We start from the raw sequence: 54589 nt of genomic DNA, 5'->3' as shown, positions 1-54589 counted from the left end.
ACACCAAGTCCGAGGACCCCGTCGACAGCGGCGAGGCGAGCGAGGGCGAGGCCGGCTCGCAGCAGCCGGCGTCCGAGGAGTCGGACAAGGCCTGAGCGGCGCAACCACCCGGCACGTCCCGGAGCCCGGCACCGTCACGGTGCCGGGCTCCGGTGCGTCCGGACCGGGAGCGCCGTGTCAGCGCCGCCGGTCGGCGATACGGTCGAGGGGTGCGCATCCGCATCGACCTCGGCTACGACGGCACCGACTTCAGCGGCTGGGCGGCCCAGCCCGGCCGCCGCACCGTGGAGGGGGAGCTGGCCGCGGGGCTGGGCACGGTCCTGCGCACCGACCCGCCGCGGCTGACGGTGGGCGGCCGCACCGACGCCGGGGTGCACGCGCGCGGGTCGGTGTGCCACGTGGACGTGCCCGACGCGCAGTGGGCCGCGCTGCCGGGGCGCTCGTCGCGCACCCCCGAGGAGGCCGCGCTCACCCGGCTGGTCGGGGTGCTGCCACCCGACATCGTGGTCCGGCACGTCTCCCGGGCCCCCGAGGGCTTCGACGCGCGGTTCTCCGCGCTGCACCGCCGCTACTCCTACCGGTTGTGCGACCACCCCGCCGCCGCCGACCCGCTGCGCCGCCGCGAGACGGTGCGCCACCGTCGGCCGCTGGACGAGCGCGCCATGACCGCCGCCGCGGCCGCGCTGACCGGGCTGCACGACTTCGCGGCGTTCTGCAAGCCCCGCGAGGGCGCCACCACGGTGCGCACCCTGCTGGAGTACCGCTGGGAGCGGCAGCCGGACGGGATCCTGGTCGGGACCGTGGTCGCCGACGCGTTCTGCCACTCGATGGTGCGGGCGCTGGTGGGCGCGGTCGTGCCGGTGGGGGAGGGCCGCCGCGACCCGGAATGGCCCGCCCGGGTGCGGGACGCCGGGCGGCGCGACCCCGCCGTCACCGTGATGGCGCCGCACGGGCTGTGCCTGGAGGAGATCACCTACCCGGCCGCCGAGGACGTCGCCGAGCGGGCCCGGCAGGCCCGCGCGGTGCGCACCCTCGAGGAGGAGTAGCCGCACCCGCCCGGGCCGGTGCGTCCCCGCCGGCAGCCACCGGGGAGGATAGCGCCCATGAGCCTGCTGTTCGATCCCCTCACCCTCCGGGGGCTGACGCTGGGCCACCGCGCCTGGGTCGCCCCGATGTGCCAGTACTCCTGCGACCTCGCGACCCGGGCACCGTCACCGACTGGCATCTGGTGCACCTGGGCGGGTTCGCCACCGGCGGGGCGCCGCTGATCCTCACCGAGGCCGCGGCCGTCACCCCGGAGGGGCGGATCTCTCCGTGGGACGCCGGGCTGTGGGACGAGGGGCACGTCGCCGCCTGGCGGCGGGTCGTGGACTTCGTGCACGCCCGGGGCAGCCGCATCGGTGTCCAGCTGGCCCACGCCGGGCGCAAGGGCTCGGCCTGGCCGCCGTTCAGCCCGCAGTCGGGCACCGTGCCGGCCCGGGAGGGTGGCTGGGAGCCGGTCGGGCCGACCACCGAGCCGTTCGAGGGCTACGCCGCCCCCCGTGCCCTGGCCGAGGACGAGGTGGCCGCTGTCGTCGCCGCGTTCGGGAACGCCGCACGGCTGGCCGTCGACGCCGGCTTCGACACCGTGGAGGTCCACGGGGCGCACGGCTACCTGCTGCACCAGTTCCGCAGCCCGCTGGTCAACACCCGCACCGACCGCTACGGCGGGGACGACGCCGGCCGCGACCGGCTCACGCTCGAGGTCGTCGACGCGGTGCGCGCCGCCGTGCCGGACTCGATGCCGGTGCTGCTGCGGGTGTCGGCCACCGACTGGTCCGCGGAGGCTCCCGGCGGCGTCGAGGGTGACCTGGTCCGCACCGTCGAGCTGGCCCGGCGGGCCGCCGAGCGCGGCGTGGACCTGGTCGACGTCTCCTCCGGCGGCAACCTGGCCAAGCCCGACATCCCCATGGGTCCGGGGTACCAGACCGGGTTCGCCGAGCGGGTCCGGCGCGAGGCCGGCGTCGCCACCGGCGCCGTCGGCATGATCACCGAGCCGCACCAGGCCGAGCACGTGCTGCGCTCCGGCCAGGCCGACGCGGTGCTGCTGGCTCGCGGCGCGCTGGCGGACCCGCGGTGGTGGCACCGCGCCGCGGTGGCGCTCGCCGCCGAGGGCGCGGTCAGCTGGCCGCCGCAGTACGCCCGGGTCTCCGACCGTCGCCTCTACTGACGGTCCGCCTGGGACGGCCGGCGCGGTGGCATGCTGGGCCGATGAGGCCGTCACAGCTGGAGGAGGCGCTGCGCGCCAAGGAGACCGAGCTGCTCGCCGAGATGGAGCAGCTGACCCGGCCGCAGCAGGACCTCGGCGCCATCTCCTTCGGCAAGCGGGTCGGGGACGGCACCGCCATGGCAGTGGACCGGCTCAGCGCGGTGACCGCCCACGACAACCTGGCCGCCATCCTCGAGAAGGTCCGTCGGGCGCTGGCCAAGCTGGAGGACGGCAGCTACGGTCGCTGCGACGAGTGCGACGGGCCGATCGGGGAGGCCCGGCTCGAGGCCCGGCCGTGGGCCACCCGGTGCCTGCAGCACAGCTGAGCCGCAGCGGCCGCCACCTCCCAGCCGCGGCCGCGCGCGGCCTCAGCGCCCGGCCAGCCGCTCCTGCAGGTCGGCCATCCGCCCGATCTCGGCCTGCTGCTCGGCGTAGACGCCGAGCGCCAGCTCGCTGATCACCAGCTCGGCGCCGGACTCGGTCTGCTCGCTGGCCATCACCAGCCCACCCTCGTGGTGGGCGGTCATCAGCTCCAGGAACATCCGGTCCGCGGCCGCTCCCTCGGCCGCGGCGAGGTCGGCCAGCTGCTCGGGGGTCGCCATGCCCGGCATCTCCGCGTGCCCCCCGCCGTGGTCGCCGTGGTGGTCACCATGGCCGCTGTCACCGCTGTCACCGCTGTCACCGCTGTCACCGCTGTCACCGCTGTCACTGCCGTGCGCCATCGGCTCGGCGCCCAGCTCGGCCAGGTCCACCCCTGCCTGCTCGGCCGCCTCCGGCACCGGGGCGTCGTGCTGGGCCAGCCAGCGGGCCATGGTGTCGATCTCGGGCGCCTGGGCGGCACGGATCCGGTCGGCCAGCGCCGCCACCTGCGGGTCGGTGAGCCGGCCCTCGACCAGGTCCACCATCTCCAGCGCCTGCAGGTGATGAAGGATCATGTCCTGCGCGAACCGCACGTCGGCCTCGTTGGCCTCCGGCACCGCCACCTCCGGGGCGGCGGTGTGGGTGGTGTTGGCCTCGCCGGGGCGTCCCGGCTGCAGCACCGTCCCGGAGCTGTCCGGCTCCCCGGGGGAGCCGGACGCGGCGGCCTCGCCGGTGGTGCCGGCGGCGCTACCGGCTCCCTCGGGGGCGGGGTCGTCCCCGCCGGAGCAGCCGGCGAGGAGCGCGGTGCAGAGCAGGCCGGTGCCGAGCAGGCGTCGAGGGGTAGCCACGGGGCCAGCCAATCACGAGCCTCCCGACGGGCCCGTTCTTCCCCGGGTAAAGGTTCGGTTCGGCTTCGGTCACGGACCTGGGAGCGGGGCCGTGCCGCTACTAGCGTCACCCGGTGGAGGGGGCCGCGCGCAGAGGTCCCCCGAGATGACGGGAGGACACATGAGCCGCAGACGCGTGCACACGCTGCTGTCCGCTGCCGCCGGCCTGGCCCTGGTGGCCAGCGGGGCAGGCGGCGCCTGGGCCGACGAGCACGAGCTCGAGGTCGACGAGGTGGCCCACAGCGACAACGTCGAGCACCTGGCCAACGTGCCGCACGAGGGCGCGCTGGCCGAGGCCTACGGCAGCGACCTGGCGTTCCAGGACGGCAAGGCGTTCGTCGGGAACTACAACGGGTTCCAGGTGTTCGACCTGGCCGACCCGGCCAACCCGGAGCGGATCGCACAGGTGGTGTGCCCCGGCGGCCAGGGCGACGTGAGCGTCTACGGCGACCTGCTGTTCCTGTCGGTCGACTACGCCCGGACCGACGACTCCTGCACCAGCGAGCCCGGCAGCTACCGGGACCCGGAGCGGAACTGGGAGGGCATGCGGATCTTCGACATCAGCGACGCGACCGAGCCCCAGTACGTCGGCGCCGTGAAGACCGCATGCGGCTCCCACACCCACACGCTGGTGCCTTCGAAGAACGGCAAGACCGCCTACCTCTACGTCTCCAGCTACAGCCCGAACTCGAGCTACCCGAACTGTCAGCCGCCGCACGACTCCATCTCGATCATCGAGGTGCCCGTCGACGACCCAGCGGCGGCCGAGGTGGTGGCGACCCCGAACCTGTTCGCCGAGGACGGCGGCGGCAACGCGGGCGACAACTACTCGCGGCAGACCACCGGCTGCCACGACATCACCGCCCTCCCGGGACGGAACCTGGCTGCCGGGGCGTGCATGGGTGACGGCATCATCCTCGACATCACCCACCCGGAGAGCCCGCAGGTCATCGAGCGGGTGCGGGACACCGAGAACTTCTCGTTCTGGCACTCGGCGACGTTCAACAGCAAGGCCAACAAGGTGGTGTTCACCGACGAGCTCGGCGGCGGCTCGGGCGCGACCTGCAACGAGGCGACCGGCCCGGAGCGCGGCGCCAACGCGATCTACGACCTGGACGCGCGCGGCCAGCTGTCGTTCGCGAGCTACTACAAGATCCCGCGCCACCAGCAGGCCACCGAGAACTGCGTGGCCCACAACGGCTCGCTGATCCCGGTGAAGGGCAAGGACATCATGGTCCAGGCCTGGTACCAGGGCGGTGTCTCGCTGTGGGACTTCACCGACTCGGCCAACCCGGAGGAGTTCGCCTGGTTCGAGCGCGGCCCGCTCAGTGACGAGCAGCGCATCCTCGGCGGCTCGTGGTCGGCGTACTACTACAACGGCTACATCTACTCCTCCGACATCCGCAAGGGCTTCGACGTCATCGCCGTCGACGACGAGCGGGTGGCCGGCGCGGAGAAGGTGCGGATGGACGAGCTCAACGTCCAGTCCCAGCCGCGCTACGTCGGCAACGGCCAGTAGCGGCCAGTCACCCGCCGTGCCGGCGGCCCGGGGCACCCGCCAACCGCGGCGGCCCCGGGCCGCTGGCTGTCCCGGGCAGGTGGCGTCAGCGGCTCGGCGGCGTCAGCGGCGGGGCGGGTCCACCGGCAGCGCGCAGGTGTAGACCACGACCCGCCGGGCCTGCGGGTTGCCCTGCCCGAGCCGCCGGTAGCGCGCCAGCACCTCCAGCAGCTCGGCCCGGAGCGCCGCCAGCTGTTCACCGGTGACCTGCACCTGGTGGTCCTCCAGCCCGCACAGCGCGGGCCACGGCGCCGGCCAGCCGTCCCGGTCGTGCACCCAGGCCGCGACCCGGCCGTGGAAGTGCTCGGCATAGTCGAGGGCCAGCCACTGCGCCGCTGCCTGGTCGTCCTCGTCCAGCGGGGGACCGGAGTCGTCGGCGACCGGATCGCCGGCGCCGGGGCTCGCGCGCCACACCCGGCGCCGGCCGGTCCCGGTGCCGGTGTCCTCGACCAGGCCCACCTCGGCCAGCCGCCGCAGGTGATAGCTGGTCGCGCCGGTGTTGGTGGCCAGCGCCGCGGCCAGCTCGGTCGCGGTCGCCTCCCCGTGCACCCGCAGCTCGGCCAGCAGCCGGGACCGCAGCGGGTGGGCCAGCGTGCGCAGCGCGCTCGAGCCCGTCGCCGGCGCGGAGGAGGACTCGGGCACGGGCCCACCGTAGCCGCTCGGGCGCAGAATGCACACTCTCTGTGCACAGAACCTGGGTACCGGCGCGCCAGCACGCCAGCGAACCCGCACTGACCTGCGCGTTCGCGTGATTTGGGGGCGGCAACCGCCCCCCGTAGAATGGACTGCTGTTGCCATCCGAGACGACTGACGAGGATTCACCGTGCGCACCTACACCCCGAAGCCTGGCGACGTGACCCGAGCCTGGCACGTCATCGACGCCACGGACGTCGTGCTGGGCCGCCTGGCCTCCCAGGCCGCGTCTCTGCTGCGCGGCAAGCACAAGACGATCTACGCCCCCCACATCGACACCGGCGACTTCGTCATCATCGTCAACGCCGACAAGGTCGTCCTCACCGGCCGCAAGCTGGAGCAGAAGCGCGCCTGGCGCCACTCCGGCTACCCCGGCGGGATCAAGAGCATGGGGTATGAGGAGATGCTGGCCAAGCACCCCACCCGCGCCGTGGAGCGCGCCATCCGCGGCATGCTCCCCAAGAACTCGCTGGGCCGCCAGCAGCTGAAGAAGCTGAAGGTCTACGCCGGCGACACCCACCCGCACGCGGCCCAGAAGCCGGTGCCCTACGAGATCTCGCAGGTCGCGCAGTAAGTCCGGCCACGGACGCCCCTGCCCCCCAGAGCCAACCGAGGAGAGACGTGGCTGACATGACTGTCAACGACACCGACGCCGAGTTCGACGAGAACACCCTGTCCGAGTACACGACCGAGTCCACCACGACGGTGGAGCAGGCCGCCCGGCCGTCCGCGAGCGCTCCGGGCGCCGGGACCGGTCGCCGCAAGCAGGCCATCGCCCGGGTGCGCATCGTCCCGGGCACCGGGGAGTGGCGGATCAACGGCCGCACCCTGGAGGAGTACTTCCCCAACAAGGTGCACCAGCAGATCGTCAACGAGCCGCTGGCTGTGCTGGACCTGCAGGGCTCCTACGACGTCCTCGTGCGCGTGCACGGTGGCGGGCCCTCCGGCCAGGCCGGCGCGGTCCGGCTGGGCGTGGCACGGTCGCTGAACGCCGTGGATGCCGAGCTCAACCGCCCGGCCCTGAAGAAGGCCGGTCTGCTCACCCGTGACCCCCGGGTCCCGGAGCGCAAGAAGGCCGGCCTGAAGAAGGCCCGCAAGGCCCCGCAGTACAGCAAGCGCTGAGCTGCCGCGGCCCCTGGCCGCTCCCGACGGTGGCGACCTGCCCGGCCCCCGGCCGGCGGTCGCCACCGTCGCGTGTGTCGGGGGCCGTTCGGCGCCGGGTCGGTGCGGTCCCGACGACGCCGTGGCGAGGCTGCGGCATACTGCGATGCGGCGCTGCCGCACGATCCCCTCAGAGGAAGGCACGACCCTGATGGCTCGACTGTTCGGCACCGACGGCGTGCGGGGCACGGCCAACGTGGACATCACGGCCGAGCTGGCCCTGGACCTGGCGTCCGCGGCGGCCCGGGTGCTCGCCGAGCACGGCACGTTCGAGGGGCACCGGCCCCGGGCGATCGTGGGGCGGGACCCGCGGGCCTCCGGGGAGTTCCTGTCGGCCGCCACCTCGGCCGGACTGGCCTCCGCCGGCGTGGACGTGTCGGACGTGGGGGTGCTGCCGACGCCGGCGGTGGCCTACCTGACCAAGGCCACCGGTGCCGACTTCGGCGCCATGCTGTCGGCCTCCCACAACCCGATGCCCGACAACGGCATCAAGTTCTTCGCCCGCGGCGGTCACAAGCTACCCGATGAGGTGGAGGACGAGATCCAGGCCAGTCTGGGCGCGGACTGGGAACGGCCGGTGGGGGCCGCGGTGGGCCGGATCCAGGACTACAGCGACGGCGCCGAGCGCTACCTCGCCCACCTGCTCACCTCGCTGCCGCACCGGCTGGACGGGCTCCACGTGGTGATCGACGCCGCGCACGGGGCCGCCAGTGAGGTGGGCCGGCAGGCGTTCCGGCGCTCGGGCGCGCACGTCACCCTCATCGGCGGTGAGCCCGACGGGCTGAACATCAACGACGGGCACGGCTCGACCCACCTGGAGCCGCTGCAGGCCGCTGTCGTCGAGCACGGTGCCGACTTCGGGGTGGCCTTCGACGGCGACGCCGACCGCTGCCTGGCGGTCGACCACACCGGGGCGGTCGTGGACGGCGACCAGATCATGGGCATCCTGGCCATCGCGATGAAGGAGACAGGTCGGCTGCACCGCGACACCCTGGTCGCCACGGTGATGAGCAACCTGGGCCTGATCCAGGCGATGGAGCGTCACGGCATCCGGGTCGTCCGGACCGCCGTGGGCGACCGGTACGTGCTGGAGGAGATGCGACTGCGCGGCTACGCGCTGGGTGGCGAGCAGTCCGGGCACGTCATCATGCTCGGGGTCGGCACGACCGGAGACGGCGTGCTGACCGCGCTGCACCTGGCCGCATGGGTGGCGCAGACCCGCCGTCGGCTCGCCGACCTGGCCGCCGGGATCGCCCGGTTGCCGCAGGTGCTGATCAACGTCAAGGACGTCGACAAGGACGCCGTCGACGACGACCCCGCCGTGCAGGCGGAGGTCGCGGCCGTCACCGCCGAGCTGGGCAGCGCCGGGCGGGTGCTGCTGCGCAAGTCCGGCACCGAACCGGTGGTCCGGGTCATGGTCGAGGCCGACACGGCCGAGCGCGCCCAGCAGCAGGCCGATCGGCTGGCCGGTGTCGTCCGCCAGCGACTGGCGCTGCAGCGCGCCTGAGGCGGCGGTGCCGCCGGGTCAGAGCAGCTGCTCGAGCCGCCCGGTGTCGACGTCGTAGCGGAAGCCACCGACCTCGGCCCGGTCGCCGATGAGGGGGTGGCTGGTGACCCGGCGCACGTCCGCCACCAGCGCCGCGTGCTGGTCGGGCACCACGCCGAAGCTCTGCCACCAGGCGTCCTGGCCAGCCAGCTCGGTGATCCGCTCCCGCAGCTCCTCCTCGGTGAACCGCGTCATCGCGCAGCGGGTGTGCGGCACGACCATCACCCGGCGCACCCCCAGCAGGTGCACTCCGAGCACCAGCGCCTCCAGCGCGGCGTCGGTCACCCGGCCTCCGGGGTTGCGGAAGATCTTGGCGTCACCGTGGGTGAGCCCCACCATCTGCAACGGCTCGATGCGGGAGTCCATGCAGGTGACGATCGCCACCCCGGCATGAGCGACACCGTCGAAGCCGCCGAGGGAGAAGTCCTCGGCGTAGGCGGCGTTGGCCGCCAGCAGGTCCTCGAAACCAGTCATCTCAGTCCTCACTCCCAACCCGGGGCTTGCCGATGGTTCTCGCCCGGCCACGCTCTGCCACACCTCGCCATGCCCGGCGCCGCGTCCGCCGGCCATCGACGGCGGGAACGCCACCGTGCCCATCCACGGGCGCGCCCTCAGCGTAGTGGGGCACGTCCGGGCGGCCGCACCCAGTCAGCCGGCCACCAGCTCCTGCCGGGTCGGGGAGTACGCGCCGGCCCGGGAGACGGTGAGCGCGGCGCAGGCCAGCCCGCGCCGGACCGCGGCCAGCACGCGACCGGCGTCCCCCTGCGCCAGCGCCTGCCGCGCGCCGGAGCGCCCGAGCAGCCCGGCGTCCAGCAGCCCGGAGACCAGGCCGGCCATGAACGAGTCGCCCGCCCCGACGGTGTCCACGACCTGCACCGGCGGCGCCGGCGCTGGGACCGGTTCGGCCTCTCCGACCTGGACCAGGGCACCGGACCCGCCGCGGGTGACCACGACCGCCGCCGGGCCGGATCGCCGCCACCGCTGCATGACCTCGGTCAGCGATGCCCCCGCGTAGAGCCAGGCCAGGTCCTCGTCGCTGGCCTTGACGATGTCGCTGCGGCGCACGTAGTCCTCGACCCGGGCCCGTACCTCGTCGGCGCCCCCCATGATCCCCGGCCGGGCGTTCGGGTCGTAGGACACCGTCGCGCCGGCCGCGCGGGCCCGGTCCAGTAGCGCGAGCACCTGCGAGCCGCCGGGCTCCAGGGTGGCCGCGATGGAGCCGGTGTGCAGGTGACCGACGCCGTCCAGCGGAACCTCGCCCAGCCGCCACTCGAGATCGAAGTCGTACCCGGCGGCTCCGCCGGCGTCCAGCCGCGCGGTCGCCACCGAGGTGGTGGCGGAGCGGTCGGTGCCGGCTGACAGCCGCACCCCGTGGGCCGCCAGGTGGTCGGCGATCTGCTGGCCGCGCTCGTCCGCCCCCAGGTGGGTGGCGAGCTCGACCGGGTGCCCGAGCCGCGCCAGTCCGGCCGCGACGTTGGCCGGGCTGCCTCCGACGTGCTCCCCGACGACCGTCCCGTCCCGCTCGATCCGGTCGATGAGGGCCTCCCCGACGACGAGGACGTCGGTCTCGGCCGGGTCCGCCATCACCGCCCGGTCGGGGCGTAGCGATCGGCCAGTGCGGCGACCTTGTCCAGCCGGTGGTGGGCCTCGACGAGCCGGATGGTGCCGGACTTGGAACGCATCACCAGCGAGTTGGTGGTGGCGGTCCCGGCGCCGTACCGCACGCCGCGCAGCAGCTCGCCGCTGGTGATGCCGGTGGCGACGAAGAAGCAGTTCTCACCGGTGACGAGGTCGTCGGTCGACAGCACCGCGGAGAGGTCGTGCCCGGCGTCGATGGCCCGCTGGCGCTCCTCGTCGTCCTTGGGCCACAGCCGGCCCTGGATCACCCCGCCCAGGGCCTTGATCGCGCATGCGGTGATGATCCCCTCGGGTGTTCCGCCGATGCCCAGCAGCATGTCCACGCCGCCCTCCTCACGGGCCGCGGCGATCCCCCCGGCGACGTCACCGTCGGTGATGAACCGCAACCGGGCGCCGGCCTCGCGCACCTGCTGGGCCATGTCCTCGTGCCGCGGCCGGTCCAGCATGATGACGGTGACGTCGGCGCGGTCCTTGTGCTTGGCCTTGGCCACCCGCCGGATGTTCTCGGCGATGGGCAGCCGGATGTCGACGTCCTCGGCTGCCTCCGGCCCGGTGACCAGCTTGTCCATGTAGAACACCGCGCTCGGGTCGTACATCGTGCCTCGCTCGGAGACCGCCATGACCGCGATGGCGTTGTCCATCCCCTTGGCGGTCAGCGTGGTGCCGTCGATCGGGTCGACCGCGACGTCGACGCCCGGGCCGGTGCCGTCACCCACCTGCTCGCCGTTGTAGAGCATCGGGGCCTCGTCCTTCTCGCCCTCCCCGATGACGACCGTGCCGTCCATCGCCACCCGCGAGATCACCTTGCGCATTGCCTCGACCGCGGCGCGGTCGGCGCTGTTCTTGTCACCGAGTCCGACCCAGCGGCCGGCGGCCAGGGCGGCGGCCTCGGTGACACGGACCAGCTCCAGGGCCAGGTTCCGGTCCGGGATGACCGCCTCGCGGGAGGCACTGCCGGTGGGGTCGAACGCCATGCCTTGACTCCTGCTCTCCTGGACCGGCGGCCCGGGTCATGGGCGCCGCGGTCTCCGGGTTCGGGTTGCGACGGTGCAGCCCGACGATACCGCCCGGCCAGAGATGGGACGATGGCACCGTGACTGCACCGCCGTCGGACCAGCCCCGGCCGCAGCCGGAGTCGGCTGCCAAGCGCAGCCGGCAACGGCTGCGGTCCTACTCGACCAAGAACATGGTGTACTCCATGCTCGCGGTGCTGGCGCTCGTGTTCGTGGTCTGGGCGATCCAGCCGGCGGACAGCGAACAGCTGCAGCGGCAGCCGGTCGAGGTGGTCTCCCCGGCCCGCTACGCCCAGGAGCAGTCCGGCTGGCCGCTGTGGGTGGCCGGTGAGCTGGAGCAGGGCTGGACGGCGACGTACGCCCGGTACAGCGCCGTGGCGCAGGTGCGCTCCTGGCGCGTGGGCTGGAGCACCCCCGAGGGTGAGCACGCGGCCCTGGACCAGACCGGAGCCTCCGGCTCGGCCCTGGCCGGCTGGCAGCGGGCGCTGGTGGGGGAGGACGCCACCCAGGTGGGGCGGAGGGAGATCGATGGGCCGGAGGGGACGGCGAGCTGGCAGGTGTGGCAGGGCAGCGGCGCGACCTCACTGGTCCTTCCGCCCGCACAGCCGGGAGCCGGCCAGCAGGTGACCACCGTGGTGCACGGCACGGCCGAGCTGGCGGAGCTGACGCGGCTGGCCGAGTCGCTGCAGCCGCTCCCGGAGTGACCGGTCAGCCGCCCTGGCCCTGCTCGCCGGCGGCGGTGGCACTGGCCCGGTCCAGCTGCTCCTGCGCCTGGTCCAGGCAGGCCTGGCAGTGGGCGGCCAGCTGCTCGCCGCGCTCCCACAGGCGCATCGACTCCTCCAGCGGCGCCTGCCCGCCCTCGATGCGGGACACGATGGCCACCAGCTCGTCGCGGGCCTGCTCGTAGCTCAGCTCGGAGACGGGGGTCTGCTCGCTCTGGTCCTCGGCCATCGTCCCAGCCTAACGGCCGGTGACGGGATGCACCGCGAAGTCACCACGGGCGACGGTGACCCGGAGCAGCTCCTCCGGCTCCACCTCCGCCACGTCGCGGACGATGCCGCCGGCGGCGTGGCGCACGACGGCGTAGCCGCGTTCGAGGGTGTGCTGCGGGGAGACGGCCCGCAGGTGCCGGGCCAGGTGCCCGACCCGGTCCCGCTCCCGCTCCAGTCGCGCGCGCAGGCCGTCCCGGCCGCGGTCACGCGCGCCGGTCACCTCCGCGCGGTAGGCCGCGACGACGGCACCGCGGTCGGTCATCACCGGGCGGGACAGCAGCGCCGCAAGCCGCTCCCGCTCGGCGGCGACCCGGCGTCCCAGCGCGGTGCGGCCGCGGCGGGTGACGGTGGCCAGGCCGGCCAGCTCGTCGGCGCGGTCGGGCACGATGCGGCTGGCCGCGTGGGTGGGCGTGGAGGCGCGCAGGTCGGCGACGAAGTCCAGCAGCGGGGTGTCGGACTCGTGGCCGATGGCGCTGACCACGGGGGTACGGCAGTCCGCGACCGCGCGCACGAGCGCCTCGTTGCTGAACGGCAGCAGGTCCTCGAACGACCCACCGCCGCGGGCGACCACGATCACGTCCACCTCCGGGTGGGTGTCCAGCTCCGCGAGTGCCGCGCTGACCTGCGGGACGGTGTCGGTGCCCTGCACCGCTACCTGCCTGACCTCGAACGAGACCGCCGGCCAGCGGCGGCGGGCGTTGGTGACCACGTCGCGCTCGGCGGCCGTGGCCCTGCCCACCACCAGGCCCACCCGTCGCGGCAGGAACGGCAGCGCGCGCTTGCGGTCGGCGTCGAACAGGCCCTCGCTGCGCAGCAGCTGCTTGAGGTGCTCCAGCCGTGCCAGCAGCTCCCCGACGCCGACGTGGCGCAGCTGCCGCGCCTCCAGCTGCAGCGTGCCGCGCCGGGTCCAGAAGGTGGGCTTGGCGTGCACGACCACGCGGGCGCCCTGGTCGACCGGGCCCATGGCGTCCAGCGCGGGGACCGGCACCGCCACCGACAGCGACATGTCGACGTCGGTGTCACGCAGCGTCAGGAAGGCGGTGCCCATCCCGGGGCGCCGGTTCAGCTGCACGATCTGGCCCTCCACCCACAGCGGGGACATCCGGTCCACGTAGTCGGCGATCTTCATGCTCAGCGTCCGGACCGGCCACGGCCGCTCGGCGCTGGTCTCGCGGGCGGTGGCGGGCAGGCGCCGCCCCGGCCCCTCGGGCGCAGGCTGGCTCACGCCGCCTACCTTAGGAGCCATGGGCCGGCCGCGGGTGGTGCTGCTGCACGGCACCCGGATGACCCGGGCGCAGTGGGCCGGGTACGACCGGCTGCTGCCAGCGGCGGAGGTGGTGGCCCCGGACCTGCCCGGGCACGGGGCCCGCACCGGTGAGGAGTTCACGCGGACGTCCGCGCTGGCGACCGTCGACGCTGCCGTCGCCGCCGCTCCTCGCGGTCAGCCGGTGGTGCTGGTCGGGCACTCCCTGGGCGGCTACCTGGCGATGCTGTGGGCCGCGCGGCACCCGCAGCGGCTCGCCGCGCTGGTGCTGGTGGGTGCCTCGGCGGTCCCGACCGGCCCGGGCGCGGCGCTGTACCGGTGGTTCGCGGCGCTCGTCCCGCGGGTGGGGCCGGAGCGGATGGCGCGAGGCGTCAACGCGGTGATGCGCTGGCTGGGGGCGCGCGGTGAGGCCGCGGCGGCGCTGCCGGGCGGGGAGGCCTACGCCGCCACCGGCGCGGCCTGGCAGCTGGTGATGGAGGAGTGCCGGCCCGCCCTGCTCGCCGGCCTCGACTGCCCGGTGGTGCTGGTCAACGGCCAGCTCGACCAGATGCGGCTGCACGCGCGCCACTACGCCAGGGCCGGCCGGCAGGTCCGGGTCGTGACGGTGCCGCGCGCCACCCACCTGCTGCCGCTGACGCACCGGGAGCAGCTGGCGGGCGTGCTTCGGGAGGAGCTGGCGCGGCTGGGCGCCGGACGGCAGCCGCCCCCGGGCACGGCTGGCTAGCCGGCGGCCGCCCGGAGCCTGGAGAGCAGCTCGGGGGCGACCTCCTCGAGGAACTGGTCGACCCGCTCGTCGCCGACCTGCACCAGCGCCACATCGGTGTAGCCGGCCTCCCAGAACGGCCGCACCGACTCCACGATGGCATCGAGGTCGGGACCGCAGGGGATCGTGGCCGCGACGTCCTCGGGCCGGACGAACTGGGTGGCGCCGGCGAAGCCGCGCGTGCTCGGCAGGTCCGCGTTGACCCGCCACCCGCCGGCGAACCACCGGAACTGCTGGTGAGCCCGCTGCCGCGCCCGCTCGGCGTCCGGGTCCCAGCAGATCGGGATCTGGCCGATGGCCCGGGTGCTCCCTCCGGGACCACGGCCGCCACGCGCCTCCGTCCACGAGGCGACGAGCCCGGCGTCCGGCTCGGTGGCGATGAGGTGGTCGGACAGCGGCGCGAACCGTTCGACCGACCGGTCACCGCTGACGGCGATCCCGAGGGGGACGCCGTCAGCGGGCAGGTCCCACACCCGCGCGGAGTCGACCCGGAAGTGGTCACCCTCCCAGGTGACCAGCTCGCCGGTGTGCAGCTCCCGGATGATGTGCACCGCCTCCTCGAGCATGGCGTGCCGGACGTCGACCGAGGGCCAGCCGACCCCGACGACGTGCTCGTTGAGGTTCTCGCCCGCGCCCAGCCCCAGCAGGAACCGCCCCTGCGCGAGCAGCTGCATCGTCGCCGCCTTCTGCGCGACGACGGCGGGGTGGTAGCGCAGGATCGGGCAGGTGACGAAGGTGGCCAGGTCGACCCGCTCGGTCACCTGGGCGACGGCCCCCAGGACGCTCCACACGTAGGGAGCGTGGCCCTGGGCCGACAGCCACGGGAAGTAGTGGTCGCTGGCCACCTCGAAGTCGAACCCCGCCCGCTCGGCCGCACTGGCGTGGCGCACCAGGTCCCGAGGGCCGCTCTGCTCGGTGAAGAGGGTGTAGCCGAACCGTGTCATCCCGTCATGCTCGCGGCCTGGCCCGGAGGCCGCCACCGCAGCCAGGACGGCTCAGAGTCGCGCCAGCTCGGCTCGCAGGTCGTCCAGGCCGAGGGCGCCGAGGGAGAGCGCCTTCATGTGCCAGTCCTTGAGGTCGAAGCCCACCCCACGCTCCTGGTGTGCCCGGCGCGCGGCCTCCCGGCCCTCCAGCCAGGTGCGCTCGCCCACCTTGTAGCTGATCGCCTGCCCGGGCCAGCCCAGGTAACGCACGATCTCGGAGGCGATGAAGTCGGCCGAGCGGCCGGAGTGGGCGGCGAAGAACTGCTCGGCCAGCTCGGGCGTCCACACCTGGCCCGCCCCGATCGGCGAGTCCTCCGGCACCGGCAGCCCCAGGTGCATGCCGATGTCGACGACCACCCGCACCGCGCGCATCATCTGGCAGTCCAGGTAGCCCATCCGCTCCTCGGCGTCCAGGTAGCCCAGCTCGTCCATCAGCCGTTCGGCATACAGCGCCCAGCCCTCGGTCGCGCCGCTGGAGGAGCCGAGGGTGGCCTGGTAGATGGACAGCTGCGGCGCGACGTAGACCCACTGCGCCAGCTGCAGGTGGTGGCCCGGGACGCCCTCGTGGTACCAGGTGCTGACCAGGTCGTAGACCGGGAACCGGGTGCGTCCCAGCGTCGGCAGCCAGGTGCGACCGGGACGGGAGAAGTCCACCGACGGCCGCGTGTAGTACGGCGCGGCGGCGCTGCCGGACGGGGCGATCATCGCCTCCACGGTCCGCAGCGGCTCGGCAATGTCGAAGTGGGTGCCGTCCAGCTCGGCAATGGCCTTGTCCATCATCGACTGCAGCCACAGCCGGACCTCGTCGACGCCCTCGACCGCCCGGCCGTGCTGGTCCAGGTGCCGCATCGCTGCCACCGGCGTCGACCCGGGCAGGATCTGCTCGGCCAGCTCGCGCATCTCGGCGCCGATGCGGAGCACCTCCTGCCAGCCCCAGGCATAGGTCTCCCGGGGGTCCAGGTCGGCGCCCGTCCAGCGGCGCACCCCCAGCCGGTAGCGCTCCTCGCCGACCGCGTCGGGGGTGCCCTCGGTGGCGGGCAGGTAGGCCTGGCGGAGGTAGTCCCGCAGCTCCGCGGTGCCCTCGGTCGCCGCGTCGGCTGCGCGGTTCAGCTCGGGCAGCCGCTCAGCGGGGCCGCCGCCGACGAAGTCGCGGAACCAGCCGGAGTCCACCCACTCGGCCAGCTGGTCGGCGAGCGTGGTGACCTGCCGCGGCGCGGCGAGCAGACCGCGGCGCCGGCCCTCCTCCAGTGACTCGACGTAGGAGCGGAAGGCCTCCGGCACCCGGGCCATCCGCCGACCCACGCAGGCCCAGTCCTCGTCGGTGCTCGTGGGCATCATCGCGAACATCTGCCGGACCGCCTGCGGCGGGGCGAACAGGTTGCGCACCGCCCGCAGCTGCTCGCCGGCCTCGTGGGCCTCCAGCTCCACCCCCAGCCGCTCCCGGAGCAGGGTGGCGCACCGCTGCTCCTGCTCGTCCCATCCCTGCGGCCCGGCCTCGCTCTCGAGGCGGTCCAGCTCGGTGAGCACGCCGCGGGCCAGGTCGGCCCGGGCCCGGTGCCCGGCCGGGGAGAGGTCCGGCACCCGGTCGTCGTGCGGCCGCAGCCCCAGCCCGGTCGCCACCTGCGGGTCCAGGTCGGCCAGATCGTTGACAAAGCGGTCCGCCAGCTGGCGGGGCGTCGTGACAGCGCTCATGCCCGCATCCTGGCAGGCTGGTTCCGTCGTTGCGCGTCGGCGCTCGACCCGCAGCAGCTGTCGCCGGGCCCCGTGACCGGCTGGGGTCGGCGCGCTCGGGCGCCTACCATGGAGGGCGTGACTTCCCCCAGCCAGCAGGTGACCGTGGCCACGCCCGCCGACGACCCGGCGGGCGGCAAGCGCGTGCTGCTCGCCGCGCCACGCGGCTACTGCGCCGGTGTCGACCGTGCTGTCGTGACCGTCGAGAAGGCGCTGGAGCTGTACGGGCCGCCGATCTACGTCCGCAAGCAGATCGTGCACAACAAGCACGTGGTGGCGACGCTGGAGAGGCGGGGTGCCGTCTTCGTGGACGAGACCGACCAGGTGCCCGAGGGCCAGACCGTCATCTTCTCCGCGCACGGGGTCTCCCCGCAGGTGCACCAGGAGGCCAGCGCGCTCAACCTGACCACCATCGACGCCACCTGCCCCCTGGTCACCAAGGTGCACCGGGAGGCGACCCGGTTCGCGAAGGAGGACCACGACATCCTGCTGATCGGGCACGCCGGTCACGAGGAGGTCGAGGGGACCTCTGGCGAGGCGCCCGAGCACATCACCCTCGTGCAGAGCCCGGAGGAGGCCGAGCAGGTGGAGGTCCGCGACCCCGAGCGGGTCGTGTGGCTCTCGCAGACCACGCTGTCGGTGGACGAGACGATGGAGACGGTGCGGCGGCTGCGCGAGCGGTTCCCCAAGCTGCAGGACCCGCCGAGCGACGACATCTGCTACGCCACCCAGAACCGGCAGGTGGCCGTCAAGCAGATGGCCGCGGACTGTGACCTGATGCTGGTCGTCGGGTCGCGCAACTCCTCCAACTCGGTACGGCTGGTCGAGGTGGCGCTGGAGCACGGGGCTCGCGACGGCCACCTCATCGACTACGCCGAGGAGATCGACCCGACGTGGCTGGCGGGCGTGCGCACCGTCGGTGTCACCAGCGGCGCCAGCGTGCCCGAGATCCTGGTGCGCGACGTGCTGGACTGGTTGGCCACGCAGGGCTTCGAGGACGTCGAGCCGGTGGTCGCGGCCGAGGAGTCGCTGCTGTTCGCGCTGCCGAACGAGATCCGACGGGACCTGAAGAAGCGGGACGGTCAGGACGCAAGGTTCCGCCACGACGCCGGCGCGCGGCACTGACTCCGCCGGTCGCGGCTCGGCTCACCCGGCCTGCTCGCCACCCCGGCGAGCGGTCCCGGGAGGGTCGCTCAACTGCAGCTCCGGGCGGGTGTCCTCGGCGACCGCCTCCAGCAGCTCCACGGCGGTGAGCGGCCGGGGCGCCGCGTGGACCGGCGACACCGGATCCAGCCGGTCCGCGACCAGGTCCAGGTCCTGCATCCGGCGCGCCGTCACCAGCACCCGGGACTCCAGCGCCCCGACCAGCTGGTTGTAGGACTCCACCGAGCGCTGCAGCGCCCGGCCCATCGAGACGGCGTGGCCGCCGAGCGTGGCGAGCCGGCCGTACAGCTCCTTGCCCAGCTCCATCAGCTCCCGGGCATGGTCGGTCAGGGCGTCCTGCTGCCACGTGAACGCCACCGTGCGCAGCAGCGCCAGCAGGGCACCCGGCCCCACGAGCACCACCCGCTTGGCCATGGCCTCCTCGTGCAGCCCCGGGTCGCGGGCCAGCGCCACCGACAGCATGGCCTCGGTCGGCACGAAGCACACCACCATCTCGGGTGCGGACGCGAAGGCGGTCCAGTACTCCTTGGCGGCCAGCGCGGACACGTGCGAGCGCAGCGCGGCCGCGTGCTCGTCCAGCAGCCGCTCGCGGGCCGCACCGTCGGTCCCGTCGGCCTGGGCGTCGAGGAAGGCCCGCATCGGCGCCTTGGCGTCCACGACGAGGTGCTTGCCGCCTGGGAGGGACACGACCACGTCGGGCCGCACCCGGTTGCCGTGCCGCGCCGTGGCGGCGACCTGCTCGTCGAAGTCACACCGGCCCAGAAGCCCGGCGTGCTCCAGCACCCGGCGCAGCTGCACCTCGCCCCACGCCCCGCGCACCGAGGAGGAGTTCAGCGAGCCGGCCAGGGACCGGGTCTGCCTGCCCAGGTCCGACGTCGCCGCCTGGACATGACCCATGGTGGCCTCCAGGGCGGCGAACTGCCGGGTGCGGTCCCGCTCCAGGGTGCCGACCTGCTGCTCGACCCGGGTCAGCGCCTCCCGCAGTGGCGCGAGCGCCGCGGCGGTCTGCGCGTCGTCGCCCACCGCGGCCTCCAGGTCCACCACCCGCTCGCGCAGCAGGTCACGCTCGGTCACCAGCGCGGCCGAGCGAGCCGCATACCCCCAGCGGCAGAGCAGCCAGCCCAGCACCCCGCCGGCGGCGAGGCCCAGCAGCAGCATCCACGTCTCCATGGCGACCACCGTGCCAGTTCCCACCGACAGGTCCGCTCAGCCGGCGGTGAGGACCACGACCACGCCCAGGGCGTAGAACCCGAACAGGGCGACGCTCTCGAAGCCGATGCGACCTGGCCCCCGCTCCTCGCGGCGGATGAGGCCCATGAGCAGGAAGCCGGTCATCAGCGTGCCGAGGGCGGTCCAGAAGACCACCGGGCTGGAGACGGCGTGGTACACCGACCCCTCCCGGTAGGCGATGTCGGAGAAGGCGGCGAAGAGGGTGTCGAAGGCGTTGCCGCCGATGATGCCGGCCACCGCGAGGGTCAGCGCCCCGCTGCGCACCGCGGAGAGCGTCGTCACGAGCTCCGGCAGCGAGGTGGCCGTCGCGGTGAAGAGGCTGCCCACCACGGCGTGGCCCATCCCGGTGTCCTCGGCGATCACCGTCGCGCTCTTCTCCAGGGTCCAGCCGGCCAGCGCGATGGTCACCGCGAGCACCGCGAAGCTGCCCAGCAGCCGGCGGAGCGACAGGGTGGCGTTCTCCTCCTCGGGGACGTCCTGCTTGGTCTCGGCCGTCCGGGAGGGCGCCCACATCGGCCTGCTCTGCGTGGTGCGCACCAGCCGCACGCTGTACACGTAGGAGCCGAGCAGCGCCGGCGTCACGACGTGGACGTGAGCGATGGTCCACTCGGGCATGACGAAGGCGATCATCAGCAGCGACATCTGGGACACCAGCAGTGCGGCCTGCATCATGTTGCCCAGCGACGCCGCGGCGTGCTCCAGGTTGGCGCGCCGGTAGGTCACGTCGGCGACCGCGAGGAAGAGCGTCTGGACGGCGATGCCGCCCACCGCGTTGCTGAGCGCCAGCTCGGCGTTGCCGGACCAGGCGGCCGACACCGAGAGCACGCTGCCGCTCAGCGAGGTGGCCAGCCCCAGCAGCACCGCGCCGGCGACCGCCTCCCCGATGCCGGTGCGGTCCGCGAGCGCGTCCACCACGCGGGCCAGCCGGGTCCCGACGACGCCGATGACGGCGGCGCACAGGGCGAACACCACCGTGGCCGGCCCCAGTGCCATCGTCTCCAGCGCAGGCAACAGCGTCCCCTCGATCGTGGTCCGTGGTCGACCCCGCCATCTAAGACGACCATCGCCGGGACCGCATGGCGGGCCCCGCCGGGAGCGGCGACTAGACTGTCGTCCCCGTGGCCCTCACCATCGGAATCGTCGGACTGCCCAACGTCGGCAAGTCCACCCTCTTCAACGCACTGACCAAGAACACCGCCCTGGCGGCGAACTACCCGTTCGCCACGATCGAGCCCAACATCGGGGTGGTGCCGCTGAAGGACTCCCGGCTGGACCGGCTGGCCGAGATCTTCGGCAGCGCCCGCACCCTGCCGGCTCCGGTCAGCTTCGTCGACATCGCCGGTATCGTGCGCGGCGCCTCCGAGGGGGAGGGACTGGGCAACAAGTTCCTGGCGAACATCCGCGAGGCGGACGCCATCTGCCAGGTGGTGCGTGCCTTCCAGGACGACGACGTGGTGCACGTCGAGGGGCAGGTCAGCCCCAAGGACGACATCGAGACCATCAACACCGAGCTCATCCTCGCCGACCTGCAGACCCTCGAGGCCGCCGTGCCGCGGATCGAGAAGGAGGTCAAGGGCAAGAAGACCGACCGCGAGGTGCTCGACACCGCGCTGTCGGCGCAGCGGGTGCTCGAGGCCGGCGACACCCTGTACGCGGCCGGTGCGGCCGCGGGGGTGGACCGTGGCATCGCCCGGCAGCTGGGCCTGCTGACCACCAAGCCGTTCCTCTACGTCTTCAACCTGGACGAGGACGGGCTCACCGACGAGGGGCTGCACGCCGAGCTCGCCGAGCTGGTCGCGCCGGCCGAGGCCATCTACCTCAACGCCAAGCTGGAGTCGGACCTGGCCGAGCTCGAGGCCGGGGAGGCCGCCGAGCTGCTCGCGTCGGTCGGTGTCACCGAGCCCGGGCTCGATCAGCTCGCGCGCGTGGGCTTCCACACCCTCGGGCTGCAGACCTTCCTGACGGCGGGACCCAAGGAGTCCCGCGCGTGGACGATCCGCACGGGGTGGACCGCCCCGCAGGCAGCCGGTGTCATCCACACCGACTTCCAGCGTGGCTTCATCAAGGCCGAGGTGATCTCCTTCGAGGAGCTGGCGGCGCTCGGCTCGATGGCCGAGGCCCGCGCTGCTGGCAAGGTGCGGATCGAGGGCAAGGACTACGTCATGCAGGACGGGGACGTGGTGGAGTTCCGCTTCAACGTCTGACCGGGTCGCCGCCCGCCGGTCCACGGTCCAGTCGTGGCTCGACGACGGCCGCCTCGGCTGGGACGCCGGTCTCGACGTCCTGGAACCGGTCAGCGCCGGGGGGCAGCTCCCGGTAGTGGCGGAACCGCAGCGGGACACCGTGGCTCACGGCCCAGTCCACGCTGTCGGTGACCTGGACGTGCACGTGGGGTTGCGTCGAGTTCCCGGAGTTGCCGCACTCGGCGAGCTGCTGGCCGGCGGACACCTCGTCCCCCACCCCGACGCGCAGGCTCCCGGACCGCAGGTGGACGAGGGTGACGACGGTGCCGGTGTCACCGTGGGTGACGGTCACGTAGTTGCCGGTGATGGCGTGCAGCCCCTGCCGGAGCCGGGCCGCCTGGCCGAGCGCGTAGGGCACCAGTGCCAACGGCGACCGGCGCGCGGCGTGGTCAGCCTCTCCGTCGTGGACCGCCACGACAGTCCCGGAAGTGGGAGCCAGGATGGGGCGGCCGAAGGCGACGAACCGCTCTGGTGGCTCGGTCGCGAGGACGGTCCGCCAGTCGCGCAGCGGGGCGGTCCGGTGCTCGTCGTCCACCCCGACGAAGTCGATCGCGTAGCGCGTCCCCAGCCGGTCGGTGCCATGGCTGGGCACCCGGCGCGCCGGGCTGTTCTGCACGGACCACCGACCCGTGAACGGGAGGTCCAGCACGGCCACCTGGCTCACGCGGACTCCGCGCCCGGTCCCTCCAGCGCCCCCCGCAGTGCCGTCGTCTCGCGCCGGAACGGTTCGCCCATCACAGCCTCCTGCCCTGCTTGTCGCGGCTGCCGGGCCAGGCGTCAGCCAGCGTTGACCCCGCCGCGGCGTGTCCACCGTAGTCGACGCAGGTTCCGGGGCCGGGCCCTCCGGCACCGGCCACGAGGTCGCCCGCACCGAAACCAGTTGACGGGGGTCGCCAGGACCAGCAGCGTGACGGCATGGACCAGCCGAAGGACGTGCTGCTGCGCTACCTGCAAGGGCACCGCGACGCCGTGCTGTGGAAGCTGGAGGGGCTGGGCGAGCGGGAGGTGCGCTGGCCGGTGACTCCCACCGGCACCAACCTGCTCGGTCTGGTCAAGCACCTGGCGTGGATGGAGCTGGGCTACTTCGGGGAGTGCTTCGGGCGGCGCTGGCCGGACCCGCCGCCGTGGGAGGCCGACGGCGTGTCCGAGGAGGACAACACGGACCTGTGGGCCACGCCCGAGGAGACGCGGGCGGACGTGGTCGGGCTCTACCGGCGGGCCTGGGCGCACACCGCCGAGACGGTAGCGGCCCGCGCGCTGACCGACACCGGGCGCGTGCCGTGGTGGCCCCCCGGGCGTGACGAGCCGACGCTGCACACCCTGCTGGTCCACGTCGTGGCCGAGACCGCCCGCCACGCCGGGCATGCCGACATCGTGCGCGAGCAGCTCGACGGCCAGGCGGGGCTGCGGGAGGGGGTCAGCAACGTGCCCGAGCACGACGCCGCCTGGTGGGAGGCCTACGTCGGTCGGCTCCGGCAGGCAGCGGAGGAGGCGGCTGCCCGGGCGCGCTGAGGCGCTATCGGTCCGCCGCGCGGGGGCCGGCGCCCTGCCCCCGCCGGTAGCCGGCGGCCTCGGCCGCGCTCTCCGCGAGGGCGGTCCCGGCGCCGGCGTAGATCTGGAACACCGCGTCGGCGCCCCGGGCCGTGATCTCGGCCATCTCGTCGTCGTACTGGGCCACGGCCGCGACCGTGCCGTTGAACTCGCTGGCGGTGAGCCGGTCCACGGCCAACAGGTTGGCGCCGTGGAAGGGCATCGCCAGCACCACCAGCCTGACCCTGCCGGCGCGGGAGATCCGCTCCCAAAACTCGGCGTCGGTGGCGTCCCCCTCGACGACGTCCATCCCCTCCTCGCGCAGCCGCGCGACCCGGGTGCGGTTGCTGTCGATGCCCAGCACGGTCATGCCGTAGTCCTCGGTCAGGGTCCGGTGCACCGCCCGACCGACCCGTCCCATGCCGAGGACGACGGCGTGTGCACGGCCGATGTCGATCGGCCGGTCCTCGGGGTGCAGCCGCTGGGGGTCCTGGGCCGGCAGCCTGGCCGCGATCCGCCGCACCAACCCGGTCCCGCGGCGGTTGACCAGCGCCGAGAGCACGAAGCTGGCGGCCACGGCCACCGACAGCACCGCCACCCACTGCTCACCGATGATGCCGGTGCTGCTGCCGACCACGGCCACGATGAGCCCGAACTCGGAGTAGTTGGCCAGCGCCAGGCCGGCGAGCACCGAGGTGCGGTGACGCAGCCGCATGAGCGACAGCAGCAGCACGTAGCCACCGGCCTTCACGGGCACCACCAGCAGGAGTAGCAGCGCCACCAGCAGGTCCGGGGCCGGCGGCAGGCCGGTCATCCCGATGGAGACGAAGAAGCCGACCAGCAGCAGCTCCTTGACCGTGAACAGCGTCCGGGACAGCTCGTTGGCGGAGGCGTGGGAGGCGAGCAGCACGCCCACGACCAGGGCGCCCAGGTCGCCCTTGAGCCCGACCGCCTCGAACCAGGCGTAGCCGGGTACCAGCGCCGCGACCACCCCGAACAACGCCTGCATCTCACCGTGTCCGGTGTGGTCCCAGACCCGCCGCAACAGCCAGGCCACCAGAGGTAGCAGCAGCAGGGTGAGCGCCCACGGACTGGGCAGGGTGGCGCCGGAGGCCGCGATGAACACGACCGCCGCCAGGTCCTGGATGATCAGGATCCCGATCGCCGTCCGGCCGTAGAGCGACTGCGACTCGCTGCGGTCCTCCAGCACCTTGACGACGAAGACGGTGGACGAGAACGACAGCGCGAACGCCAGCAGCGCCAGGTCGTCGGTCTGGACGTCGGCGAGCAGCCCCGCCCCGACCCAGGACAGCGACAGCAGCAGGAGGGCGCCGAGGGCGATGCTGGCGGCCAGGTGCGTCAGGCCCGTCACCCAGACGTGGCGCTCGAGGAGGGAGCGGACGTCGAGCTTGAGGCCGATGCCGAACAGCAGCAGGGTGACGCCGAGGTCGGCGACGACGTCCAGGCCGGGCGGGGCGCTGACGCCCCCTGCGTGGAGGAGGAAGCCGGCCGCGAGGAAGCCGACGAGCGGCGGCAGCCGCAGCAGGACCGCGAGCAGGCCACAGGCGAGGGTGGCGCCCAGCAGCAGCGACACCGACGCCATGGTGACCTCCGGTCCGGTCAGGTGGGCCGGGGACCGGTCGGCCCGGGACCGGCAGCGCGGTCCCGGGCCGACCGGGCCGTCAGTCCTCGGTGATCAACGGGTACACGCCGTTCTCGTCGTGGACCTCCCGGCCGGTCACCGGCGGGTTGAACACGCAGGCGGTGCGGAGGTCCTCCTCGACCTTCACGGTGTGCTTCTCGTGACCGTCCAGCAGGTACATCGTGCCGGGACGGAGGTCGAACTCCTCGCCGGTCTCCCGGTTCCGCAGCGTGCCCTTGCCGGCGTAGACGTAGACCGCCTCGACGTGGTTGGCGTACCACATGTCGGTCTCGGTCCCGGCGCGCAGGTGGGTGTCGTGGAACGAGAAGCCGACGCGGTCGCTGGCGAGCACGAAGCGGCGGCTGCGCCAGTTGCCGTGGTCGACGTCCTGGTCGGTGTCGTTCAGGTCCTCGATGTGGATCACCTTCATGGCCCAGAGCCTAACGGGGGCGGCGCGGGCGCAACCGGCCGGCCGGGCGCCATACTGGCGGCACCGGGGACCTGGCGGGGCCCCCGACACCGATGAAGGAGTCGTCGTGGCAGCACAGCAGGGGACCGGCCGCAGGGTCGTCGTGGTAGGCGTGGACGGGTCGGGGACCGACCGGAGCGCCCTGGAGTGGGCGGCGCGCGCCGCGGTCCGGTACGGCACCGGGTTACGTGTGGTGCACGCCAGCGAGGTGCTGGCAGCCGGGGCGATCGAGGACGACCCCGTCATGGCCAGCCCGGCGGTGCTGGAGGCGCTCTACGCCCACGACGAGGAACGGGTGGCCCCGCGGCTGGCCGAGGAGGTCCGCCGCGACTACCCCGGGCTGGAGGTGACCGTGACCGAGGCCTCCGGCGCGGCCTCGGCGACGCTGCTCGACCAGCAGGACGACGCCCTGCTGCTGGTGGTGGGCTCCGGCCGCCGCGGTCGCCCCGGCGAGCAGGTGCTCGGCACCAGCGCGCTGAGCACGAGCATGCACGCCCACCGGCCCGTCGTGGTGGTGCCCCAGGGGGTTGAGACGGACCGGGAGGCGCCGGCGAAGGTCGTGGTGGCGGTCGACGGCAGCCGCGACAGCCGGGCGGCGGCGCAGGTGGCGATGGTGGAGGCCGAGCTGACCGGCGCCGCCGTCGTCGCGGTCAGCGCCTGGTACCTGGAGGTGGTGAACGGCTACGTCGTCACCGAGCCGGACAGCGAGGAGTGGCGGGCCATCGAGGCGCGGCAGACCGAGCGGGTCGAGGCAGCGATGCAGGCGTCCCGGGACCGCCACCCCGGTGTGCCGGTCACCGTGGCGGTCGTCCACGCCCCCAGCAGCCGGGCCATCCTGGAGCGCGCCGACGGCGCCGCGCTGCTGGTGGTCGGCTCCCGCGGGCGGGGCGGCTTCACCGGCAAGCTGCTCGGCTCGGTCAGCCAGAAGGTGCTGCGCGGCGCCACCTGCCCGGTGGCGGTGGTGAAGGCGCCGCCCGGCCACTGACCCCCACGGGGTCGTGACGGGGCGGCGCCGTGCCGTGGTGGCTCAGCGCTGCGGGCGGAGCCGGTCGATGACGGCGTTGAAGGTCGCCGACGGGCGCATCACGGCCTCGGCCTTGGCGTCGTCGGGCCGGTAGTAGCCGCCCAGGTCGACCGCGTTGCCCTGCGGCTCGACCAGCTCGCGGGTGATCGTGTCCTCCTGCTCGGTGAGCTCGCGCGCCACCGAGGCGAAGCCCTGCGCCAGCTCGGCGTCGTCGGTCTGCTCGGCCAGCGCCTGGGCCCAGTACAGCGCCAGGTAGAAGTGGCTGCCGCGGTTGTCGAGCTGCCCGAGCTTGCGCGCCGGCGAACGGCCCTCGGTGAGCACCCGCTCGGTCGCGACGTCGAGGGCGTCGGCCAGTACGGCGGCGCGCGGGTTGTCCTCCCGGGACGCCAGGTGCCGCAGGCTCTCGGCCAGCGCGAGGAACTCCCCGACGCTGTCCCAGCGCAGGTAGTTCTCCTGCTGCAGCTGCTGCACGTGCTTGGGGGCGGACCCGCCGGCGCCGGTCTCGAACAGCCCCCCGCCGTTCATCAGCGGCACGACCGAGAGCATCTTGGCGCTGGTGCCCACCTCCAGGATGGGGAACAGGTCGGTGTTGTAGTCACGCAGCACGTTCCCGGTGACCGAGATGGTGTCCTCACCGCGCCGGATCCGCTCCACCGAGTACCGGGTGGCCTCCACCGGCGACTTGATCGAGATGTCCAGGCCCTGGGTGTCCTCCTCGGCCAGGTAGCGCTCGACCTTGTCGATGAGGTTGGCGTCGTGGGCCCGCTCCCGGTCCAGCCAGAACACCGCCGGGGAGCCGGACGCCCGGGCGCGCCTCACCGCGAGCCGGACCCAGTCACGGATCGGCTCGTCCTTGGTCTGGCAGGCCCGCCAGACGTCCCCGGCGCGCACCTGGTGCTCGGTCAGCACCGCGCCGGAGGAGTCCACGACCTGGACGGTGCCGTCGGCGGGGATCTCGAAGGTCTTGTCGTGGCTGCCGTACTCCTCGGCCTTCTGCGCCATCAGCCCCACGTTCGGGACCGAGCCCATCGTGGTCGGGTCGTAGGCGCCGTTGGCCTTGCAGTCGTCGATGACGGCCTGGTACACGCCGGCGTAGCTGCTGTCGGGGATGACCGCGAGGGTGTCGTCCTCCTCGTCCGACGGGCCCCACAGCCGGCCGCCGTTGCGGATCATCGCCGGCATCGAGGCGTCAATGATGACGTCGCTGGGCACGTGCAGGTTGCTGATGCCCCGGTGGGAGTTGACCATCGACAGCCGAGGTGCCTGGCCGAGCCGCTCCTCGATCGCGGCGCGCACCTGGGCGCCGGTGTCACCGGGGAGGTCGTCCAGGCCGGCCAGGATGCCGCCGAGCCCGTCCTCGGGGCGCAGCCCGGCCGCGGCGAGGTCGTCGCCGTAGCGCTCGAACACCTCGGGGAAGAACACCCGCACCGCGTGGCCGAAGATGATCGGGTCGGAGACCTTCATCATGGTCGCCTTCAGGTGCAGCGAGAACAGCACGTCCGCCGCCGCCGCCCGGTCCACCTGCTCGGCGAGGAACTCCTCCAGCGCCCGCACGTCCAGGAACGTCGCGTCGACGACCTCGCCGGGCAGCACCGGGACCGACTCCTTGAGCACGGTGGTGCCCTCGTCGGTGACCAGCTGGATGCGCAGCGTGTCCTCGGCCTCGACCACCGTCGACTGCTCGTTGGAGGCGAAGTCGTCGTGGCCCATGGTCGCCACCTCGGTGCGGGAGTCGCTGCTCCACTCACCCATGCGGTGCGGGTAGGCGCGCGCGTAGGCCTTGACGGCGGCGGGGGCCCGGCGGTCGGAGTTGCCCTCCCGCAGCACCGGGTTGACCGCGCTGCCCTTGACCCGGTCGTAGCGGGCCCGGATGTCCTGCTCCGCCGGCGTCGCTGGGGCCTCCGGGTAGTCGGGAAGGTCGAAGCCCTGCTGCTGCAGCTCGGCGACCGCGGCCTTCAGCTGCGGGACGGAGGCGCTGATGTTGGGCAGCTTGATGATGTTGGCCTCGGGCGTCGTGGCCAGCCGCCCCAGCTCGGCCAGCGCGTCGGCCACTTGCTGGTCGGCGGGCACCCGGTCGGCGAACTGGGCGAGGATCCGGCCGGCGAGGGAGATGTCGCGGGTCTGCACGTCGACACCGGCCGCCCCGGCGAACGCCTCGATGATCGGCTTGAGGGAGTAGGTCGCCAGCAGCGGCGCCTCGTCGGTCTTGGTGTAGATGATCGTGGCCATCGGCCGGGCGCCTGCCTCTCGGTCGGGTGCGATGCGTCTGCGTCGTCAGCGGCCAGGCTACCCAACCGGTGCCACGCCGGCGGGGTGCAGCCGGGACGCCGAGCGGTTGCCGACCGGTGCGGCGTGCGGTGAGGTGGACCGGTGACCAGGATCGGATTCCACGCGTCGCACGAGCAGATCGCCCCCTCACGGCTGCTGACGGACGTACAGCACGCCGAGCGCGCCGGCTTCGACATGGCGATGTGCTCGGACCACTTGGCGCCCTGGAGCGAGCGGCAGGGCCACTCCGGCTACGCCTGGTCTTGGCTCGCGGCCGCGCTCGCCACCACCCACCTCGAGCTGGGGTGCGTGACTGCGCCCGGCCAGCGCTACCACCCGGCCGTGCTCGCCCACAAGATCGCCACCCTCGGGGAGATGTTCCCCGGCCGGGTCTGGATGGCTCCAGGCAGCGGCGAGGCCATGAACGAGCACGTCACCGGCGAGCGGTGGCCCGACAAGGAGACCCGTATCCGCCGGCTGGAGGAGTCGGTCGGCGTGATCCGACGGCTGCTGGCGGGGGAGCAGGTCAGCCATGACGGCCTGGTGCGGGTGGACCGTGCCCGGCTGTGGGACCTGCCGGCGCAGCCGCCGCGGCTGGTCGGCCCCGCCGTCTCCGCCGGGTCCGCCGCCCGGGTAGCGGCCTGGGCCGACGGGCTGGTGACGATCAACCAGCCGCTGGAGGTGCTGCGCGAGGTGGTCGCCGCCTACCGCGGGGCGGGCGGCCGGGGACGGCTGGCGATCCAGGTGCACCTGTCGTGGGCGCCGACCGAGCAGCAGGCCGAGGACTTGGCCTACGACCAGTGGCGCGGCAACGTCGTCGGCGCGCCGGTCACCTGGGACACCGAGATGCCGGAGGGGTTCGACGCGATCGCGGCGCACGTGCCGCGCTCGTCGGTGCACGGGCCGGTGCGCATCTCCGCCGACCCCGACCAGCACGCCGCCTGGCTACGGGAGTACGTCGAGCTGGGCTTCGACGACCTCTACCTGCACCACGTGGGCCAGGACCAGCACGACTTCATCGACACGTTCGCCGAGCGGGTGCTGCCGGCGGTGCGGCAGCAGCCCCGCCAGCCCGGCGGCAGCAAGGAGGCCACGGCGTGAGGATCACGGACACCAGCGACCTGTGGTGGAAGAACGCGGTCATCTACTGCCTCGACATCGAGACCTACTACGACAGCGACGGTGACGGGGTCGGTGACCTGGCCGGGCTGGCCCAGCGGATCGACTACCTGGCCGAGCTCGGCGTGACCTGCCTGTGGTTGATGCCGTTCTACCCCAGCCCGGACCGGGACGACGGCTACGACGTCAAGGACTTCTACGGGGTGGACTCCCGGCTGGGCAACCTGGGGCAGTTCGTGGAGGTGGTGCGCACGGCCCACGACCGGGGGATGCGGGTCATCACCGACCTGATCATCAACCACACCTCCGACCAGCACCCGTGGTTCGTCAACGCCCGCAGCGGCAAGGACGCCAGGTACCGCGACTTCTACGTCTGGCGGGACACGGAGCCCCCGGACACCTCCGACCAGGTCGTCTTCCCCGACGAGGAGGACTCCATCTGGGAGTACGACGAGCGCACGAGCGAGTGGTACCTGCACCACTTCTACGCCCACCAGCCGGACCTCAACGTCGCCAACCCGCGGGTGCGTGAGGAGATCATGCGCGTCGCCGGGTTCTGGCTCGAGCTGGGGGTGGACGGGTTCCGTGTCGACGCGGTGCCGTTCTTCATCGACGACGCCGAGACCCGGCGCGCCGAGGACCTGCCCGGGGACCCGCACGTGATCCTCAAGCGGATCCGTGACTTCGTGTCCCGTCGCAAGGGGACGGCCCTGATCCTCGGCGAGGTCAACGTGCCCCACGAGCAGCAGCGCAAGTACTTCGGCGGGGACAGCGGCGACGAGCTGCACATGCTGTTCGACTTCGTGTCGATGCAGGCGTGCTACCTGTCGCTGGCCAGGCAGGACGCCCGGCCGCTGGTCGCCGCGCTGGAGGACCGGCCACCGATCCACCCGAGCTGCCAGTGGGCGACCTTCCTGCGCAACCACGACGAGCTGACTTTGGACAAGCTCTCCGACCAGGAGCGCCAGGAGGTCTTCGACGCCTTCGGCCCGGAGCCGGAGATGCAGCTGTTCGGCCGGGGCCTGAAGCGGCGGCTGCCACCGATGGTGGGCGGTGACCCCCGTCGGGTGCGGATGGCCTACAGCCTGCTGTTCTCCCTGCCGGGCACCCCGACCCTCTACTACGGGGAGGAGATCGGCATGGGGGAGGACCTGGCGGCCGAGGGCCGGATGGCGGTGCGCACCCCGATGCAGTGGTCGGCCGAGGACAGCGGCGGCTTCTCCGAGGCCCGGCCCGGTGACCTGATCCAGCGGCTGGTGCCGGACGGCTACGGCCCGGCGCACGTCAACGTCGCTGAGCAGCGCCGGGACGGGGACTCGCTGTGGTCCTTCATCCGCACCCTGATCGGGACCTACCGGCTGTGCCCGGAGCTGGGCTGGGGGGAGTTCCGCGTCCTGGAGCAGCCGCACCACCAGGTGCTGGCGCACCGGTGCGACCTGGAGGACGTCGCCGTCATCGCCCTGCACAACCTGTCCTCCGACCCGGTCAGCGTCACCGTCCCGGTCGACGGCGTGCAGCAGGAACGGGAGCTGGTCGACCTGTTCGCCAAGGACGAGGTCCAGGTCGAGGACGGGGTGCTGGAGGTCGCCCTGGAGGGCTACGGCTTCCGGTGGCTGCGGCTACGCCCCGCCGGGGGGATGCAGCTGCCCTGAGCGGCTCGCCGCGCGCTGCCACCCGGCGGGGCGGGCTCAGCCGGCGGCGGTGCCGTCGGCGAGCACCTCGGCCGCGAACGCGTGCCCGAGCGGCGCCCAGTGCCGGCGCAGCCGGGGCTCGGCGTCCCGGACCCGCCGGACGGTCTCCGCCGGCTCCCCGTCCGGTGACCAGCGGGAGGCGGGGCCGTGGTCGTCCTCCAGCCAGGCGCGCACGATCGAGGCGTCCACCTCCGGGTGGCACTGCACGCCCCAGGCCCGTCGTCCCAGCCGGACCGCCTGGAGGGTGCCGTCGGGAGCGTGCGCGAGCGGGTCCGCCCCGTCCGGGAGCTCGGTGACGACGTCGCTGTTGTAGTGCAGCACCGGGGCCCCCTCGGCGATGCCGCCCAGCAGCCGGTCGTCGCGGCCCGCGGCGGTGGGCTGGAACGGCACCAGCCCGCGGGAGCGGGTCTCCGGGCCGGGCTCGACCGCCCCGCCCAGCGCGACGGCCGCCAGCTGATGGCCCAGGCACACGCCGAGGAAGGGCCGGTCGGCGCTCACCACGGTGGCGATGAGGGCGCGCACGGCCGGCAGCCACGGAGCCTCCCGGTCGTCCCGGGCGCCCATCCGGCCGCCGAGGACGAGCAGCCCGTCGTAGCGGCCCAGGTCCGCCGGGACGGCGGCGCCCTGGTCGGGCCGGACCACCTCGACACCGACGCCGGACTCGACCACCCACTCCCCGAGCCAGCCGGGCGGGGCGGACTGCTGGTGCTGGACCGCGAGCACTGTCGTCACGCGGTCATTGTGGCGGGGTCGTCAGCCGCCGTGGACGGGGGGGACGTCCTCGTCGGCCTCCGGGGGCGACGGGTGCTCGGCGACCGGGCCCAGCCCGTCCGTCTCGAGCGCGACGGTGTCGGTGGCCGTCACCCGCTTCGGGGTGATCTCGCCACGGAAGATCTCCTCCGCCCAGTGGCACGCCACCCGGTGCGGGCGGGCGTCCCCGGCGCCGGTCGCCACCGCTGCCACGTCCGGCACCCGGAGCTCGGGCCGCTCGTCGTCGCAGCGGGTCGGCTGCCGCCACGGGCAGCGGGTGTGGAACCGGCACCCGGAGGGCGGGTCCGCCGGGCTGGGCAGGTCGCCGGCCAGCAGGATCTGCTCCCGGGTGTCCTCCACGGTCGGGTCCGGGATGGGCACCGCAGACATCAGCGCACGGGTGTAGGGGTGCAGCGGCACCTCGTACAGGCTGTCCGCGTCGGCCTCCTCGACGATGGCGCCGAGGTACATCACGCCGATCCGGTCGCTGATGTGGCGCACGACCGCCAGGTCGTGGGCGATGACCAGGTAGGTCAGGCCGAGGTCCTCCTGCAGGTCCTCCATCAGGTTGATCACCTGGGCCTGCACCGAGACGTCCAGCGCGCTGACCGGCTCGTCGGCGATCAGCAGCTGCGGCTCCACCGACAGCGCCCGGGCGATCCCGACCCGCTGCCGCTGCCCCCCGGAGAACTCATGCGGGTACTTGGTGAGGGCGGCGCGGGGCAGCCCCACCTGCTCCATGAGCTCGACCAGCCGGGCGCGCACGTCGCGGCCCTTGGTGAGGCCGTGCGCCCGCATGCCCTCGAGCAGCAGCTGCTCCACCGTCTGCCGGGGGTCAAGGCTGCCCAGCGGGTCCTGGAAGACCATCTGCATGTGCCGCCGCTGCTGCCGCAGCTTGCCGCCCTTGAGGCCGGACAGGTCGGTGCCGTCGAAGTGCACCTCCCCGTCCGTGAGGGGCTCCAGCCGCAGCAGCGCCCGCCCCAGCGTGGACTTGCCGCAGCCGGACTCACCGACCAGGCCGTAGGTCTCACCGCGCCGGATCCGCAGGCCCACCCCGTCCACCGCGTACACGTACCCGACGGTGCGGTCCAGCACGATGCCGCGCTTGATGGGGAAGTGCACCTTGAGGTTGCGGGCCTCGAGGAGGATGTCGGTACCGACGGCCGTGCTGGTCATGCGTCCTCCTCGGTCCGGTCACCGGCCAGCGGGTAGTGGCAGCGCAGCAGCCGCGGGTCCCTCACCCCGCGGTCGGGGACGAGCGCGGGCGTCTCCGCCTCGCACCGGTCACCGGCGTTGGGGCAGCGCGGGGCGAACGCGCAGCCCTCCTCCCACGGGATGTTGTCGGCGACCGAGCCCGGCACCGGCACCAGCCGCCGGCCGCGCTCCTCGTCCAGCCGGGGGATGGAGGCCAGCAGCCCGCCGGTGTAGGGGTGCCGGGGGGTTGCGAACAGCGGGTGCCGGTCGGCGCGCTCGACGACCCGGCCGGCGTAGAGCACGTTGACGGTGCTGCACAGGCCGGCGACCACGCCCAGGTCGTGGGTGATCATGACCAGCGCGGTGCCGGACTCGGAGACCAGCTCGTTGAGCAGCGCCAGGATCTGGGCCTGGATCGTCACGTCGAGCGCGGTGGTCGGCTCGTCGGCGATGAGCAGCCGCGGCTCGCAGGCCAGCGCCATCGCGATGAGCGCGCGCTGGCGCATCCCGCCGGACAGCTGGTGCGCGTAGTCGCTCAGCCGCCGGGTGGGGTCGGGGATGCCGACCCGCTCCAGCAGGTAGGTGGCCCGTTTCCGGGCCGCGCCGCCCTTCATCCCGCGGTGGCGCTCCAGCACCTCGGTGACCTGGACACCGATCGGCACGACGGGGTTCAGCGAGGACAGCGGGTCCTGGAAGATCATCGCCATCTCGGCGCCCCGCTTCTCGGCCATCCGTTGCGGGGACAGCGTCAGCAGCTCCTCGCCGTCGAAGCGCACGCTGCCGGCGACCTGGGCGCCGCGGGCCGGGAGCAGGCCCATCACCGCCAGCGAGGTGACCGACTTGCCGCAGCCGGACTCGCCGACCAGCCCCACGGTCTCGCCGGGGGCGACGTCGAAGCTGACGCCGTCGACGGCCGTCACGGTGCGGGAGGTGCGGCTGCCGAACGTCACCCGCAGGTCCTCGACCGCGAGCAGCGGCTCGCGGCCGGACCGGCGGCCCGGCTGGGTGGTGGACGTCGTGGCGGTCGTCATGGGGGTGCTCCGTTCAGCGTCGCGACTTGGGGTCGAGGGCCTCGCGCAGCGACTCGCCCATGAGCGTGAAGCCCAGCGCGACGACGATGATGCACAGCGCGGGGTAGAAGGCCAGCTGCGGCTCGGTGTTGAAGTACTGCTGCGCGCGGCCGAGCATCTGGCCCCACTCCGGGACGCTGTCGTCGGGGTTGCCCAGTCCCAGGAAGGACAGCGCGGCGGCGTCGATGATCGCGACGGCCAGCACCAGCGTCGCCTGCACGATGACCGGGCCGATCGCGTTCGGCAGCATGTGCCGGAAGACGATCGCCGCCGGGCGCACCCCGAGGGCGCGGGCCGCCAGCACGTGGTCGCTGTGCCGCTGGGCGAGCATGGAGCCGCGCAGCAGCCGGGCGAAGATGGGCACCTGGATGATCGCGATGGCCAGGATCACGGTCCACTGGTTGGGGCGGGCGAAGACCGCCGCGATCGAGAACGCCATCAGCAGCGACGGGATGGACAGCATCACGTCGACGACGCGCATGACGGCCGCGTCCACCCAGCGGCCGATGCCCCCGGCGAGGGTTCCGAGGGTGAGCCCGCCGGTCAGCCCGAACAGGGTGGCCATCACCCCCACGATGAGGGTCTGCTGGGAGCCGACGAGCAGCCGGGACAGCATGTCCCGGCCGGCGTCGTCGCCACCGAGCGGATGACCCGGCTGCGGGTCGGGGATGGGGTTGGCCTGCCGGTTGATCTGGTCGATGAGCAGCCGCGCGGTCGGGTCGTGCGGCGCGATCCAGGGGGCGACCAGCGCGAGCAGCACGAACAGGACCACGATGGTGGCGCCGACCAGGAAGATCGGGTCGGTGCGCAGCCGGCGCCAGGCCGACTGCCACAGGCTGACGCCCTCGTCCTCGCTGATCCTGCCGGCAGCCGCCAGCCGGTCGATGCGGGCCTTCTTGCGCTGCCCGAGCGATGCGCTCTCTCGGTCGGTCATGACGGCCTCACCTCGTCCGGACGCGCGGGTCGATGATCGCGTAGGCGATGTCCACCAGCAGGTTGACGACGATGTAGATCAGCGCCGCCATCATGATGAGGACCTGCAGGACCGGGTAGTCGCGGCGCTCGAACCCGATCGCCAGCGCCTGCCCGATCCCCTGGAAGGCGAACACCTTCTCGGTGAGCACCGCGCCGGCCAGCAGCGCGCCGATCTGCAGGCCGATCATGGTGACGACCGGGATGAGCGCGTTGCGCATGACGTGGCGCCACCGGATGGTGTGGGCCCGCAGCCCCTTGGCCGCGGCGGTGCGCACGTAGTCCTCCTCGAGCACCTCGAGCACCGAGGCGCGGGTGATCCGGAAGATGACCGCGAACGGGATGGACGCCAGCGCGAAGGCCGGCAGGATCAGGTGCTGGAAGGCGTCCCACGCGGCGTCCCACTCGCGGGTCAGGATGCCGTCCAGGACGTAGAAGTTGGTGATGTGGGTGGCGTCGATGCCTGCGGTCTGCCGGCCCGAGGGCGGCAGGATCCCCCACCGGACGGCGAAGAGGTACTTGAGGACGTAGGCGAGGAAGAAGATCGGCACGGCCACACCGATCAGCGAGCTGATGACCGAGCTGGTGTCCAGCAGGCTGCCGCGCCGGCGGGCGGCGATGTAGCCCAGCGGGATGGCCACCGTGAGTGCGATGACGATGGCGAAGAAGCTCAGCTCGACCGTCGCCGGGAGCCGGGAGAGGAAGACGTCCATCGCGGGCTGGCCGATGTAGACGCCGTTCGAGATCCCGAAGTCACCCTGCGCGGCGCGCTCCAGGAAGCTCCAGTACTGCACCGGCAGCGGCTGGTCGAGCCCCAGCTGCGCGCGCAGCTCGGCGGCGGCCTCGGGCGAGCCACGCTCGCCGAGGAGGGCGGAGACCGCGCCGCCCGGCAGGGACCGGAGCCAGGCGAACAGCAGCACGCTGAGCGCGAACAGGGCCAGGAGCATCTGCAGCATCCGGCGCACGATGAAGCGCAGCACGAGGACCTCGTTCCGGTGCGGGGTCGGTGGGCGGGGTAGCGGAGCCTACCCAGCGGGAGCCGGGGCGGCGAGGGGACGACCGTGCCGGCCGCTACCCCCCGGTGGACCGCCCCGGCCCCGGCGAGCGGGCTCCCTGGCGACCCGTGCGGTCGCCAGGGAGCTCGGACCTACTCCGAGAGCGTGACCGGAGCGAAGTCCTCGTTGGTGAGCGGGCTGGCCACCATGCCCTCGACGTTGTCCGCGACCACGATGGCCGGCGGCGAGTGCGACAGCGGCGCGCCCGGGAGCCACTCCATGATGTTGGCGTTGAGCTCCATGTACAGCTCCTCGCGGGTGGCCTCGTCGGGCTCGCTGTCGGCCTCACGCAGACCGGCCTGCAGCTCGTCGTGCCAGTCGTACGCCGAGGTGCCGAACTGGTTGTCGTCACCGCAGAAGAAGGCGCACAGGAAGTTGTCCGCCGAGTTCAGGTCACCGGTCCAGCCCAGGAAGTAGGCCGGAGCCTTGGACTGGGTCGCGCCGTCGATGTAGCCGCCTGCCCACGGGCGGGAGACCGGGTTGACGGTCACGCCGACGGCCTCCCAGTCGGCCTTCACCGCGTCGTAGATGCGCTGCGGGTCCGGCATGTACGGCCGGGTGACCTCGGTGGGGTACCACAGGTCGATCGCCAGGTCGGACTTGCCGGCCTCCTCGAGCAGCTGCTCGGCCAGCTGGGGGTCGTACTCGTACGGCTCGATCGACTCGTTGTACCCGGCCACGGTGTCCGGCATGAACTGGGTGGCGATGGTGGCGCCGTCCGGCAGCTGGCTCTGCACGAGCTGCTCCCGGTTGATCGCGTGGTAGAGCGCCTGCCGGACCTTCGGGTCCTCCAGCTGCGGGTCGGCGATCGGGTTGAACGCCAGGTAGAGGACGTTGAACGGGTCACGGATGAGCACCTGGTTGCCGGCCTCCTCCAGTGCCGCCCAGTCCACCGGGTTCGGCAGGTCGTAGCCGTGGATGGTCCCGGCCTCCAGCTCCTGCCGCCGGGCGTTCTCGTCCGGGATGATCTTGAACACCAGCTGCTGGACGCCCGCCGGGTCGCCCCAGTAGTCGTCGTTGCGGGTCAGCGTGACCGTGCCGCCGGCGTTGTCGTAGGACTCGAACGTGAACGGGCCGGTACCGGTCGGGTGCTCCGTGGCGTACTCGGGGAAGACGAAGCCCTCGCCCTGGGTCTTGATCCCGTTGGCGTCGTACTCCTCCATCGCGGTCGGGGAGTGGATGGCGTAGGACGACTGGCTGAGCACCATCGGGAACTTGCCGGTGGGGCGGGTGATGGTCACCTCGGCGGTGTGCTCGTCCACCGCGGTGCAGGAGTCGTAGAGCGAGTCCTCGCCCCAGCCGAAGTCGTTGCCGTAGTAGTAGGCGGCCGCCGGGTTCATGCCGGCCTCGTTCTGGTCGGCCCAGCGCTCGAAGTTGGCGCAGACGGCCTCGGCGTTGAACGGCGTGCCGTCGTGGAAGGTCACGTCCTGCTGCAGCTCGAAGGTCCAGGTCAGCCCGTCCTCGCTGCCCTCCCAGCTGGTGGCCAGCTCGGGCACCCCTTCGGTGCCGCCCGGCTCGATGCCGATCAGGTTCTCGTAGATCTGGCGGGTGACCCGGAACGTCTCGCCGTCGGAGGCGTAGAACGGGTCGAAGGTGGTCGGGGCGCCCGCGGCGCCGAAGACCAGGGTGGCGTCGCTCTGGCCGCCCTGCGCGCCGCCCTCGGTGGCGCCACCACCCTCGGTCGCGTCCCCGCCGTCGGTCCCGCCGCCGCTGTCCCGCTCGGACTCGGCGCACGAGCTCAGCCCCAGCGCCAGGACCGCGGTCCCGGCCACAGCGGCAAGCTTGCGGTTGATCATGCTGCCTCCTCGTGTCGGGCCGCGCACTGGACACTGGCGTCCGGTTGTCAGGCCCATGTCTGGACCGCCGCACAGTAACCGCCCGCTCGGCCCGGGGGGAAGACGCGCGGCCAGGATGTGTCCGAAAGGTGACCCGACCGTGACGTGCCGGTGCCGGGCATACTGGCCGGGTGCGGACGGTGGTCGCGGCGGCGCTGGTGGACGACCTGGCGGCCCCGACCCGGCTGCTCGCCGCTCGCCGCAGCGCGCCGGCGGAGCTGGCCGGACGCTGGGAGTTCCCCGGCGGCAAGGTCGAGGCCGGGGAGGAGCCGGTCGCGGCGCTGCGCCGCGAGCTGCGCGAGGAGCTGGGGGTGGCCGTCGAGCTCGGTGCGGAGCTGCCCGGACCGCACGCCGGGCACTGGCCGCTGCGCCCGGGGCTCGGGCTGCGGCTGTGGTGGGCGCGGGCCCGTGCCGAGCCGGCGCCGCTGCAGGACCACGACCAGCTGCGGTGGCTGCCGGCGCAGGACCTGGCGGCGGTGCCGTGGCTGGCGAGCAACCGGGCGGTGCTGGCGCGGGTCGCAGCGGTGCTGGCCGGCGCGGCCGATGCCAGCCCAGACTGCTGAGACAATCGAGCCATGCCCTCTACTCCCGGCCCCTCCTCGCGGGCCCAGCGTCCCGACCTGCGCAACGTGGCCATCGTGGCCCACGTCGACCACGGCAAGACCACCCTCGTCGACGCGATGCTGCGCCAGGCCGGCGCGCTGGCCGAGCGGGGGTCGGGCGCGGACCTGGCGGAGCGGGTGATGGACACCGGCGACCTGGAGCGCGAGAAGGGCATCACGATCCTGGCCAAGAACACCGCGATCGACTACGCCGGCCCCTCGGCCCGCGAGGTCGCCGGGGTGGACCGGGTCGTGGTCAACATCATCGACACGCCGGGTCACGCGGACTTCGGCGGCGAGGTGGAGCGCGGGCTGTCCATGGTCGACGGCGTCGTGCTGCTCGTCGACGCCTCGGAGGGGCCGCTGCCGCAGACCCGGTTCGTGCTGCGCAAGGCGCTGGCCGCGCGGCTGCCGGTGGTGCTGTGCGTCAACAAGGTGGACCGCCCCGACGCCCGGATCGGGGCCGTGGTGGACGAGGTCTACGCCCTGTTCATGGATCTCATGGACGACGCCGGCCACGACAGCCAGGCGCTGGACTTCCCGATCGTCTACGCCTCGGCGGTGACCGGGCGTGCCTCGCTGGAGCAGCCCCAGGACGGCGAGCAGCCCAACTCCCCGGACGTCGAGCCGCTGTTCCGCACCATCCTGGAGTCGGTGCCGGCACCGACCTACGACCCGGAGCGGCCGATGCAGGCGCAGGTGACCAACCTGGACTCCTCGCCGTTCCTCGGGCGGCTGGCGCTGTGCCGGGTCCACGCCGGCACCATCCGCAAGGGCCAGCAGGCGGCCTGGTGCCGCCGCGACGGCAGCATCCAGCGCGTCAAGGTGACCGAGCTGCTGGTCACCCAGGGCCTGGAGCGCACCCCGGGCACCGAGGCCGGCCCCGGCGACATCATCGCGGTGGCTGGCATCCCCGACATCACGATCGGGGAGACGCTCGCCGACCCCGAGCGGCCCGAGCCGCTCCCGCTCATCACCGTCGACGAGCCGGCCATCTCGATGACCATCGGCGCCAACACCTCCCCGCTGACCGGGCGGGTGAAGGGGGCGAAGCTGACCGCCCGGCTGGTCAAGGACCGGCTGGACGCGGAGCTGATCGGCAACGTCTCGCTGCGGGTGCTGCCCACCGACCGGCCCGACACCTGGGAGGTCCAGGGCCGCGGCGAGCTGGCGCTGGCGATCCTCGTCGAGCAGATGCGGCGGGAGGGCTACGAGCTGACCGTGGGCAAGCCGCAGGTGGTCACCCGGCAGATCGACGGCACGGTGCACGAGCCGGTGGAGCGGCTCACCATCGACGCCCCCGAGGAGCACCTCGGCAGCATCACCCAGCTGCTGGCCGCCCGCCGTGGGCGCATGGAGCAGATGAGCAACCACGGCACCGGGTGGGTGCGCATGGAGTACGTCGTGCCCGCGCGCGGCCTGATCGGCTTCCGGACCGAGTTCCTCACCGACACCCGGGGCACCGGTATCGCCCACCACGTCTTCGACGGCTACGCCCCGTGGTTCGGGGAGATCCGGACCCGGCAGAGCGGGTCGCTGGTGGCCGACCGGGCAGGCGCGGCGACCAGCTACGCCATGTTCAACCTGCAGGAGCGTGGCACGCTGTTCCTCGAGCCGGGCACCGAGGTCTACGAGGGGATGATCGTGGGAGAGAACTCCCGCGCCGACGACATGGACGTCAACATCACCAAGGAGCGCAAGCTCACCAACGTGCGCTCCTCGACCGCCGAGGTGCTGGAGCGGCTGGTGCCGCCGCGGCGGCTCAGCCTGGAGCAGTCGCTGGAGTTCTGCCGCGAGGACGAGTGCGTGGAGGTGACGCCGGAGGCGGTCCGGCTGCGCAAGGTGATCCTGGACCAGACCGAGCGGGCGCGGGCCACCGCGCGCGCCCGTCGAGGGTGAGTGTGCGCGCGCCACTCCTCGCGGACGAGGCGCCGCCGGCCCGGGTGCTGGCGGTCCACGCCCACCCCGACGACGAGACGCTGGCCACCGGGCTCGCGCTGGCCCACCACGCCCGGCGCGGCGACGAGGTGCACGTGGTGACCTGCACCCTCGGGGAGGAGGGTGAGGTCATCCCCGCGGTCCTCGCGGACCTGGAGGGCGACCCGCGGCTGGCCGAGCACCGCCACCACGAGCTGCAGGCCGCGATGGCGGTGCTCGGCGCCCACCACCACTACCTGGGTGGGGAGCGGCCGCGGTGGCGCGACAGCGGGATGGCCGGCTCGGCGGCGGCCCGGCACCCCCGGGCGTTCGCCGCCGTCCCGGTGGTCGAGGCGGCCGCGGAGCTGGGCCGGCTGCTGGCGCGGCTGCGGCCCGCGGTGGTGCTGACCTACGACCGGCACGGCGGCTACCGCCACCCCGACCACGTGCAGACCCACCGGGTCACCGTCGCCGCGGTGGCCGCGATGCCGCTGCGGGAGCGTCCCCGGCTGCTGGCCGCGCTGACCCCCCGGTCGTGGGCGGAGGAGGACCGGGCCTGGGTGCTCGAGCACGTCCGGCCGCGGCCCGCCCGCGGCTGGCGGGACGGGTTGGCGCTGCCGGAGGCCGACGCGCCCTACCCGCCCTCGGTGGTCCCGGACGGGGAGGTGACGCACGCGGTCGGCGGCACCGCCGCGCTGCCGGAGGGCACCGTGGCGCTGCGCGACGAGGCGCTCGCCCACCACCGCACCCAGGTGGCTCTGGGGGAGGGCTGGTTCGCCCTCTCGAACCAGGTCGCGGCCCGGCTGCCCCGCCGGGAGGGCTATGCCGAGCTCGCTCCCGACGCGCTGGGCCACGACGAGCCGGAGCCGCCGCACCCGGAGGCGGCCCGGTGACCGTGGACCCGCAGCACTACCGCCGCGCGATGGGCCGGTTCGCCAGCGGCGTCACCGTCGCGACCACCTTCGCCGGCCGGCACGACCACGCGATGACCGCCAACTCCCTCACCAGCGTCTCCCTCGAGCCGGTGCTGCTGGTGCTGTCGGTGGAGCAGGACGCCCGCTGGCACGACGCGGTGCTGGAGTCGGGCGTCTGGGGCATCAGCGTGCTGGCCCGCAGCGCCCGGGCGACCGCGGAGTGGCTCGCCACGCCGGGCCGCCCGCTGCACGGCCAGCTGGACCGAATCCCGCACCACCGCGGTGCGGTGACCGGCGTGGCGCTGCTGGACGGGGCGCTCACCGCGCTGGAGTGCCGCACCCACGCCGTGCACGCCGCCGGAGACCACAGCCTCGTCGTCGGTGAGGTGGTCGCCGTGCATACTCCTGAGGAGACCGAACCGGCACTGGTGCACTTCCGAGGGCGCTACACCGAACTACCGTGACCGCAGACCCCGAGCGATGAGAGAGGCCATGCCCCAGCCCGAGCTGGTCGAGGAACGACCCCGTAGCGAGTGGTGGGGGATCCTGCTGCGGACCACCCTCGCCCTGCTGGTGCTGGGCGGGGTGTACGTCGGAGCCGCCTACTACTTCGGTCAGCGGGTGCCCAACGGCACCACCGTGGAGGGGGTGGCGATCGGCAGCCTCACCCCGGAGACCGCCGAGCAGACCCTCGCGACCCGGCTGGCGCACCTGGAGAGTGACCCGGTGGTCATCGAGACCGAGCACGACGAGCTGCGGCTGCAGCCGGAGGAGGCCGGGCTCACGCTGGACCTCGAGGAGACGCTGGAGGGTGTCGCGGGCATGACGCTGCACCCGGTCGAGCTGTGGCAGCAGGTCGCCGACGACGGGCAGGAGCTGCCGCTGCAGGTCGACGTCGACCGCGCCGCGCTGGAGGCGGAGCTGGCCCGACTGGCGGAGGAGTTCGACACCGAGCCGCAGGAGGGCCAGGTCCGGCTCGCCCAGGGGCAGGTGCAACGAACCGACCCGGTCGAGGGGCACCGCCTCGACGTGGCCGCGACCGCGGACGCCGTGCAGCAGGCCTGGCCGCAGCAGGTCACCGTCCAGGGCGCCGTCGAGCCGGTCCAGCCGCAGCTGGCCGCCGGGGAGATCGAGCGGTTCGTCACCGAGGTCGCCGAACCCGCGCTCTCCGGCCCGGTCGTGGTGCGGGCCCGCGGCGACGAGACCGTGGTGTCGGCCAACCAGCTGTCCCGGATCCTCACCGTGAAGGAGACCGAGCAGCACCGGCTCCGGCTCCGGATGGACCAGGCCCAGCTGCTGGAGGTGGTGCGCGGCGGCCTCACCGACGCGGTCGAGGCCCCGCAGAACGCCTCGGTGAGCCTCGAGGACGGCCGGCCCGTGGTGGAGCCGGCCAGCAAGGGCAGCGACCTGAACGACGACTCCATCATCAACCGGGTGCAGCGGGCACTGCAGCGCACCGGCGAGAAGCAGCGCACGGTGCGAGCCAAGATGGTCGAGGTCGACCCCGACCGCAGCCACCGCGGCTGGTCGGTCGACCAGGTCATGTCCGAGTTCCGCAGCGAGTTCCCCACCGGCCCGGCGAACGAGGCCCGCACCAGCAACATCCGGGTGGGGCTGGCGCACCTCAACGGCACCGTCGTGATGCCGGGGGAGCAGTTCAGCCTCGCCGAGTCGCTGTCCCCGATCAGCGAGGACCGGGGCTACGTCGACGCGGGGGTGATCCGGGACGGCCGGCTCGTGGAGGGCATGGGCGGTGGGCTGTCCCAGGTCTCCACCACGGTCCTGAACACCGCCTGGTTCGCCGGGGTCCAGCTGGACGAGTTCACGCCGCACTCCTACTACATCTCGCGCTACCCGGTCGGTCGCGAGGCCACCATCTCGGTGCCGGTCATCGACAACCGGTGGACCAACGACACCGACTCCCCGATCGTGGTGCAGACCTGGATCGAGGGCAACGACATCGTCATGCGGTTCTGGGGCGACCGGCAGTACCGGGTCGAGACGGTCACCGGCCCGCGCCGGGAGGTGGTGCAGCCGGAGGAGCGCGTGGACGACAGCGCGGACTGCCTCCCGCAGAGCCCGCAGGAGGGGTTCCAGATCACGGTGACCCGCGTCCTGTACCGCGGTGGCCAGGAGGCCGCCCGAGAGTCCTACACCACCCGCTACCAGCCCTCGCCGCAGGTCACCTGCACCCACCCGCAGGCGCCGTGACGGCCGCCGCGTGCTCGCCGGCCCCGCCCGACGGCCCCGGAATTCGGGGTGCGGCCACGGAGCGGCATACTAGGAACAGTGGTGCACGCGACCGGGGCGCGGTCCTCGGGCCGGTCCCGGTCCCTGCGTCCAGGTGGAGACCGGAGAGCCGGAGACAACGAGTGAGCAGGAGCCGTCCATGACCTACGTGATCGCCCAGCCGTGCGTCGACCTCAAGGACAAGGCCTGCATCGAGGAGTGTCCGGTCGACTGCATCTACGAGGGCGAGCGCTCGCTGTACATCCACCCCGACGAGTGCGTCGACTGCGGTGCCTGCGAGCCGGTCTGCCCGGTGGAGGCCATCTACTACGAGGACGACGTGCCCGAGCAGTGGGCGGAGTACTACAAGGCCAACGTCGAGTTCTTCGACGACATCGGCAGCCCGGGCGGCGCAGCCAAGATGGGGCTGATCCCCAAGGACCACCCGATCATCGCCGACCTGCCGCCGCAGGAGCACGACGAGAGCTGACCGCACCGCCCGCCGCCGGCCGGCGCCGAGCGGCGGCTCACCACCCCTGAACCCCCCGGTCCGACCGGGTAAGCAGCCCGCGACCGGGCAGGAGGAGGAACCCCATGAGCGACCAGACGAAGACGGCGACGACGGCGGCGACGCTGCGGCACGGGGACCAGGAGCTGGAGCTGCCGCTGGTGCCCGCGGTGGCGGGCAACAACGGCCTGGACATCTCCCAGCTGCGCAAGACCACCGGTGACGTCACCCTGGACGTCGGCTTCGCCAACACCGCCAACTGCTCCTCGGAGATCACCTACATCGACGGGGAGGAGGGGGTGCTGCTCTACCGCGGCTACCCGATCGAGCAGCTCGCCAAGCAGTCCAGCTTCCTGGAGACCAGCTACCTGCTCATCTACGGTGAGCTGCCGACCAGCTCCCAGCTGGAGGAGTTCGACCAGAAGCTGCGCCGGCACACCCTCCTCGTGGAGGACATGAAGGGCTTCTTCGACGGCTTCCCCCGCGACGCGCACCCGATGCCGGTGCTGTCCTCGGCCGTCTCGGCGCTGGGCACCTTCTACCAGGACAGCCTCTCGCCGTTCGACCCCGAGCAGGTGGAGATCTCCACCATCCGGCTGATGGCCAAGCTGCCCACGATCGCCTCCTACGCCTTCCGCAAGAGCCTGGGCCAGCCGTTCCTGTACCCGAACAACGACCACAACCTGGTCGAGAACTTCCTGTGGATGACGTTCGGCATGCCGACCGAGCGCTACGAGGTCGACCCGGACTTGGCCAAGGCGCTGGACCTGCTGTTCATCCTGCACGCCGACCACGAGCAGAACTGCTCCACCTCCACGGTGCGGCTGGTGGGCTCCTCCGAGGCCAACCTGTACGCGTCGGTCTCCGCGGGGATCCACGCGCTGTCCGGCCCGCTGCACGGCGGGGCCAACTCGGCCGTGCTGTCGATGCTCGAGGGCATCCGCGAGGACGGCGGGGACGTCAACGAGTTCGTCCGCAAGGTCAAGGACAAGGAGGCCGGCGTCCGGCTGATGGGCTTCGGGCACCGGGTCTACAAGAACTACGACCCCCGCGCGGCGATCATCAAGGAGACCGCCCACGAGATCCTGTCCAAGGTCGGCAGCAACCCGCTGCTGGACCTGGCCATGGAGCTGGAGCAGACGGCGCTGGAGGACGACTACTTCGTCGAGCGCAAGCTCTACCCGAACGTCGACTTCTACACCGGCCTGATCTACGAGTCGATGGGCTTCCCGAGCAACATGTTCACGGTGCTGTTCGCGCTGGGCCGGCTGCCCGGCTGGATCGCCCAGTGGCGCGAGATGGTCAACGACCCGCAGACCAGGATCGGCCGCCCGCGCCAGCTCTACACCGGGTCGCCGCAGCGCGACTACGTGCCGGCCGAGCAGCGCTGAGCCCAGGCGTCCCCGCCCCTCACGAGGCGGGGACGCCCACCTCGATGACCACGACGCCCTCGGCGAGGTCGTCACCGCCCGCGGGCCAGGTCCTCGGGTCGCCGTGGCGCTCCCAGCGCCGGCCGTCGACGGTGACCGTGCTGACGTCCCCGGCCTCGGCGTGCGCGACCGCCCAGGACGCCACCGCCCACGCGGCCGTGCGGGAGCCGGTCGTCAGCACCAGCCGCTGCTGGTCCGCCACCGTGCCGTCGGCGGCGCCGCCGAACTGAGCGTCCGCCTTGCCGAGCAGGTCGGTGGCTGTCCGGGCCGCTTCCGGGTCGACCTCGGGGAGGTCACAGCCCAGTCCGGCCGGGGTCTCACCGGTCAGCACCGAGGCGAGCACCCGTCCCTCCCACTCGTGCTGGGCGTAGGCGGTCGGGTACGCGCTGCGCTGCACCTGCTGGGCGACGTCGGTGATGACGCCGTCCTCCCAGCCGGAAACCTGCTCCAGCGCGTCGTAGAAGGCGTGGCTGGCGTGGACCGGGTCCAGCACCTGCTCCTCGGTCCCCCACCCCTGGCTGGGCCGCTGCTGGAACAGCCCCAGGCTGTCGGCGTCACCGTAGGTGATGTTGCGCAGCTTGGACTCCTGCAGCGCCGTGGCCAGCGCGACCGAGGCGGCCCGGGGCGGCATGCCCCGCTCGACCGACACCAGCGCGATGGTCGCGGCGTTGGCGGTCTGCTCCGGCGTGAAGGTGTAGCTGCGTCCGGCGGCGGTGACCGAGCACTCCGGCTCGTCGAGCCAGCCGGTGAGCCACGCCGCCGCCGCGACCCCGCCCCCGCCGGCCAGGCCCAGCAGGACCAGGGTGGTCAGCAGGCGGCGCACCCGCACCCGGGACCGGCGTCCGGGACGTGCAGGAGGCCCCGAGCGCGGGTCCGAGGGCATGCCCGGATCCTACCGGCGCGCAGCGGTGGGCCCGACGGACCCGGGGGCCGTGTACTAGGTTCGGCAGGGTGAGTCAGTCCTCCCGGCAGACCCCCGACGTACCGCGGCCCGACCGCCCGCTCAGCGAGCCGCCGGAGGGGCAGCGCCCCGGTGACCCGGCACCGTTCACCGGTCGCCCCGGCGACTACCACAAGGGGCCGGTGACGCTGCGCGGACGCAAGGTGCCGGCCAGCACGACCGACCAGCACCTGCTGGACGAGCGGGGACCGGCCGACTGGGTGCACACCGACCCGTGGCGGGTGCTGCGGATCCAGGCGGAGTTCGTCGAGGGGTTCGGGGCGCTGGCCGACGTGGGGGACGCGGTCAGCGTGTTCGGGTCCGCCCGCACCGGCCCAGGCACCCCCGCCTACACCATGGCGGAGCAGCTGGGTCAGGCGCTGGTCGCGGCCGGCTACGCCGTCATCACCGGCGGCGGCCCGGGGACGATGGAGGCGGCCAACAAGGGGGCCAGCGAGGCCGGGGGTACCAGCGTGGGACTCGGCATCGAGCTGCCGTTCGAGGCCGGGCTGAACCCCTACGTCAACCTCGGGATTAACTTCCGGTACTTCTTCGCCCGCAAGACCATGTTCGTCAAGTACGCCTCCGGGTTCGTGGTGCTGCCGGGCGGGTTCGGCACCCTCGACGAGCTGTTCGAGGCGATCACCCTGGTGCAGACCGGCAAGGTCACCCGGTTCCCGATCGTGCTGCTGGGCAGCGACTTCTGGGGACCGCTGCTGGAGTGGGTCCGCGGCACGCTGCTGGAGCACGCCACCATCAGCGAGCGGGACCTGCAGCTGGTGCGGCTGACCGACGACGTCGACGAGGCGGTGCACCACATCCAGCAGGCGCGCACCAGCAGCTGACCCTCGACGTGGCACCATCGTGCCGTGGTGCTCCTGCTGCTCCTGCTCGCGGTGCTGCTGGCCGGGCTCGCGCTGGCGGCGCTGGCCGGCCGGCTGCCGGTGCCCGGTGTCCCGCCGCCGGTGACGACCGAGTCCGCCCCACCGCCCCCGTCCGGGTCGGTCCGCGCCGAGGACCTGGCGCAGGCGCGGTTCGACCTGGCGCTGCGCGGCTACCGGATGTCGCAGGTGGACGCGCTGCTGGAGCGGCTGCAGCACGAGCTCGCTGAGCGGGACGCCGAGATCGCCCGGCTGCGCGGCGAGCACCGCGAGGCCGGGCCGGGCGCACCCGAGGCGGAGCCGCGGTGACCGGTGCGACGACCGGGCCCGACGGGGTGGCGCGCTGCCCGTGGCCGGGACTGCAGGACCCCCTGTACCGCCGCTACCACGACGAGGAGTGGGGACGGCCGGTGCGCGGGGAGCAGCCGCTGCTGGAGCGACTGTGCCTGGAGGCGTTCCAGTCCGGGCTGTCCTGGCTGACGATCCTGCGCAAGCGGCCCGCGTTCCGGGAGGCGTTCGCCGGTTTCGACCCGGAGCGGGTCGCCGCCTTCACCGCGGGAGACGTCGAGCGGCTGCTGGCCGACGCCGGCATCGTGCGCAACCGCCGCAAGATCGAGGCCACCATCGGCAACGCCCGCGCCACGCTGGCGCTGCGCGAGCACGGCGGGCTGGATGCCCTGGTCTGGTCCTACGCCGACCCGGAGCGGCCACGTCCGGCCAGCGTGGAGCAGGTGCCGTCCCGCACCCGCGCCTCCACCGAGCTGGCCGCGCAGCTGCGCGGCTACGGGTTCGCCCACCTGGGGCCGGTCACGGTGTACGCCGCGATGCAGGCCTGCGGCCTGGTCGACGACCACCTGGTGGGCTGCCACCGCAGTCGCGCCGCGTGAGCGGGCGGCACGACTGGCTGGCCGGCCGCCGGTTCTGGGTCGCCGTGCTCGTCGGCTGGACGCTGGCGCGGCTGGTCACGACCGGCATCCTGCTGTGGATCACGCACGCCGAGCAGCACCCGTCGATCTTCACCGACGGCTACCCGCGCTACTTCGACGTCGCGACGCTGTGGGACGGCCAGTGGTACCAGCGGATCGCCACCGAGGGCTACCCCGACCACGTGCCGCGGGACGAGACCGGCGCGGCCCGGCAGAACGCCTGGGCGTTCTACCCGGTGTTCCCGCTGGCGGCCCGGGTGCTGATGGTGCTGACCGGGCTCCCGTTCGCCGTCGTCGCCCCGCTGCTGGCCACCGCCCTCGGGTACGCGGCCGCGGCGCTGCTCGCGCTGCTGCTGCGGGAGCGGGTGGGCCCGGCGCCGGCGCTGGCCGGGGTGCTGCTGGTGGCCACGTTCCCGGCCTCGCCGACGCTGCAGGTGGCCTACACCGAGTCGCTGGCGCTGGCGCTGCTGGTCGTGGTGCTGTGGTTCCTCGGCCGCGAGCGCTGGCTCGCGGCCGGGGCAGCGGCCCTGGTCACCGGTTTGGCGCGGCCGATCGCGCTGCCGCTCGGGCTGGTCGCGCTCGCGCTCGCGCTGCGGCGGGCGCGGCGGCACCGCGAGCAGCCGGTCACCCCCGGGGAGGCGGGCCGGATGCTGGTGGCGCTGGCGGCCTGCGGCGCCTCCGGGCTGCTGTGGCCCGGGATCGCCTGGCTGGGCACCGGGCAGGCCGACGCCTACACCGAGACCATGGGGGCCTGGCGTGCCGGCGACCAGGTGGTGCCGTTCGCGCCGACGCTGCACCGGGTGCAGGAGCTGGCCGGGCCCATGCTGGGTCCGGTGCTGCTCGTCGGGGGAGCGGCGCTGCTGGCGGTCGCGGTGCTCGGCCCGTGGGCCCGCGGCCTGGGGCCCGCGCTGCGGGCCTGGAGCCTGGCCTACCCGCTCTACCTGGCGGCGGTGCTGGACCCGTGGACGAGCCTCTACCGGTACCTGCTGCTGCTGTTCCCCGTCCCGCTGCTGCTGGTGGGCGGCGGGCGCGCCACCGGCAGCGCGGACCGGCCGGGCGGGTCCGGGTGGCGGCAGCCGCCCTGGCTGCTGTGGGTGCGGACCGGCGTGCTGGTGGCGCTCTTCGTGGGCTGGCAGGTGTGGTGGAGCTGGGAGCTGTTCCGGTTCGAGCCGCCCCGCGACGACCCCCCGTAGCCGTCCCGCCTCGTCAGCGGCCCCGGAACGCCGGCTGCTGCTTGCCGAGGAACGCGGTGACCGCGTCCTGGTGGTCCTGGGTGGCGCCGGTGCTGGCCATCAGCTGCGCCTCCTGCTCCAGCGCCGCGTCCAGCCCGGTGCCGGCCGAGTGCAGCACCGCCCGCCGGATCGCGCCGTAGGCGCGGGTGGGGCCCGCGGCCAGCTCGGCGGCGACCTCGGCCGCCCGGGCCGGCAGCCCCTCGTCGGGCACCACCTCGGTCGCCAGCCCCAGCTCCAGCGCCTCCTGGGCCGGCACCGTCCGCGGGCGCAGCAGCAGCTCCTTGGCGCGGGCGGTGCCGACCAGCCGCGGCAGCGACCACGAGGTGCCGGAGTCGCAGGACAGGCCGATCGCCGCGAACGCCAGGTTGAACCCGGCTGAGGAGGCCACCACCCGCAGGTCGGCGGCGAAGGCGAACGCCGCCCCCGCCCCGGCCGCTACCCCGTTGACGGCCGCCACGACCGGCTTGTCCATGCCGGCGAGCAGCCGCACGACCGGGTTGTAGTGCTCGGTCACGGTGCTGCCGAGGGAGTAGTCGCGGGCCTGCAGCGCCTCGGCGTGCTCACGCAGGTCCTGGCCCACGCAGAACGCCCGGCCGGTACCGGTGAGCACCACGCAGCGGACCGCCTCGTCCTCGGCCACCTGCCGCAGCGCGGCCAGCAGCGCCTCCTTGGTGGCGGTGTCCAGGGAGTTCATCGCATCCGGACGGGCGAACCGCACGGTGGCCACGGCGTCGTCGCGCTCGACGACGACCGGCGCGGCCGGGTCCGCCGGGTCGGTCCGGACGGCCGGGTGCTGCTGCGCCTCAGCTGGGGTCATCGGTGTCCTCCTCCCGCCGGCCCGCGGCACGAGCCAGGCTCTGGTCGACGAATGTACGCGCCGGTGGCAGCAGCGTGTCCGCCACCTCCAGGAACAGCGCCCGGGCCCGGGTGCCGGGCCAGGCCGGCGGCAGCACCGCCGACGGCAGGTCCGGGTCGGCGAACAGGAAGGTGCGCCACTCGTGCACCAGCAGCGTCCGCTCCCGGTAGGCGGTCCCCGGGTCGGTGGCGGGGCCGAGCGGCCGGAGCGGCTCGGCCCGCCTGGCGAAGTCCTCGTAGCGCGCCGCCAGCGCCGACAGGTCCCACACCCGGCGGGCCAGCCCCACCGGGTCGCCGTCGTGCTCGGCGGTCAGCTCCTCCCACCGTGCGCCCAGCGCCTGCAGCGCGGCGTGCCGCTCCGGGTGCGGCCACGGCGAGACCCAGGTGTGCGGCGCCAACCGGCCGTAGCCCAGGAACCCCAGCGTCGCCGCCAGCCGGTCCCGTGCCGCCCGGTCCCCCGGGGGAGAGGTCACCAGCAGCCGCCACCGGCCGTCCCAGTCCCGCGGCTCGCGACGGTAGACCCGCGCGTGGGTGGTGGACAGCCGGGTGCGGGCGGCCGCCGAGGCCCGGTAGCCGCGTACGCCCCCGGCCGTGGTCGGCTCCAGCCAGCCCTGGGCCACCAGCCGGGAGATCGCGGTCCGGGCCGCGGACCCGGAGACGCCCACCGCCGCCAGCAGCGTCACCACCGCCCCGACCGGCGCCTGGTACCCGCGGGCCGACAGGTGGTCCCCGTAGAGGTCGAAGACCGCGGATCTGGCGTGCACGGGCCCAGTGTGCCGGAGCCGGGTTCGGTCCCGTCGGAGCCGAGGGGGATAATGGCGCCGGAGATGAGCAGTCAGCCGACGCGGATCCGCGCCGGCAGCCGCGGCAACCGCGCCACAGGAAGGGTTCAGCATGGCAGCCATGAAGCCTCGTACCGGGGACGGCCCCCTCGAAGTGACCAAGGAAGGGCGCGGCATCGTGCTGCGCATGCCGCTCGAGGGCGGCGGCCGCCTCGTGGTGGAGATGAACGCCGAGGAGGCCGGCGCGCTCGGCGACGCCATCAAGGACTGCCTGGGCTGACCCGCCCACGGTGTCGACGCCCTGCTGGCCACCGGCCGGCGGGGCGTCGGCCGTTCAGCGGCGGACCGCGGCGAACAGCCCGTCGCCCACCGGCAGCAGCGCGGGGACCAGCCGCTCGTCCTCACGCAGCTGCTTGCCCAGGTCGCGCAGCAGCGTCGTGGTCTCGTCCCGGGCCGCGGGGTCGGCGACCCGGTCGTGCCAGAGCATGTTGTCCATCGCCAGCACCCCTCCCGGCCGCAGCAGCCGCAGCGCCTGCTCCACGTAGACCGGGTAGCTCTCCTTGTCGGCGTCGACGAGGACCAGGTCGTAGCCGCCGTCGGTCAGCCGGCCCACCACCTGGCCGGCGTCGCCGGCGATGACCCGGGTGCGCTGCGTGGGCACCCCCGCGGCGGCGAACGCCTCCTTCGCCGCGCGCTGGTTCTCGGCCGAGATGTCGATCGTGGTCAGGATGCCGTCGGGGGCCATGCCCTCCAGCAGCCACAACCCCGAGGTCCCGGCGCCGGTGCCGATCTCCACGACGTGGGAGGCGCGGACCGAGGCCGCGAGCAGCCGCAGCGCGGCACCCACTCCGGGATGGACCGGCACGCAACCCAGCTCGGTGCCGCGAGCGGCGGCCCGCTCGATGACCTCGGTGGGGGTGACGAACTCCTCGGCGTAGGACCAGGAGGCCAGTTTCGCTGCTGACATGCGCCCCACCCTACTGCCGCCCTGCTGTCAGCGATCTCCCAGGAAGCCCTGCCACCCTGGCAGGGTGGCAGGGACCCAGCAGCAGCCAGCCGGGGTGGCCGCGGGCACGCCGGAGTGGCAGCCCCCGTCCTGGGAGGACGTGGTGCGCGAGCACTCCGCCCGGGTGTACCGGCTGGCCTACCGGCTGACCGGCAACCCCCACGACGCCGAGGACCTCACCCACGACGTGTTCGTCCGGGTCTTCCGGTCCCTGGACAGCTACCGGCCCGGCACCTTCGAGGGGTGGCTGCACCGCATCACGACCAACCTCTTCCTGGACCGCGCCCGCCGCAAGCAGCGGATCCGGTTCGACGCCCTCGGCGAGGAGGCCGCCGCCCGGCTACGCAGCCGCGAGCCCGGGCCGGAGGAGGCCTTCGACCTGGCCCACCTCGACGACGACGTGCAGCAGGCGCTGGCCGCGCTCGCCCCGCAGTTCCGGGCCGCCGTGGTCCTCAGCGACATCGAGGGGCTCAGCTACGAGGAGGTCGCGCAGACCCTGGGGATCAAGCTCGGGACGGTGCGCTCCCGCATCCACCGTGGCCGGGCCCAGCTCCGCCGCGCGCTCGCGCACCGGGCCCCCGCCAGGTCCGGGCAGGAGGCCACCGCCGGCGACCGGCCTCGGGGCGTGCCGCGCCCGGCCCGCCCGGCCACCGCACTCGGCTGATCAGGCACAATCAGGGCCATGACCCTGGTTCCCGTCAAGGCTGCCACGCGCCGCCGCGGCGGCCTCATCGCGGCGGGCGTGGCGCTCGTGCTGCTGCTCGCCCTGCTGCTGGGGATCGTGGGCGGACTGCTCGGCAGCTACCTGGGCTGGCGGCTCGCCGGCGGTGACAGCCCGGAGGTCGTGGAGCCGATGGCCGTGGGGAGCGCCAGCAGCGGCGGCGGCGGCGATGTGGCACCGGTCACCGAGATCGCCCGCACCTCGCTGCCGTCGGTGGTGCTCATCTCGGCCGGGGAGGGCCGGGCGGCCGGTGTCGGGTCGGGGTTCGTCATCCGCGAGGACGGCTACATCGTCACCAACGCCCACGTGGTCTCCGGCGCCGGCGCCGAGGGGCTGACCGTCGAGTTCGCCGACGACAGCGTCCACGACGCCGAGGTGGTCGGCCAGGACACCTCCTACGACATCGCGGTGCTGCGGGTGGACGTCGGGGGGCTGCCGGCGCTGCCGTTCGGGGACTCCGACCGGCTCGAGGTGGGTGAGCCCGTCGTCGCGGTGGGGGCGCCGCTGGGGCTGGACAGCACAGTCACCTCCGGCATCGTGTCGGCACGGGACCGGCCGGTCAGCGCCGGCGACCCGCAGAACCCGTCCTACATCAACGCCATCCAGACCGACGCGGCGATCAACCCGGGCAACTCCGGCGGCCCGCTGCTTGACCACCGCGGCCGGGTGGTCGGCGTCAACTCCGCGATCGCCCAGCTCCCGGACGGCATCACCCGGTCGGGCAGCATCGGGCTGGGTTTCGCGATCCCCTCCAACCAGGTCCGGCGCACCGCCGACCAGCTCATCGAGACCGGCCAGAGCCAGCACCCGGTGATCGGCGTGCTCGTGGACCTCAGCTACACCGGGCAGGGGGCCCGGGTGCTGCCGGAGTCCACCAGCGGCGACCAGCCGGTCGTGCCGGGCGGGCCGGCCGACCAGGCCGGCATCGAGCCCGGCGAGGTCATCCTGGCGATCGACGAGCAGCGCATCGACGACAGCAGGCACCTGATCGTGGTGCTGCGGTCCTACTCCGTGGGGGACGTCGTGGAGCTCACCGTGCGCGGCGAGGACGGCACCGAGCGCACGGTCGAGGTCACCCTGCAGGGGTCCTCGCAATGAGCAGCCGGCGTGCCGGCGCGACCGGCCGACCGCGGCGGCGGGGAGCGGCGTCGTGATCGGCAACCTGCACGGCGGCGAGCTGCTGCTGCTGGGCCTGCTGGCGATCCTGCTGCTCGGTCCCGACCGGCTGCCGGAGTATGCCGCGAAGCTCGCTCAGCTGGTGCGCTCGCTGCGCGACATGGCCGAGGGCGCCAAGGGCCAGCTCCGCCGCGAGATGGGCCCGGCCTTCGACGAGATCGACTGGCAGCAGCTGGACCCGCGCCAGTACGACCCCCGGCGCATCGTCCGGGAGGCGCTCACCACGCCCGGTAGTGGGCAGCAGGGCGACTCCGCTCCAGCGGTTCCCACCCCTCCGGCCGCGGAGTCGGGTGGCGCCGCCCCTCGCCGCCCGCGGCATCGACGTCGAGAACGTCACCCACGTCATCAACTACCAGTGCCCCGAGGACGAGAAGGGC

At 73.5% G+C, this 54589-nt stretch carries 55 protein-coding genes and 1 pseudogene (1 of these 56 cut by a window edge); 31 read left to right on the top strand and 25 right to left on the bottom strand.

Annotated features, from left to right (window positions below; translation table 11 throughout):
• The 4 genes from rplQ to GFJ45_RS01290 form a co-directional block, all read left to right on the top strand.
• Nucleotides 1–95 carry the 3' portion of a 50S ribosomal protein L17 gene (rplQ, locus tag GFJ45_RS01305; protein ID WP_153393224.1) on the top strand. Its footprint begins 601 nt before the window's first position, so the window shows 95 of its 696 coding nt (coding positions 602–696); the start codon falls outside the window, past its left edge; the stop codon is at nt 93–95.
• 114 nt (nt 96–209) lie between these two features.
• On the top strand, nt 210–1046 hold the full coding sequence (gene truA, locus GFJ45_RS01300) for a tRNA pseudouridine(38-40) synthase TruA (RefSeq protein WP_153393221.1): 837 nt from the start codon (nt 210–212) through the stop codon (nt 1044–1046).
• A 128-nt stretch (nt 1047–1174) separates the two neighbouring features.
• Entirely contained in the window at nt 1175–2209 is a 1035-nt protein-coding gene (locus GFJ45_RS01295; protein WP_407670366.1) for an NADH:flavin oxidoreductase/NADH oxidase, read from the top strand.
• 41 nt (nt 2210–2250) lie between these two features.
• Nucleotides 2251–2574 carry a TraR/DksA family transcriptional regulator gene (locus GFJ45_RS01290; RefSeq protein WP_153393218.1) on the top strand — a complete coding sequence of 108 codons (324 nt, stop codon included), beginning with the start codon at nt 2251–2253 and terminating at the stop codon, nt 2572–2574.
• A gap of 42 nt (nt 2575–2616) precedes the next feature.
• Here GFJ45_RS01290 and GFJ45_RS01285 read toward each other — a convergent pair whose 3' ends face one another.
• Nucleotides 2617–3456, bottom strand: a complete 840-nt coding sequence (locus tag GFJ45_RS01285; RefSeq protein ID WP_153393215.1) for a DUF305 domain-containing protein — start codon at nt 3454–3456, stop codon at nt 2617–2619.
• Nucleotides 3457–3616: 160 nt separating this feature from the next.
• Between GFJ45_RS01285 and GFJ45_RS01280 the strand changes: the two genes are divergently transcribed.
• Nucleotides 3617–5014, top strand: a complete 1398-nt coding sequence (locus tag GFJ45_RS01280; protein ID WP_228386326.1) for an LVIVD repeat-containing protein — start codon at nt 3617–3619, stop codon at nt 5012–5014.
• Nucleotides 5015–5116: 102 nt separating this feature from the next.
• On the opposite strand, the gene GFJ45_RS01275 is transcribed toward GFJ45_RS01280, so the two are convergent.
• Nucleotides 5117–5695: a helix-turn-helix domain-containing protein gene (locus GFJ45_RS01275; protein ID WP_228386324.1), complete on the bottom strand. Its 579-nt coding sequence runs from the start codon at nt 5693–5695 to the stop codon at nt 5117–5119.
• Between the two features lie 181 nt (nt 5696–5876).
• Here GFJ45_RS01275 and rplM point away from each other — a divergent pair, with 181 nt between their 5' ends.
• The 3 genes from rplM to glmM all read left to right on the top strand — a co-directional run bounded on the left by rplM (nt 5877) and on the right by glmM (nt 8414).
• Nucleotides 5877–6320, top strand: coding sequence for a 50S ribosomal protein L13 (gene rplM / locus GFJ45_RS01270; RefSeq protein ID WP_153393205.1), 444 nt, complete (start codon nt 5877–5879; stop codon nt 6318–6320).
• Nucleotides 6321–6376: 56 nt separating this feature from the next.
• A complete protein-coding gene (rpsI, locus tag GFJ45_RS01265) occupies nt 6377–6868 on the top strand; it encodes a 30S ribosomal protein S9 (RefSeq protein ID WP_153393202.1) in 492 nt (163 codons plus the stop codon).
• Nucleotides 6869–7058: 190 nt separating this feature from the next.
• Nucleotides 7059–8414: a phosphoglucosamine mutase gene (gene glmM / locus GFJ45_RS01260; RefSeq protein ID WP_153393199.1), complete on the top strand. Its 1356-nt coding sequence runs from the start codon at nt 7059–7061 to the stop codon at nt 8412–8414.
• Between the two features lie 18 nt (nt 8415–8432).
• Here glmM and GFJ45_RS01255 read toward each other — a convergent pair whose 3' ends face one another.
• From GFJ45_RS01255 to glpX, 3 genes are all read right to left on the bottom strand, one after another.
• Nucleotides 8433–8927, bottom strand: a complete 495-nt coding sequence (locus GFJ45_RS01255; protein ID WP_153393196.1) for a beta-class carbonic anhydrase — start codon at nt 8925–8927, stop codon at nt 8433–8435.
• Nucleotides 8928–9101: 174 nt separating this feature from the next.
• Nucleotides 9102–10037, bottom strand: a complete 936-nt coding sequence (locus GFJ45_RS01250; protein WP_153393193.1) for a carbohydrate kinase family protein — start codon at nt 10035–10037, stop codon at nt 9102–9104.
• Nucleotides 10037–11065, bottom strand: a complete 1029-nt coding sequence (gene glpX / locus GFJ45_RS01245) for a class II fructose-bisphosphatase (protein ID WP_153393189.1) — start codon at nt 11063–11065, stop codon at nt 10037–10039. Before glpX ends, GFJ45_RS01250 begins: the two co-directional genes overlap by 1 nt.
• 119 nt (nt 11066–11184) lie before the next feature.
• Here glpX and GFJ45_RS01240 point away from each other — a divergent pair, with 119 nt between their 5' ends.
• Nucleotides 11185–11808 (top strand): DUF4245 domain-containing protein, encoded by a 624-nt coding sequence (locus tag GFJ45_RS01240; protein ID WP_194288452.1) that lies wholly within the window; start codon nt 11185–11187, stop codon nt 11806–11808.
• 4 nt (nt 11809–11812) lie between these two features.
• Here GFJ45_RS01240 and GFJ45_RS01235 read toward each other — a convergent pair whose 3' ends face one another.
• Both GFJ45_RS01235 and xseA read right to left on the bottom strand, forming a co-directional pair.
• Nucleotides 11813–12055 (bottom strand): exodeoxyribonuclease VII small subunit, encoded by a 243-nt coding sequence (locus tag GFJ45_RS01235; RefSeq protein ID WP_153393183.1) that lies wholly within the window; start codon nt 12053–12055, stop codon nt 11813–11815.
• 9 nt (nt 12056–12064) lie between these two features.
• Entirely contained in the window at nt 12065–13342 is a 1278-nt protein-coding gene (gene xseA / locus GFJ45_RS01230; RefSeq protein ID WP_153393180.1) for an exodeoxyribonuclease VII large subunit, read from the bottom strand.
• Here xseA and GFJ45_RS01225 point away from each other — a divergent pair.
• Nucleotides 13341–14084, top strand: a complete 744-nt coding sequence (locus GFJ45_RS01225; protein WP_194288451.1) for an alpha/beta fold hydrolase — start codon at nt 13341–13343, stop codon at nt 14082–14084. The two genes, xseA and GFJ45_RS01225, sit on opposite strands and share 2 nt — an antisense overlap.
• On the opposite strand, the gene GFJ45_RS01220 is transcribed toward GFJ45_RS01225, so the two are convergent.
• Both GFJ45_RS01220 and GFJ45_RS01215 read right to left on the bottom strand, forming a co-directional pair.
• Entirely contained in the window at nt 14081–15067 is a 987-nt protein-coding gene (locus tag GFJ45_RS01220) for a TIGR03557 family F420-dependent LLM class oxidoreductase (protein ID WP_153393174.1), read from the bottom strand. The genes GFJ45_RS01225 and GFJ45_RS01220 overlap by 4 nt on opposite strands.
• Before the next feature lie 51 nt (nt 15068–15118).
• On the bottom strand, nt 15119–16798 hold the full coding sequence (locus tag GFJ45_RS01215; RefSeq protein ID WP_153393171.1) for a DUF885 domain-containing protein: 1680 nt from the start codon (nt 16796–16798) through the stop codon (nt 15119–15121).
• Between the two features lie 108 nt (nt 16799–16906).
• Here GFJ45_RS01215 and GFJ45_RS01210 point away from each other — a divergent pair, with 108 nt between their 5' ends.
• On the top strand, nt 16907–17962 hold the full coding sequence (locus GFJ45_RS01210) for a 4-hydroxy-3-methylbut-2-enyl diphosphate reductase (protein WP_153393168.1): 1056 nt from the start codon (nt 16907–16909) through the stop codon (nt 17960–17962).
• Between the two features lie 21 nt (nt 17963–17983).
• Here the strand turns inward: GFJ45_RS01210 and GFJ45_RS01205 are convergent, their stop codons facing one another.
• Both GFJ45_RS01205 and GFJ45_RS01200 read right to left on the bottom strand, forming a co-directional pair.
• Nucleotides 17984–19171, bottom strand: coding sequence for a DNA recombination protein RmuC (locus tag GFJ45_RS01205; protein WP_153393165.1), 1188 nt, complete (start codon nt 19169–19171; stop codon nt 17984–17986).
• Nucleotides 19172–19207: 36 nt separating this feature from the next.
• Nucleotides 19208–20224 carry a sodium:calcium antiporter gene (locus GFJ45_RS01200; protein WP_153393162.1) on the bottom strand — a complete coding sequence of 339 codons (1017 nt, stop codon included), beginning with the start codon at nt 20222–20224 and terminating at the stop codon, nt 19208–19210.
• Nucleotides 20225–20349: 125 nt separating this feature from the next.
• On the opposite strand from GFJ45_RS01200, the gene ychF reads away from it, so the two are divergent.
• A complete protein-coding gene (gene ychF, locus GFJ45_RS01195; RefSeq protein WP_153393159.1) occupies nt 20350–21435 on the top strand; it encodes a redox-regulated ATPase YchF in 1086 nt (361 codons plus the stop codon).
• On the opposite strand, the gene GFJ45_RS01190 is transcribed toward ychF, so the two are convergent.
• Nucleotides 21425–22138, bottom strand: coding sequence for a M23 family metallopeptidase (locus GFJ45_RS01190; RefSeq protein ID WP_153393156.1), 714 nt, complete (start codon nt 22136–22138; stop codon nt 21425–21427). The genes ychF and GFJ45_RS01190 overlap by 11 nt on opposite strands.
• Nucleotides 22139–22389: 251 nt before the next feature.
• On the opposite strand from GFJ45_RS01190, the gene GFJ45_RS01185 reads away from it, so the two are divergent.
• Nucleotides 22390–22986, top strand: a complete 597-nt coding sequence (locus GFJ45_RS01185; protein ID WP_153393154.1) for a DinB family protein — start codon at nt 22390–22392, stop codon at nt 22984–22986.
• Nucleotides 22987–22990: 4 nt separating this feature from the next.
• On the opposite strand, the gene GFJ45_RS01180 is transcribed toward GFJ45_RS01185, so the two are convergent.
• Together GFJ45_RS01180 and GFJ45_RS01175 are read right to left on the bottom strand one after the other, a co-directional pair.
• The gene (locus tag GFJ45_RS01180) at nt 22991–24607 is read right to left on the bottom strand and encodes a cation:proton antiporter family protein (protein ID WP_153393150.1); all 1617 of its coding nucleotides are present in this window, start codon (nt 24605–24607) and stop codon (nt 22991–22993) included.
• Between the two features lie 79 nt (nt 24608–24686).
• Nucleotides 24687–25076: an ectoine synthase gene (locus tag GFJ45_RS01175; RefSeq protein ID WP_153393147.1), complete on the bottom strand. Its 390-nt coding sequence runs from the start codon at nt 25074–25076 to the stop codon at nt 24687–24689.
• A gap of 106 nt (nt 25077–25182) precedes the next feature.
• Between GFJ45_RS01175 and GFJ45_RS01170 the strand changes: the two genes are divergently transcribed.
• A complete protein-coding gene (locus GFJ45_RS01170) occupies nt 25183–26100 on the top strand; it encodes a universal stress protein (protein ID WP_194288450.1) in 918 nt (305 codons plus the stop codon).
• 42 nt (nt 26101–26142) lie between these two features.
• Here the strand turns inward: GFJ45_RS01170 and GFJ45_RS01165 are convergent, their stop codons facing one another.
• Entirely contained in the window at nt 26143–28368 is a 2226-nt protein-coding gene (locus GFJ45_RS01165; protein WP_153393141.1) for an NADP-dependent isocitrate dehydrogenase, read from the bottom strand.
• Between the two features lie 141 nt (nt 28369–28509).
• Between GFJ45_RS01165 and GFJ45_RS01160 the strand changes: the two genes are divergently transcribed.
• Together GFJ45_RS01160 and GFJ45_RS01155 are read left to right on the top strand one after the other, a co-directional pair.
• A complete protein-coding gene (locus tag GFJ45_RS01160; RefSeq protein WP_153393138.1) occupies nt 28510–29508 on the top strand; it encodes a TIGR03885 family FMN-dependent LLM class oxidoreductase in 999 nt (332 codons plus the stop codon).
• A complete protein-coding gene (locus GFJ45_RS01155; RefSeq protein ID WP_153393135.1) occupies nt 29505–31178 on the top strand; it encodes an alpha-amylase family protein in 1674 nt (557 codons plus the stop codon). Before GFJ45_RS01160 ends, GFJ45_RS01155 begins: the two co-directional genes overlap by 4 nt.
• 36 nt (nt 31179–31214) lie before the next feature.
• On the opposite strand, the gene GFJ45_RS01150 is transcribed toward GFJ45_RS01155, so the two are convergent.
• The 6 genes from GFJ45_RS01150 to GFJ45_RS01125 all read right to left on the bottom strand — a co-directional run bounded on the left by GFJ45_RS01150 (nt 31215) and on the right by GFJ45_RS01125 (nt 38054).
• The gene (locus GFJ45_RS01150) at nt 31215–31949 is read right to left on the bottom strand and encodes a type 1 glutamine amidotransferase (RefSeq protein WP_153393132.1); all 735 of its coding nucleotides are present in this window, start codon (nt 31947–31949) and stop codon (nt 31215–31217) included.
• A gap of 21 nt (nt 31950–31970) precedes the next feature.
• Nucleotides 31971–33143, bottom strand: a complete 1173-nt coding sequence (locus GFJ45_RS01145) for an ABC transporter ATP-binding protein (RefSeq protein WP_153393129.1) — start codon at nt 33141–33143, stop codon at nt 31971–31973.
• Nucleotides 33140–34192, bottom strand: a complete 1053-nt coding sequence (locus GFJ45_RS01140; protein ID WP_153393127.1) for an ABC transporter ATP-binding protein — start codon at nt 34190–34192, stop codon at nt 33140–33142. Before GFJ45_RS01140 ends, GFJ45_RS01145 begins: the two co-directional genes overlap by 4 nt.
• A gap of 13 nt (nt 34193–34205) precedes the next feature.
• On the bottom strand, nt 34206–35165 hold the full coding sequence (locus tag GFJ45_RS01135) for an ABC transporter permease (RefSeq protein WP_153393124.1): 960 nt from the start codon (nt 35163–35165) through the stop codon (nt 34206–34208).
• A gap of 7 nt (nt 35166–35172) precedes the next feature.
• Nucleotides 35173–36183, bottom strand: a complete 1011-nt coding sequence (locus GFJ45_RS01130; RefSeq protein ID WP_153393121.1) for an ABC transporter permease — start codon at nt 36181–36183, stop codon at nt 35173–35175.
• A 167-nt stretch (nt 36184–36350) separates the two neighbouring features.
• Entirely contained in the window at nt 36351–38054 is a 1704-nt protein-coding gene (locus tag GFJ45_RS01125; protein ID WP_153393118.1) for an ABC transporter substrate-binding protein, read from the bottom strand.
• A 170-nt stretch (nt 38055–38224) separates the two neighbouring features.
• Here GFJ45_RS01125 and GFJ45_RS01120 point away from each other — a divergent pair, with 170 nt between their 5' ends.
• The 7 genes from GFJ45_RS01120 (at nt 38225) to GFJ45_RS01090 (ending at nt 45654) form a co-directional block, all read left to right on the top strand.
• Nucleotides 38225–38656, top strand: a complete 432-nt coding sequence (locus tag GFJ45_RS01120) for a (deoxy)nucleoside triphosphate pyrophosphohydrolase (protein ID WP_153393115.1) — start codon at nt 38225–38227, stop codon at nt 38654–38656.
• Nucleotides 38657–38668: 12 nt separating this feature from the next.
• Nucleotides 38669–40594 (top strand): translational GTPase TypA, encoded by a 1926-nt coding sequence (gene typA / locus GFJ45_RS01115; RefSeq protein ID WP_153393112.1) that lies wholly within the window; start codon nt 38669–38671, stop codon nt 40592–40594.
• Between the two features lie 2 nt (nt 40595–40596).
• Nucleotides 40597–41505: a PIG-L family deacetylase gene (locus GFJ45_RS01110; protein WP_228386318.1), complete on the top strand. Its 909-nt coding sequence runs from the start codon at nt 40597–40599 to the stop codon at nt 41503–41505.
• Nucleotides 41502–41990, top strand: a complete 489-nt coding sequence (locus GFJ45_RS01105; protein ID WP_323368703.1) for a flavin reductase family protein — start codon at nt 41502–41504, stop codon at nt 41988–41990. The genes GFJ45_RS01110 and GFJ45_RS01105 overlap by 4 nt, the downstream gene beginning before the upstream one ends.
• A 28-nt stretch (nt 41991–42018) precedes the next feature.
• Nucleotides 42019–43737 carry a VanW family protein gene (locus GFJ45_RS01100; protein ID WP_194288449.1) on the top strand — a complete coding sequence of 573 codons (1719 nt, stop codon included), beginning with the start codon at nt 42019–42021 and terminating at the stop codon, nt 43735–43737.
• A gap of 178 nt (nt 43738–43915) precedes the next feature.
• Nucleotides 43916–44245, top strand: a complete 330-nt coding sequence (gene fdxA, locus GFJ45_RS01095; RefSeq protein WP_153393104.1) for a ferredoxin — start codon at nt 43916–43918, stop codon at nt 44243–44245.
• 104 nt (nt 44246–44349) lie between these two features.
• Nucleotides 44350–45654, top strand: a complete 1305-nt coding sequence (locus GFJ45_RS01090; protein WP_153393101.1) for a citrate synthase — start codon at nt 44350–44352, stop codon at nt 45652–45654.
• A gap of 19 nt (nt 45655–45673) precedes the next feature.
• On the opposite strand, the gene GFJ45_RS01085 is transcribed toward GFJ45_RS01090, so the two are convergent.
• On the bottom strand, nt 45674–46576 hold the full coding sequence (locus tag GFJ45_RS01085) for a hypothetical protein (RefSeq protein WP_153393098.1): 903 nt from the start codon (nt 46574–46576) through the stop codon (nt 45674–45676).
• Nucleotides 46577–46644: 68 nt separating this feature from the next.
• On the opposite strand from GFJ45_RS01085, the gene GFJ45_RS01080 reads away from it, so the two are divergent.
• The 4 genes from GFJ45_RS01080 to GFJ45_RS01065 are packed head-to-tail and all read left to right on the top strand — an operon-like array spanning nt 46645 to nt 49633.
• Nucleotides 46645–47478, top strand: coding sequence for an LOG family protein (locus GFJ45_RS01080; protein WP_153393095.1), 834 nt, complete (start codon nt 46645–46647; stop codon nt 47476–47478).
• 24 nt (nt 47479–47502) lie between these two features.
• Nucleotides 47503–47823: a DivIVA domain-containing protein gene (locus GFJ45_RS01075; RefSeq protein WP_153393092.1), complete on the top strand. Its 321-nt coding sequence runs from the start codon at nt 47503–47505 to the stop codon at nt 47821–47823.
• Nucleotides 47820–48401, top strand: coding sequence for a DNA-3-methyladenine glycosylase I (locus GFJ45_RS01070; protein ID WP_153393089.1), 582 nt, complete (start codon nt 47820–47822; stop codon nt 48399–48401). The genes GFJ45_RS01075 and GFJ45_RS01070 overlap by 4 nt, the downstream gene beginning before the upstream one ends.
• Complete coding sequence (locus GFJ45_RS01065; protein ID WP_228386311.1) at nt 48398–49633, top strand: hypothetical protein; 1236 nt, start codon at nt 48398–48400, stop codon at nt 49631–49633. Before GFJ45_RS01070 ends, GFJ45_RS01065 begins: the two co-directional genes overlap by 4 nt.
• Nucleotides 49634–49646: 13 nt before the next feature.
• On the opposite strand, the gene GFJ45_RS01060 is transcribed toward GFJ45_RS01065, so the two are convergent.
• Both GFJ45_RS01060 and GFJ45_RS01055 read right to left on the bottom strand, forming a co-directional pair.
• On the bottom strand, nt 49647–50489 hold the full coding sequence (locus GFJ45_RS01060; protein WP_153393086.1) for an enoyl-CoA hydratase-related protein: 843 nt from the start codon (nt 50487–50489) through the stop codon (nt 49647–49649).
• Nucleotides 50476–51291, bottom strand: a complete 816-nt coding sequence (locus tag GFJ45_RS01055; RefSeq protein WP_194288448.1) for a PaaX family transcriptional regulator — start codon at nt 51289–51291, stop codon at nt 50476–50478. The genes GFJ45_RS01060 and GFJ45_RS01055 overlap by 14 nt, the downstream gene beginning before the upstream one ends.
• 130 nt (nt 51292–51421) lie before the next feature.
• Here GFJ45_RS01055 and GFJ45_RS01050 point away from each other — a divergent pair, with 130 nt between their 5' ends.
• Nucleotides 51422–51589: a DUF3117 domain-containing protein gene (locus tag GFJ45_RS01050; RefSeq protein ID WP_153393079.1), complete on the top strand. Its 168-nt coding sequence runs from the start codon at nt 51422–51424 to the stop codon at nt 51587–51589.
• Between the two features lie 54 nt (nt 51590–51643).
• On the opposite strand, the gene GFJ45_RS01045 is transcribed toward GFJ45_RS01050, so the two are convergent.
• Nucleotides 51644–52276 carry an O-methyltransferase gene (locus GFJ45_RS01045; protein ID WP_153393076.1) on the bottom strand — a complete coding sequence of 211 codons (633 nt, stop codon included), beginning with the start codon at nt 52274–52276 and terminating at the stop codon, nt 51644–51646.
• 64 nt (nt 52277–52340) lie between these two features.
• On the opposite strand from GFJ45_RS01045, the gene sigE reads away from it, so the two are divergent.
• From sigE to GFJ45_RS16975, 3 genes and pseudogenes are all read left to right on the top strand, one after another.
• On the top strand, nt 52341–52979 hold the full coding sequence (gene sigE, locus GFJ45_RS01040; RefSeq protein WP_228386309.1) for an RNA polymerase sigma factor SigE: 639 nt from the start codon (nt 52341–52343) through the stop codon (nt 52977–52979).
• 18 nt (nt 52980–52997) lie between these two features.
• The gene (locus GFJ45_RS01035) at nt 52998–54134 is read left to right on the top strand and encodes a S1C family serine protease (RefSeq protein WP_228386307.1); all 1137 of its coding nucleotides are present in this window, start codon (nt 52998–53000) and stop codon (nt 54132–54134) included.
• Between the two features lie 368 nt (nt 54135–54502).
• Nucleotides 54503–54589 (top strand): annotated as a pseudogene (locus GFJ45_RS16975) (helicase-related protein); the annotation flags it as partial.

The organism is Ornithinicoccus halotolerans (genome assembly GCF_009602535.1).
In the GTDB taxonomy this organism is placed as follows: domain Bacteria; phylum Actinomycetota; class Actinomycetes; order Actinomycetales; family Dermatophilaceae; genus Ornithinicoccus; species Ornithinicoccus halotolerans.
This window is presented reverse-complemented; position numbering and strand designations above follow the sequence as displayed.

Excerpts from the sequence above, each read along its gene's own strand:
- GFJ45_RS01180 (WP_153393150.1), bottom strand. The coding sequence starts at position 24,607 with ATGGCGTCGGTGTCGCTGCTGCTGGGCGCCACCCTCGCCTGTGGCCTG.
- rpsI (WP_153393202.1), top strand. The coding sequence starts at position 6,377 with ATGACTGTCAACGACACCGACGCCGAGTTCGACGAGAACACCCTGTCC.
- GFJ45_RS01165 (WP_153393141.1), bottom strand. The coding sequence starts at position 28,368 with ATGGCCACGATCATCTACACCAAGACCGACGAGGCGCCGCTGCTGGCG.
- GFJ45_RS01045 (WP_153393076.1), bottom strand. The coding sequence starts at position 52,276 with ATGTCAGCAGCGAAACTGGCCTCCTGGTCCTACGCCGAGGAGTTCGTC.
- GFJ45_RS01035 (WP_228386307.1), top strand. The coding sequence starts at position 52,998 with ATGACCCTGGTTCCCGTCAAGGCTGCCACGCGCCGCCGCGGCGGCCTC.
- GFJ45_RS01250 (WP_153393193.1), bottom strand. The coding sequence starts at position 10,037 with ATGGCGGACCCGGCCGAGACCGACGTCCTCGTCGTCGGGGAGGCCCTC.
- GFJ45_RS01280 (WP_228386326.1), top strand. The coding sequence starts at position 3,617 with ATGAGCCGCAGACGCGTGCACACGCTGCTGTCCGCTGCCGCCGGCCTG.
- fdxA (WP_153393104.1), top strand. The coding sequence starts at position 43,916 with ATGACCTACGTGATCGCCCAGCCGTGCGTCGACCTCAAGGACAAGGCC.
- GFJ45_RS01085 (WP_153393098.1), bottom strand. The coding sequence starts at position 46,576 with ATGCCCTCGGACCCGCGCTCGGGGCCTCCTGCACGTCCCGGACGCCGG.
- GFJ45_RS01220 (WP_153393174.1), bottom strand. The coding sequence starts at position 15,067 with ATGACACGGTTCGGCTACACCCTCTTCACCGAGCAGAGCGGCCCTCGG.
- typA (WP_153393112.1), top strand. The coding sequence starts at position 38,669 with ATGCCCTCTACTCCCGGCCCCTCCTCGCGGGCCCAGCGTCCCGACCTG.
- GFJ45_RS01060 (WP_153393086.1), bottom strand. The coding sequence starts at position 50,489 with ATGACCCCAGCTGAGGCGCAGCAGCACCCGGCCGTCCGGACCGACCCG.
- GFJ45_RS01185 (WP_153393154.1), top strand. The coding sequence starts at position 22,390 with ATGGACCAGCCGAAGGACGTGCTGCTGCGCTACCTGCAAGGGCACCGC.
- GFJ45_RS01215 (WP_153393171.1), bottom strand. The coding sequence starts at position 16,798 with ATGAGCGCTGTCACGACGCCCCGCCAGCTGGCGGACCGCTTTGTCAAC.
- GFJ45_RS01100 (WP_194288449.1), top strand. The coding sequence starts at position 42,019 with ATGCCCCAGCCCGAGCTGGTCGAGGAACGACCCCGTAGCGAGTGGTGG.
- GFJ45_RS01050 (WP_153393079.1), top strand. The coding sequence starts at position 51,422 with ATGGCAGCCATGAAGCCTCGTACCGGGGACGGCCCCCTCGAAGTGACC.
- GFJ45_RS01210 (WP_153393168.1), top strand. The coding sequence starts at position 16,907 with ATGGAGGGCGTGACTTCCCCCAGCCAGCAGGTGACCGTGGCCACGCCC.
- GFJ45_RS01140 (WP_153393127.1), bottom strand. The coding sequence starts at position 34,192 with ATGACGACCGCCACGACGTCCACCACCCAGCCGGGCCGCCGGTCCGGC.
- GFJ45_RS01235 (WP_153393183.1), bottom strand. The coding sequence starts at position 12,055 with ATGGCCGAGGACCAGAGCGAGCAGACCCCCGTCTCCGAGCTGAGCTAC.
- GFJ45_RS01175 (WP_153393147.1), bottom strand. The coding sequence starts at position 25,076 with ATGAAGGTGATCCACATCGAGGACCTGAACGACACCGACCAGGACGTC.
- GFJ45_RS01255 (WP_153393196.1), bottom strand. The coding sequence starts at position 8,927 with ATGACTGGTTTCGAGGACCTGCTGGCGGCCAACGCCGCCTACGCCGAG.
- GFJ45_RS01090 (WP_153393101.1), top strand. The coding sequence starts at position 44,350 with ATGAGCGACCAGACGAAGACGGCGACGACGGCGGCGACGCTGCGGCAC.
- GFJ45_RS01135 (WP_153393124.1), bottom strand. The coding sequence starts at position 35,165 with ATGACCGACCGAGAGAGCGCATCGCTCGGGCAGCGCAAGAAGGCCCGC.
- GFJ45_RS01225 (WP_194288451.1), top strand. The coding sequence starts at position 13,341 with ATGGGCCGGCCGCGGGTGGTGCTGCTGCACGGCACCCGGATGACCCGG.
- GFJ45_RS01290 (WP_153393218.1), top strand. The coding sequence starts at position 2,251 with ATGAGGCCGTCACAGCTGGAGGAGGCGCTGCGCGCCAAGGAGACCGAG.
- GFJ45_RS01125 (WP_153393118.1), bottom strand. The coding sequence starts at position 38,054 with ATGATCAACCGCAAGCTTGCCGCTGTGGCCGGGACCGCGGTCCTGGCG.
- GFJ45_RS01145 (WP_153393129.1), bottom strand. The coding sequence starts at position 33,143 with ATGACCAGCACGGCCGTCGGTACCGACATCCTCCTCGAGGCCCGCAAC.
- GFJ45_RS01205 (WP_153393165.1), bottom strand. The coding sequence starts at position 19,171 with ATGGAGACGTGGATGCTGCTGCTGGGCCTCGCCGCCGGCGGGGTGCTG.
- GFJ45_RS01200 (WP_153393162.1), bottom strand. The coding sequence starts at position 20,224 with ATGGCACTGGGGCCGGCCACGGTGGTGTTCGCCCTGTGCGCCGCCGTC.
- xseA (WP_153393180.1), bottom strand. The coding sequence starts at position 13,342 with ATGGCTCCTAAGGTAGGCGGCGTGAGCCAGCCTGCGCCCGAGGGGCCG.
- glpX (WP_153393189.1), bottom strand. The coding sequence starts at position 11,065 with ATGGCGTTCGACCCCACCGGCAGTGCCTCCCGCGAGGCGGTCATCCCG.
- glmM (WP_153393199.1), top strand. The coding sequence starts at position 7,059 with ATGGCTCGACTGTTCGGCACCGACGGCGTGCGGGGCACGGCCAACGTG.